Source organism: Streptomyces muensis, assembly GCF_021474425.1.
Taxonomy (GTDB): domain Bacteria; phylum Actinomycetota; class Actinomycetes; order Streptomycetales; family Streptomycetaceae; genus Streptomyces; species Streptomyces muensis.
Map to the genome: position 1 here is coordinate 53912 of NZ_JAKEIP010000005.1, position 52534 is coordinate 106445.

78 protein-coding genes and 1 pseudogene (2 of these 79 cut by a window edge) are annotated in these 52534 nt (G+C 71.8%); 67 read left to right on the top strand and 12 right to left on the bottom strand.

The window, feature by feature from the left end; translation table 11 throughout:
* The 28 genes from L0P92_RS02455 to L0P92_RS44990 all read left to right on the top strand — a co-directional run.
* Nucleotides 1–241, top strand: partial view of a hypothetical protein gene (locus L0P92_RS02455; protein ID WP_176188020.1) — the 3' portion only. It extends 26 nt beyond the left edge of the window; 241 of the gene's 267 nt are visible here — the last part of the coding sequence; its start codon lies off the left edge, out of view; the stop codon is at nt 239–241.
* A gap of 20 nt (nt 242–261) precedes the next feature.
* The gene (locus tag L0P92_RS02460; protein WP_234760740.1) at nt 262–507 is read left to right on the top strand and encodes a hypothetical protein; all 246 of its coding nucleotides are present in this window, start codon (nt 262–264) and stop codon (nt 505–507) included.
* Between the two features lie 22 nt (nt 508–529).
* Nucleotides 530–850, top strand: a complete 321-nt coding sequence (locus L0P92_RS02465; protein ID WP_176188016.1) for a hypothetical protein — start codon at nt 530–532, stop codon at nt 848–850.
* Nucleotides 847–1410 carry a hypothetical protein gene (locus L0P92_RS02470; RefSeq protein ID WP_234760741.1) on the top strand — a complete coding sequence of 188 codons (564 nt, stop codon included), beginning with the start codon at nt 847–849 and terminating at the stop codon, nt 1408–1410. The genes L0P92_RS02465 and L0P92_RS02470 overlap by 4 nt, the downstream gene beginning before the upstream one ends.
* Nucleotides 1407–2210: a hypothetical protein gene (locus L0P92_RS02475; protein WP_234760743.1), complete on the top strand. Its 804-nt coding sequence runs from the start codon at nt 1407–1409 to the stop codon at nt 2208–2210. Before L0P92_RS02470 ends, L0P92_RS02475 begins: the two co-directional genes overlap by 4 nt.
* The gene (locus L0P92_RS02480) at nt 2207–2467 is read left to right on the top strand and encodes a hypothetical protein (RefSeq protein ID WP_176188010.1); all 261 of its coding nucleotides are present in this window, start codon (nt 2207–2209) and stop codon (nt 2465–2467) included. Before L0P92_RS02475 ends, L0P92_RS02480 begins: the two co-directional genes overlap by 4 nt.
* Nucleotides 2464–3009, top strand: a complete 546-nt coding sequence (locus L0P92_RS02485; protein ID WP_234760744.1) for a hypothetical protein — start codon at nt 2464–2466, stop codon at nt 3007–3009. Before L0P92_RS02480 ends, L0P92_RS02485 begins: the two co-directional genes overlap by 4 nt.
* Complete coding sequence (locus L0P92_RS02490; protein WP_234760745.1) at nt 3002–3484, top strand: ASCH domain-containing protein; 483 nt, start codon at nt 3002–3004, stop codon at nt 3482–3484. The genes L0P92_RS02485 and L0P92_RS02490 overlap by 8 nt, the downstream gene beginning before the upstream one ends.
* Nucleotides 3462–4670, top strand: coding sequence for a DUF5131 family protein (locus L0P92_RS02495; RefSeq protein ID WP_234760746.1), 1209 nt, complete (start codon nt 3462–3464; stop codon nt 4668–4670). Before L0P92_RS02490 ends, L0P92_RS02495 begins: the two co-directional genes overlap by 23 nt.
* Nucleotides 4667–5113 carry a RusA family crossover junction endodeoxyribonuclease gene (locus tag L0P92_RS02500; RefSeq protein ID WP_176188002.1) on the top strand — a complete coding sequence of 149 codons (447 nt, stop codon included), beginning with the start codon at nt 4667–4669 and terminating at the stop codon, nt 5111–5113. The genes L0P92_RS02495 and L0P92_RS02500 overlap by 4 nt, the downstream gene beginning before the upstream one ends.
* Entirely contained in the window at nt 5110–5748 is a 639-nt protein-coding gene (locus tag L0P92_RS02505) for a WhiB family transcriptional regulator (protein WP_234760747.1), read from the top strand. Before L0P92_RS02500 ends, L0P92_RS02505 begins: the two co-directional genes overlap by 4 nt.
* The gene (locus L0P92_RS02510) at nt 5745–6680 is read left to right on the top strand and encodes a hypothetical protein (RefSeq protein ID WP_234760748.1); all 936 of its coding nucleotides are present in this window, start codon (nt 5745–5747) and stop codon (nt 6678–6680) included. The genes L0P92_RS02505 and L0P92_RS02510 overlap by 4 nt, the downstream gene beginning before the upstream one ends.
* 208 nt (nt 6681–6888) lie before the next feature.
* The gene (locus L0P92_RS02515) at nt 6889–7149 is read left to right on the top strand and encodes a hypothetical protein (protein WP_234760749.1); all 261 of its coding nucleotides are present in this window, start codon (nt 6889–6891) and stop codon (nt 7147–7149) included.
* A gap of 92 nt (nt 7150–7241) precedes the next feature.
* Entirely contained in the window at nt 7242–7610 is a 369-nt protein-coding gene (locus L0P92_RS02520) for a hypothetical protein (protein ID WP_234760750.1), read from the top strand.
* A 76-nt stretch (nt 7611–7686) separates the two neighbouring features.
* Complete coding sequence (locus tag L0P92_RS02525; RefSeq protein WP_234760751.1) at nt 7687–8478, top strand: hypothetical protein; 792 nt, start codon at nt 7687–7689, stop codon at nt 8476–8478.
* Between the two features lie 87 nt (nt 8479–8565).
* Nucleotides 8566–9021, top strand: a complete 456-nt coding sequence (locus L0P92_RS02530; RefSeq protein ID WP_234760752.1) for a hypothetical protein — start codon at nt 8566–8568, stop codon at nt 9019–9021.
* Nucleotides 9018–9497, top strand: coding sequence for a hypothetical protein (locus L0P92_RS02535; protein WP_234760753.1), 480 nt, complete (start codon nt 9018–9020; stop codon nt 9495–9497). Before L0P92_RS02530 ends, L0P92_RS02535 begins: the two co-directional genes overlap by 4 nt.
* Nucleotides 9498–9546: 49 nt before the next feature.
* Nucleotides 9547–10443 (top strand): hypothetical protein, encoded by an 897-nt coding sequence (locus tag L0P92_RS02540; protein ID WP_234760754.1) that lies wholly within the window; start codon nt 9547–9549, stop codon nt 10441–10443.
* A gap of 213 nt (nt 10444–10656) precedes the next feature.
* Entirely contained in the window at nt 10657–10995 is a 339-nt protein-coding gene (locus L0P92_RS02545) for a hypothetical protein (RefSeq protein ID WP_234760755.1), read from the top strand.
* A 14-nt stretch (nt 10996–11009) separates the two neighbouring features.
* Complete coding sequence (locus L0P92_RS02550) at nt 11010–11897, top strand: hypothetical protein (protein WP_234760756.1); 888 nt, start codon at nt 11010–11012, stop codon at nt 11895–11897.
* Between the two features lie 2 nt (nt 11898–11899).
* Nucleotides 11900–12121 (top strand): hypothetical protein, encoded by a 222-nt coding sequence (locus L0P92_RS02555; protein ID WP_234760757.1) that lies wholly within the window; start codon nt 11900–11902, stop codon nt 12119–12121.
* Nucleotides 12122–12164: 43 nt separating this feature from the next.
* On the top strand, nt 12165–12929 hold the full coding sequence (locus L0P92_RS02560) for a hypothetical protein (RefSeq protein ID WP_234760758.1): 765 nt from the start codon (nt 12165–12167) through the stop codon (nt 12927–12929).
* Nucleotides 12926–13483: a DUF1643 domain-containing protein gene (locus tag L0P92_RS02565; RefSeq protein ID WP_234760759.1), complete on the top strand. Its 558-nt coding sequence runs from the start codon at nt 12926–12928 to the stop codon at nt 13481–13483. The genes L0P92_RS02560 and L0P92_RS02565 overlap by 4 nt, the downstream gene beginning before the upstream one ends.
* A gap of 25 nt (nt 13484–13508) precedes the next feature.
* Nucleotides 13509–14315: a hypothetical protein gene (locus L0P92_RS02570; RefSeq protein WP_234760760.1), complete on the top strand. Its 807-nt coding sequence runs from the start codon at nt 13509–13511 to the stop codon at nt 14313–14315.
* Nucleotides 14312–14983: a nuclease-related domain-containing protein gene (locus L0P92_RS02575; RefSeq protein ID WP_234760761.1), complete on the top strand. Its 672-nt coding sequence runs from the start codon at nt 14312–14314 to the stop codon at nt 14981–14983. The genes L0P92_RS02570 and L0P92_RS02575 overlap by 4 nt, the downstream gene beginning before the upstream one ends.
* Nucleotides 14980–15714 carry a hypothetical protein gene (locus L0P92_RS02580; RefSeq protein ID WP_234760763.1) on the top strand — a complete coding sequence of 245 codons (735 nt, stop codon included), beginning with the start codon at nt 14980–14982 and terminating at the stop codon, nt 15712–15714. The genes L0P92_RS02575 and L0P92_RS02580 overlap by 4 nt, the downstream gene beginning before the upstream one ends.
* 117 nt (nt 15715–15831) lie before the next feature.
* Nucleotides 15832–16680 carry a hypothetical protein gene (locus L0P92_RS02585; RefSeq protein ID WP_234760764.1) on the top strand — a complete coding sequence of 283 codons (849 nt, stop codon included), beginning with the start codon at nt 15832–15834 and terminating at the stop codon, nt 16678–16680.
* 43 nt (nt 16681–16723) lie between these two features.
* The gene (locus L0P92_RS44990; protein WP_234760766.1) at nt 16724–17752 is read left to right on the top strand and encodes a DinB/UmuC family translesion DNA polymerase; all 1029 of its coding nucleotides are present in this window, start codon (nt 16724–16726) and stop codon (nt 17750–17752) included.
* Nucleotides 17753–17816: 64 nt separating this feature from the next.
* Here the strand turns inward: L0P92_RS44990 and L0P92_RS02595 are convergent, their stop codons facing one another.
* Complete coding sequence (locus tag L0P92_RS02595) at nt 17817–18065, bottom strand: hypothetical protein (RefSeq protein ID WP_234760767.1); 249 nt, start codon at nt 18063–18065, stop codon at nt 17817–17819.
* A gap of 159 nt (nt 18066–18224) precedes the next feature.
* Here L0P92_RS02595 and L0P92_RS02600 point away from each other — a divergent pair, with 159 nt between their 5' ends.
* Nucleotides 18225–18770, top strand: coding sequence for an HAD domain-containing protein (locus L0P92_RS02600; RefSeq protein WP_234760768.1), 546 nt, complete (start codon nt 18225–18227; stop codon nt 18768–18770).
* A 235-nt stretch (nt 18771–19005) separates the two neighbouring features.
* On the top strand, nt 19006–20010 hold the full coding sequence (locus L0P92_RS02605) for a hypothetical protein (protein ID WP_234760769.1): 1005 nt from the start codon (nt 19006–19008) through the stop codon (nt 20008–20010).
* Between the two features lie 240 nt (nt 20011–20250).
* Here L0P92_RS02605 and L0P92_RS02610 read toward each other — a convergent pair whose 3' ends face one another.
* Entirely contained in the window at nt 20251–20448 is a 198-nt protein-coding gene (locus L0P92_RS02610; protein ID WP_176187960.1) for a hypothetical protein, read from the bottom strand.
* Between the two features lie 72 nt (nt 20449–20520).
* Complete coding sequence (locus L0P92_RS02615; protein WP_234760770.1) at nt 20521–21105, bottom strand: MarR family transcriptional regulator; 585 nt, start codon at nt 21103–21105, stop codon at nt 20521–20523.
* Between the two features lie 231 nt (nt 21106–21336).
* Between L0P92_RS02615 and L0P92_RS02620 the strand changes: the two genes are divergently transcribed.
* The 7 genes from L0P92_RS02620 to L0P92_RS02650 all read left to right on the top strand — a co-directional run bounded on the left by L0P92_RS02620 (nt 21337) and on the right by L0P92_RS02650 (nt 25875).
* Nucleotides 21337–21558 carry a hypothetical protein gene (locus L0P92_RS02620; RefSeq protein ID WP_176187956.1) on the top strand — a complete coding sequence of 74 codons (222 nt, stop codon included), beginning with the start codon at nt 21337–21339 and terminating at the stop codon, nt 21556–21558.
* Nucleotides 21555–21923 carry a hypothetical protein gene (locus tag L0P92_RS02625; protein WP_234760771.1) on the top strand — a complete coding sequence of 123 codons (369 nt, stop codon included), beginning with the start codon at nt 21555–21557 and terminating at the stop codon, nt 21921–21923. The genes L0P92_RS02620 and L0P92_RS02625 overlap by 4 nt, the downstream gene beginning before the upstream one ends.
* Nucleotides 21920–22141 (top strand): hypothetical protein, encoded by a 222-nt coding sequence (locus L0P92_RS02630; protein WP_234760772.1) that lies wholly within the window; start codon nt 21920–21922, stop codon nt 22139–22141. Before L0P92_RS02625 ends, L0P92_RS02630 begins: the two co-directional genes overlap by 4 nt.
* A complete protein-coding gene (locus L0P92_RS02635) occupies nt 22138–23220 on the top strand; it encodes an adenine nucleotide alpha hydrolase family protein (RefSeq protein ID WP_234760773.1) in 1083 nt (360 codons plus the stop codon). The genes L0P92_RS02630 and L0P92_RS02635 overlap by 4 nt, the downstream gene beginning before the upstream one ends.
* A 163-nt stretch (nt 23221–23383) precedes the next feature.
* Nucleotides 23384–24445, top strand: coding sequence for a hypothetical protein (locus tag L0P92_RS02640; RefSeq protein ID WP_234760774.1), 1062 nt, complete (start codon nt 23384–23386; stop codon nt 24443–24445).
* On the top strand, nt 24442–25248 hold the full coding sequence (locus L0P92_RS44995; RefSeq protein WP_234760775.1) for an N-6 DNA methylase: 807 nt from the start codon (nt 24442–24444) through the stop codon (nt 25246–25248). The genes L0P92_RS02640 and L0P92_RS44995 overlap by 4 nt, the downstream gene beginning before the upstream one ends.
* Nucleotides 25249–25269: 21 nt before the next feature.
* Entirely contained in the window at nt 25270–25875 is a 606-nt protein-coding gene (locus tag L0P92_RS02650; RefSeq protein WP_234760776.1) for a bifunctional DNA primase/polymerase, read from the top strand.
* 551 nt (nt 25876–26426) lie between these two features.
* Here L0P92_RS02650 and L0P92_RS45150 read toward each other — a convergent pair.
* Nucleotides 26427–27368 (bottom strand): ATP-dependent DNA ligase, encoded by a 942-nt coding sequence (locus tag L0P92_RS45150; RefSeq protein ID WP_308289605.1) that lies wholly within the window; start codon nt 27366–27368, stop codon nt 26427–26429.
* Between the two features lie 207 nt (nt 27369–27575).
* Between L0P92_RS45150 and L0P92_RS02660 the strand changes: the two genes are divergently transcribed.
* From L0P92_RS02660 to L0P92_RS02710, 11 genes are all read left to right on the top strand, one after another.
* Complete coding sequence (locus L0P92_RS02660; RefSeq protein WP_176188318.1) at nt 27576–27755, top strand: hypothetical protein; 180 nt, start codon at nt 27576–27578, stop codon at nt 27753–27755.
* A gap of 41 nt (nt 27756–27796) precedes the next feature.
* On the top strand, nt 27797–28162 hold the full coding sequence (locus L0P92_RS02665) for a hypothetical protein (protein ID WP_234760777.1): 366 nt from the start codon (nt 27797–27799) through the stop codon (nt 28160–28162).
* Nucleotides 28163–28268: 106 nt separating this feature from the next.
* On the top strand, nt 28269–28739 hold the full coding sequence (locus tag L0P92_RS02670) for a hypothetical protein (protein WP_176188314.1): 471 nt from the start codon (nt 28269–28271) through the stop codon (nt 28737–28739).
* A gap of 14 nt (nt 28740–28753) precedes the next feature.
* Complete coding sequence (locus L0P92_RS02675) at nt 28754–29050, top strand: hypothetical protein (RefSeq protein ID WP_234760779.1); 297 nt, start codon at nt 28754–28756, stop codon at nt 29048–29050.
* Nucleotides 29051–29108: 58 nt separating this feature from the next.
* Nucleotides 29109–29693, top strand: a complete 585-nt coding sequence (locus L0P92_RS02680; protein ID WP_234760780.1) for a hypothetical protein — start codon at nt 29109–29111, stop codon at nt 29691–29693.
* 2 nt (nt 29694–29695) lie between these two features.
* Nucleotides 29696–30058, top strand: a complete 363-nt coding sequence (locus L0P92_RS02685; RefSeq protein ID WP_234760781.1) for a hypothetical protein — start codon at nt 29696–29698, stop codon at nt 30056–30058.
* Between the two features lies 1 nt (nt 30059).
* On the top strand, nt 30060–30329 hold the full coding sequence (locus tag L0P92_RS02690; protein ID WP_234760782.1) for a hypothetical protein: 270 nt from the start codon (nt 30060–30062) through the stop codon (nt 30327–30329).
* Between the two features lie 3 nt (nt 30330–30332).
* Nucleotides 30333–30824 (top strand): hypothetical protein, encoded by a 492-nt coding sequence (locus L0P92_RS02695; protein ID WP_234760783.1) that lies wholly within the window; start codon nt 30333–30335, stop codon nt 30822–30824.
* Nucleotides 30821–31399: a hypothetical protein gene (locus L0P92_RS02700; protein WP_234760784.1), complete on the top strand. Its 579-nt coding sequence runs from the start codon at nt 30821–30823 to the stop codon at nt 31397–31399. Before L0P92_RS02695 ends, L0P92_RS02700 begins: the two co-directional genes overlap by 4 nt.
* Nucleotides 31400–31541: 142 nt before the next feature.
* On the top strand, nt 31542–32078 hold the full coding sequence (locus L0P92_RS02705) for a hypothetical protein (RefSeq protein ID WP_234760785.1): 537 nt from the start codon (nt 31542–31544) through the stop codon (nt 32076–32078).
* A 127-nt stretch (nt 32079–32205) separates the two neighbouring features.
* The gene (locus tag L0P92_RS02710; RefSeq protein ID WP_234760786.1) at nt 32206–32586 is read left to right on the top strand and encodes a hypothetical protein; all 381 of its coding nucleotides are present in this window, start codon (nt 32206–32208) and stop codon (nt 32584–32586) included.
* A 65-nt stretch (nt 32587–32651) separates the two neighbouring features.
* Here L0P92_RS02710 and L0P92_RS02715 read toward each other — a convergent pair whose 3' ends face one another.
* Nucleotides 32652–33311 carry an Rv1352/Rv1906c domain-containing protein gene (locus tag L0P92_RS02715; RefSeq protein ID WP_234760787.1) on the bottom strand — a complete coding sequence of 220 codons (660 nt, stop codon included), beginning with the start codon at nt 33309–33311 and terminating at the stop codon, nt 32652–32654.
* Between the two features lie 266 nt (nt 33312–33577).
* Here L0P92_RS02715 and L0P92_RS02720 point away from each other — a divergent pair, with 266 nt between their 5' ends.
* Nucleotides 33578–34114: a hypothetical protein gene (locus L0P92_RS02720; protein WP_234760789.1), complete on the top strand. Its 537-nt coding sequence runs from the start codon at nt 33578–33580 to the stop codon at nt 34112–34114.
* Between the two features lie 91 nt (nt 34115–34205).
* Nucleotides 34206–35015: an endonuclease domain-containing protein gene (locus tag L0P92_RS02725; protein WP_234760790.1), complete on the top strand. Its 810-nt coding sequence runs from the start codon at nt 34206–34208 to the stop codon at nt 35013–35015.
* A gap of 42 nt (nt 35016–35057) precedes the next feature.
* On the opposite strand, the gene L0P92_RS02730 is transcribed toward L0P92_RS02725, so the two are convergent.
* Together L0P92_RS02730 and L0P92_RS02735 are read right to left on the bottom strand one after the other, a co-directional pair.
* Nucleotides 35058–35309: a hypothetical protein gene (locus L0P92_RS02730; RefSeq protein ID WP_234760791.1), complete on the bottom strand. Its 252-nt coding sequence runs from the start codon at nt 35307–35309 to the stop codon at nt 35058–35060.
* Complete coding sequence (locus L0P92_RS02735; protein WP_234760792.1) at nt 35306–35611, bottom strand: hypothetical protein; 306 nt, start codon at nt 35609–35611, stop codon at nt 35306–35308. The genes L0P92_RS02730 and L0P92_RS02735 overlap by 4 nt, the downstream gene beginning before the upstream one ends.
* A gap of 236 nt (nt 35612–35847) precedes the next feature.
* Here L0P92_RS02735 and L0P92_RS02740 point away from each other — a divergent pair, with 236 nt between their 5' ends.
* From L0P92_RS02740 to L0P92_RS02760, 5 genes are all read left to right on the top strand, one after another.
* Entirely contained in the window at nt 35848–36246 is a 399-nt protein-coding gene (locus L0P92_RS02740) for a hypothetical protein (protein WP_234760793.1), read from the top strand.
* Nucleotides 36247–36387: 141 nt separating this feature from the next.
* Complete coding sequence (locus tag L0P92_RS02745; protein ID WP_234760794.1) at nt 36388–36924, top strand: hypothetical protein; 537 nt, start codon at nt 36388–36390, stop codon at nt 36922–36924.
* On the top strand, nt 36921–37130 hold the full coding sequence (locus tag L0P92_RS02750) for a hypothetical protein (protein WP_176188282.1): 210 nt from the start codon (nt 36921–36923) through the stop codon (nt 37128–37130). Before L0P92_RS02745 ends, L0P92_RS02750 begins: the two co-directional genes overlap by 4 nt.
* Nucleotides 37131–37165: 35 nt before the next feature.
* On the top strand, nt 37166–37873 hold the full coding sequence (locus L0P92_RS02755; protein WP_234760795.1) for a hypothetical protein: 708 nt from the start codon (nt 37166–37168) through the stop codon (nt 37871–37873).
* Nucleotides 37873–38142, top strand: a complete 270-nt coding sequence (locus L0P92_RS02760; RefSeq protein ID WP_234760796.1) for a hypothetical protein — start codon at nt 37873–37875, stop codon at nt 38140–38142. The genes L0P92_RS02755 and L0P92_RS02760 overlap by 1 nt, the downstream gene beginning before the upstream one ends.
* Before the next feature lie 102 nt (nt 38143–38244).
* Here L0P92_RS02760 and L0P92_RS02765 read toward each other — a convergent pair whose 3' ends face one another.
* The 5 genes and pseudogenes from L0P92_RS02765 to L0P92_RS45625 all read right to left on the bottom strand — a co-directional run.
* Nucleotides 38245–39417, bottom strand: a complete 1173-nt coding sequence (locus L0P92_RS02765; protein WP_234760797.1) for a hypothetical protein — start codon at nt 39415–39417, stop codon at nt 38245–38247.
* 42 nt (nt 39418–39459) lie between these two features.
* Nucleotides 39460–40932, bottom strand: coding sequence for an XRE family transcriptional regulator (locus L0P92_RS02770; protein ID WP_234760798.1), 1473 nt, complete (start codon nt 40930–40932; stop codon nt 39460–39462).
* Between the two features lie 286 nt (nt 40933–41218).
* Nucleotides 41219–42454, bottom strand: a complete 1236-nt coding sequence (locus L0P92_RS02775; RefSeq protein WP_234760799.1) for an NsdA family TPR-like regulatory protein — start codon at nt 42452–42454, stop codon at nt 41219–41221.
* Nucleotides 42455–42694: 240 nt separating this feature from the next.
* Entirely contained in the window at nt 42695–43144 is a 450-nt protein-coding gene (locus tag L0P92_RS02780; protein ID WP_234760801.1) for a hypothetical protein, read from the bottom strand.
* A gap of 465 nt (nt 43145–43609) precedes the next feature.
* A pseudogene (locus L0P92_RS45625) lies at nt 43610–43774 on the bottom strand (helix-turn-helix domain-containing protein); the annotation flags it as partial.
* Nucleotides 43775–44126: 352 nt separating this feature from the next.
* On the opposite strand from L0P92_RS45625, the gene L0P92_RS02785 reads away from it, so the two are divergent.
* The 12 genes from L0P92_RS02785 to L0P92_RS02840 form a co-directional block, all read left to right on the top strand.
* Complete coding sequence (locus tag L0P92_RS02785) at nt 44127–44372, top strand: MarR family transcriptional regulator (protein WP_176188268.1); 246 nt, start codon at nt 44127–44129, stop codon at nt 44370–44372.
* Between the two features lie 221 nt (nt 44373–44593).
* Nucleotides 44594–45061 carry a hypothetical protein gene (locus L0P92_RS02790; protein ID WP_176188266.1) on the top strand — a complete coding sequence of 156 codons (468 nt, stop codon included), beginning with the start codon at nt 44594–44596 and terminating at the stop codon, nt 45059–45061.
* Nucleotides 45058–45459: a hypothetical protein gene (locus tag L0P92_RS02795; RefSeq protein ID WP_234760803.1), complete on the top strand. Its 402-nt coding sequence runs from the start codon at nt 45058–45060 to the stop codon at nt 45457–45459. The genes L0P92_RS02790 and L0P92_RS02795 overlap by 4 nt, the downstream gene beginning before the upstream one ends.
* A complete protein-coding gene (locus L0P92_RS02800; protein ID WP_176188262.1) occupies nt 45456–45884 on the top strand; it encodes a hypothetical protein in 429 nt (142 codons plus the stop codon). The genes L0P92_RS02795 and L0P92_RS02800 overlap by 4 nt, the downstream gene beginning before the upstream one ends.
* Complete coding sequence (locus tag L0P92_RS02805; RefSeq protein ID WP_234760804.1) at nt 45884–46201, top strand: hypothetical protein; 318 nt, start codon at nt 45884–45886, stop codon at nt 46199–46201. Before L0P92_RS02800 ends, L0P92_RS02805 begins: the two co-directional genes overlap by 1 nt.
* A gap of 155 nt (nt 46202–46356) precedes the next feature.
* Nucleotides 46357–46767: a hypothetical protein gene (locus L0P92_RS02810; protein WP_176188258.1), complete on the top strand. Its 411-nt coding sequence runs from the start codon at nt 46357–46359 to the stop codon at nt 46765–46767.
* Between the two features lie 46 nt (nt 46768–46813).
* Entirely contained in the window at nt 46814–47524 is a 711-nt protein-coding gene (locus L0P92_RS02815; RefSeq protein WP_234760805.1) for a Pycsar system effector family protein, read from the top strand.
* Between the two features lie 56 nt (nt 47525–47580).
* Complete coding sequence (locus tag L0P92_RS02820; RefSeq protein ID WP_234760806.1) at nt 47581–50112, top strand: hypothetical protein; 2532 nt, start codon at nt 47581–47583, stop codon at nt 50110–50112.
* A gap of 134 nt (nt 50113–50246) precedes the next feature.
* Nucleotides 50247–50543, top strand: a complete 297-nt coding sequence (locus L0P92_RS02825) for a hypothetical protein (RefSeq protein ID WP_234760807.1) — start codon at nt 50247–50249, stop codon at nt 50541–50543.
* A gap of 37 nt (nt 50544–50580) precedes the next feature.
* Nucleotides 50581–50802: a hypothetical protein gene (locus tag L0P92_RS02830; protein ID WP_176188250.1), complete on the top strand. Its 222-nt coding sequence runs from the start codon at nt 50581–50583 to the stop codon at nt 50800–50802.
* A 28-nt stretch (nt 50803–50830) separates the two neighbouring features.
* The gene (locus L0P92_RS02835; RefSeq protein ID WP_234760808.1) at nt 50831–51298 is read left to right on the top strand and encodes a hypothetical protein; all 468 of its coding nucleotides are present in this window, start codon (nt 50831–50833) and stop codon (nt 51296–51298) included.
* A 211-nt stretch (nt 51299–51509) separates the two neighbouring features.
* On the top strand, nt 51510–52534 hold the 5' portion of the coding sequence (locus L0P92_RS02840; protein ID WP_234760809.1) for a hypothetical protein. Its footprint extends 1387 nt past the window's final position; only the first 1025 of its 2412 coding nucleotides appear in the window; it begins with the start codon at nt 51510–51512; its stop codon lies off the right edge, out of view.

Sequence of the window (52534 nt, forward strand, 5' to 3'; positions counted from 1 at the left end):
CGGCACCTGCCGGACCGTCATGTCCCTGTACCTGGCCGCCCTCGACCACACCAAGCCCGTCGACCAGGCCACCGCGCTCCAGGCCGCCCGCCACACGGAGCTGCAGCTCGCCTCCCTCGACCGCGAGGTCGCCGCCGTGTACATCGCCGACGCCGCCTCGACCCTGCGCACCGACCCGGACCTGCACCGCGCGCGCCTCGCCTGGGCGCGCGGACTGGCCAACCACACCGTCCGCCCCTGAAGCCGACACAGGAGCCCGCCATGAGCACCCCGACCGTGAACACCACCACCACCGCCCCGGCCGCCGTCGACGCGCTGCCGCCGTACGTCTCGGGCCTGGAGGCCGGCCGCGACGACGCCGCGAACACCGCGGCGGACGTCGTCGCCGTCCGCCTGGCCTGGATCACGGAGTTCGCCGACGCCGAGTACGCCGACGGCTACCGCGCCGGCCTGGACTTCGACCGCCGTGTGGAGACCGCCTTCCGTACCCGCCGCGGCCGGGCCTGACCGCCGAGGAGATCACCGCCCCATGTACACGCGCCTGCTCCGCCGCCTGCAGCACCAACTGCAGCGCCTCGCCGACCGGCTGCTGATGCCGAAGCCGAGCCAGCCCGCCCCGGTCTATGTCCGCCTGCACGACGACACGGCCATCGACGCCGAGACGGTCCCGGACTGGGACGGCAACTACCTCGGCCGGCTGACTTTCGGTGGCGTCGTCCTCGAGGGCGACGCCACCGAACTCGCCCGCCTGGCCCAGGAACTGCACATCGCCTCCGAGGTGGCCGCCGCGGCCAAGGTCATCGACGCCGGCCGCTCCGGCACCCTGAGCCCGAGCGGGGGAGAGGGATGAACGGCACCATCTCCGTGACCGCGCTCGACCCCGACCGGGACGAGCACTACGAGGTCGACACCCGGCCCGGCCAGCACGGCATGTACCAGGGCGTCGTCACCGGTCCGTTCGGCGCCATCGAGGGCGACCCATACGCGCTTCAGGAGCTCGGCCTGGCGCTGCTGACCGCCGCCGCGAGCGCGGATTTCGCCGCCCGCCTGCGCGTGGACCAGGCCGGCCCGCTCAACCCGCTCGAGGCCCCCACGCCCGACCTGTCCGAGCAGAGCCCCGGCCAGGCCGCCGCATACGAGGCGTGGACCAACACCACGCTCGTCTGGGGCACGGCCGGCAACGACAACGTGCCCGTCGAGCCGGGCGACTGGACCGGCGACGAGGACGGCAACGCCATCGCGCTCGTCGACGACTTCACCGACCTGCACTTCACCGACGGCTGCCTGCACGCCCGCAGCCGCTGCCGCCACGACCACATCCACACCAAGCCCCTCAAGCACCCCGACGACCTGGCGGCGGTGCGCCGCGAGGCCGAGGAGTGCACCGGAGACGAGGACCTCACCGCATGACCGAGAACTCCCGGACCTACCCCGCCCGGCACGCCGCCTACCTCACCGAGGTCGACGCCCGGCAGGCCGCCGCCACCGACGGCGACTGGGGTGTCTACGACCAGGGCACGATGGTCGAGGTGGTCGCCGGCCTGCAGGAGACCGACACCGGCTACCGGTGCCGCCGTCAGATCGCCCGCCTCGACGAGGAACCGATCGACAACATCGACGACCACGACGACTGGACCGAGGAGCAGGACTACGCGCAGCTCCTGTCCGACGGCACGTTCATGGCGCACTCCCGCACCGACGTCCCCCGCCTGCTCGACATCGTCGCCGAGCAGCACCAGCGCGCCGAGACCGCCGAGCAGACGCTGGACGCCGTCGGCGAGGTGATCGCCCCGGCCGGGCAGCCGCGCCGGGTCCCCACCGACCCGGACGCCCCCCTCGCCGAGTCGATCGCCTGGCTCGCCGACCGCGCCGAGGAGCTGGACGCCCGGCTGCAGCTGGTGCGCGAGTTCCGGATCCCGGTGAAGAACCGGCTCGGCGGGTACGCCGAGGTGACCGTCGAACGCGGCCCGGGCCCGTACGACGACCGCTGGGCCATCACCGACGGCGCCTTCACCGGCAAGCGGGCCTGGCACAAAGGCGACTGGCACTACATCAGCGACCTCGGCGCCGCCGCGGCGTACGCGCACACCATGGACGCCGCGCTCACCCTTGGCGAAGAGGTCGCCGGCCTCGAGGGGATCCGCCTCGACAAGGAGATCGAGGCGCTGCAGAACAGCCAGAGCCCTCAGCGGCCGGGCGGTGAGCAGTGACCAGCGCGACCAGCACCGCCACTGGGAGCGATCACTGGGTGCGCTTCGACCCCCAGGGCTGCGCCCAGAGTTCCTCCTACGTCGACGAGATCGGCCCGCTCGCCGAGGACGCCCACAAGCAGTTCGTCCCCAAGGTCGCCGACCGGCGCCGGGAAGCGGCCGAAGGATGGACCATGGAGCGCCTGACGAAGCAGGAGTGGCGCGAGCGTGCCCTGCCCTGCTTCCAGGGCACGTGCACCCACGGGAAGCGATCGTGACGGCCGCGACCGTCGCCGTCACCCTGCCGTGCACGGACCGACTCGACGTGTGGGACGCCCTGTTCGAGGACGAGGGGTCCGAAGCCCAGGCCGCCGCCCGCCGTACGGCAGTCACGCTGTGCGCGGGCTGCCCTCAACCGTGCCCCGAGCAGGTCACCGAGGCCAGCGCCCCGCGGAAGGTGACCGAACTGGCGGAGGACTGGCTGCCCCCCTCCCGCGAGGGCCGCAGCCTGTACACCGGCAAGGAGAAGTGGCACGGCACCGCCGCCGGGGTCCCGACGCACGGCTGCTACTGCCACCGCTGCGTCACGGCGTACGAGGCCCACCGCGATCGCCACGCGCAGCGCGCCAAGGGCCAAGCCCTGAGCGTCGGACGCTCGTACGTGCCGGTCGCCGACCGGGTGCGGGTCTGGGCGACCGAAGCGGTCGCGCTCGCCCACCTCGGCCTCACCCCGGCGCAGATCGGCACCCGGCTGTACGTCACCGAGGACACCGCCGAGCAGCTGCTCGCCTACGCAGCCAGGGAGTTCACCCATGCCTGAACTCGCCCCGGCCGTACGCGGCCTGACGGTAAAACAGCCCTGGCCCTGGGCGCTGCTGCAGCCAGGCGGCAAGAACATCGAGAACCGGACCTGGCCCATCCCGCCCGCCCTGCTCGGCGCCACGGTGCTGCTGCACGCCGGCCAGAAGGTCGACCGCGACGCCCTGAGCGATCCGCGGATCACCGCGCTTCCCGACGTACCCGACCTCGACGACTTCGTCACTGGCGCGATCGTCGCGCACGGACGGCTGGCCGAATGCCACGAGGAGAAGGGCGGCTGCTGCGCCCCCTGGGGTGACCCCACGGTCCTGGACCCGATCTTCCACTGGCAGATCGCCGACCTGCGCGCCATCGAGCCGATCCCCTACACCGGCTCGCTCAGCCTGTGGCACCCGCGGCCTGACCTCGACCTCTCGTTCCTGAGCCACACACTCCCCAAGGAGGAGGACAGCCGTGTCGACGAACACCGCCATTGAGTGGGCGAACAAGACGTGGGGGCCCATCATCGGCTGCACCCGAGTCTCGTCCGGCTGCGACGGCTGTTACGCGATCCGTACCGCGAACATCCGGACCTACAACCCCAACCCGAAGATCGCAGCGGCGTACGCCGGAACCGTCCACACGACCGATGGGCGCCTCGACTGGACCGGCCAGGTCAACCTGGTGGAGGACCGTCTCACCGATCCGCTGAGGTGGCGCAAGCCGCTGCGGGTGTTCGTCAACTCGCAGAGCGACCTGTTCCACGAGCAGGTTCCCGAGGAGTTCATCGCCCGCATCTTCGCGGTCATCGCCGTGACGCCCCGGCACACGTACCAGGTCCTCACCAAGCGGCACGGCCGGATGCGGTCCCTGCTCGGCAAGCGCGAGTTCTGGCAGGAAGTCGGGCGGCACGCACGCCAGGACGCCTACCGGCACCGCGGCGCCGAGGAGTGGATCGAGGAAGGCGTCAGCGTCTGCGACCCCGCCAGCTTCGACCAGCTCCGGCAGCTGCCCAACCTCTGGCTCGGCGTGTCCGTGGAAGATCAGAAGACGGCCGACATGCGGATCCCCGCCCTCCTCGAGACCCCGGCCGCCGTACGGTGGATCAGCGCCGAACCGCTGCTCGGCCCGATCGACCTCTGCGGCCCTGTGCACCCGGACGGCGGGCGCAGGAAGCTGACCTACTGGCTCGACGGACGCCCTGGCCTGGGCGAGGGGTACACCACGGGCACCGGCCTGGTGATGCACCCGCTCGTCACCGGCCCCCGGCTCGACTGGGTGGTCGCCGGCGGCGAGTCCGGCCCGGGCGCCCGCCCGGCGCACCCCGACTGGTTCCGCCTCCTGCGCGACCAGTGCGCCCACTCCGGGGTGCGCTACTGGTTCAAACAGTGGGGACAGTGGGGCCTCGAGGCGCCGCTGGACGGCGAGGGCCGGATCGTGCGCGGCGCCCGCGGCCAGGGCGTGACCCTCGCCAACGACGGCACGGTGTACGCCCCCGGCGACCTGGCCTACCCCGACGGCCCCCGCTACGGCGAAGCCATCCGGGCCGGGCACCAGCGGGCCAACCTCACCCAGCTCTACAGCATCGGCAAGAAGGCGGCGGGCCACGAACTCGACGGCCGCGTCCACCAGGAGTTCCCCGAGGCGCGTCCGGCGGCTGCCCGAGCGGAGGCGGGCCGATGACCGTGACGGAACTGACTCCCGGTCCTGCGCGCACCTGGCGCATCGAACTGCCCACCGGGCTCACCCTGATGACCAGCAACGAGCGGCTGCACCACCTACAGCGCTCGGATCGGACCCGCGCCCTGCGGCAGGCCGCCCGCATCGCGGCCCAGGTCGCCCGCGTGCCGCACCTCGAGCGCGCCTACGTCACCTGCTACCTGCGGGCGAAGGACCGGCGCCGCCGCGACCCGGGCAACTGGTACCCCTCGGCGAAGGCTGCGCTCGACGGAGTCGTCGACGCCGGCGTGCTCACCGACGACGACGCCACCCGCGTCATCGGCCCCGACATGCGCCTCGGCGAGGTCCTCAAGACCGGCCCCCAACTCGTCCTCGTGGTCACGGACCTTACCCAGATGGCCCCCGACCACCTCACCCTTCTCGACCCCCTGGGAGCAGCAGCATGACCCCCGCCGCCGTCCTCGCCGGCCGCCCCGCCGCGGCCAAGGGCAGCCACTGGGCGCAGCGCAGCGCCTGCCACACCACCAACGCCGACGACTTCTTCGAGCCCGGCCCGGCGGCGCAGGCCCGCGCCCGCGAGATCTGCCTGACCTGCCCGGTCCGCGTCGCGTGCCTCACCGACCGTGCCGCGGGCGGCATCGCCGAGACGGAGGGCATGGTCGGCGGCCTGGACCAGGCCCAGCGACGCGTGCTGAAGGTCGCCGAACTCATCGGTGAGCGCCCCGACTTGGAGCGCGCCGAGCAGCTCCTCTCGCCGAGCTGGCGCTACCGGCTGCACAAGCTGCGCAACGGCGGTCACGCGCCGCGGCGGATGGCGGAGATCCTCACCGGCGAGGGCCTGACGGTGGACGCGATCACGGTGCGGGTCGCGCTGTGGTGGGTCGGGGGCAGCGGCAAGGCCCTGGCCCGGCGCGCCTCCCGGGACCGGCGCCCGCTGTGGCAGCGGCTGCGCGACGACCACGCCGACGAGATCCTGCGGCTACGCGGAAGCGGCGCCCGGCACATCGACGTCGCGGAGTACCTCGGCGTCCACGTCGGCACGTCCACGCGCGCTGTGCAGTCGCTGGAGGTGGCTGCGTGAGCACGGCGACTCCCACCCGCGGGCCGGCCGAGCGGGCGGCACACGCCCGCTGGGCCGCCCGGCGGCGGCGCCTGATCGCCTACGGGCAGTGGGACCCGTTCATGCCCGCCGAGCCGGTCCGCGCACACCTGCGGGCGCTGGCCGAACTGGGCATGACGATCAAGGGCGTTGAACAGGCCCTGGGTCTTCAGCCCCAGGCGCTGCGCCACGTGACGGCCGGTACCTACGGCTACGGGCCGGGGGAGAAGGTCACCCGGGAGATCGGTGAGGCGGTCCTGGGGTTCTGGCCGAAGCTGGAGGACTTCCCCGACAGCGCCACCGTTGACCCGACCGGGACGCGGCGTCGTGTCGAGGCGCTCGCGGTCGGCGGATGGTCGCGGGCGATGCTGGCCGAGCGGGCCGGACGACCGTACTGCTCCTTCAGGAATTCGCTGAACTTCGCACGGACCTCGGTGCCGCTGGCGAAGACGGTGGTGCAGCTGTACGACGAGCTGTGGAACGAGCGTCCCGAGGACCACGGCATCCGGGCCTGGGTTGCCGAGCGGGTCCGCCGAACGGCACAGGCCGCTGGCTTTCACGGGCCGCTCGCCTGGGACGACGACCTCATCGACAACCCTTCCGCGCTGCCGCAGACCGATGCGCGGGTGTCGCTGCTCGGGCAGGGGGAGAACCTCGCGGACCGGTTCCTGCTGGGGGAGTCGGTCATCCTGGACGCCGCGTCCCGCCGGGAGGTCCTCGTCCACCTCATGGAGTGGACGGACCTGACGGTCGCGCAGGTGGCAGAGCGCCTCGAGACGACGGAGGCCGCGGTCTCCCGAGCCTGGGAGCGGGCCAAAGCCAAGGAACGGGAGGCGGGCCGCACCCCGCCGTGGCGGCGGGTGTACATCTCGCCCAGCGAACTCCTGCGGGACCAGGCGGCGAACGCCGCGTGAGGCGGCGACGGCCGTCTGTCGGGACAGGGCGCCGGGGCCCACCCCGGTGGCCGGCCTCCCGCGACAGCAAGCTTCTGACCAGGGCGGTCTCCCCGCGGAGGCCGCCCTTTTGCATGCCCCGAAACCCTTGGATCTATTGCTTACGTATTGGGTTTCGCGTAGTGTCTGGGGTGCCGACAAAGACACGCGAAACACCCAAGGAGCTGGCATGCAGCACGAGATGCGCCTGATCGACACCAACGGCTACACGGTCCCCGGCGCGGTCCGCTACGGCGTACCGACCGACCAGGTCGCCTCCGTAGAGGCCGAGCTGAAGGCCCTGGCCGAGCCCGACGCCCACCAGGGCCGGGAGCTGCACCTCGCGCACGCGGCCAGCCTCACCGGGGTCAGCGCATCCAACCAGCGCGCGGCGGCCAGCCAGGTCCGCGCCAACCGCTACGAGGTGCGGATCACCCCGCCGGTCGCCTGACCGGCCCGGCCGGGGCCCACGGGCCCCGGCCACCGTACCGCCAGCCACGTCGGCACCCGCTTCACCTTCAACCCCGAGAGACGGAGACCCACATGACGGCACTGCGCACCGCCCGCGACGTCTACCCCAAGGGCACCTCGCGCCAGGTCTGCATCGCCCACAACCGCCTGATCAAGGCCATCGAGATGGCCATGGCCCTCTACGTCGAGTTCGGCGACCAGGCCACCCCCGCCATGATCGAGCGGCTCACCGCCGAGGACTTCACGCGCGCCGCCCGCACCGCCGGGGTGAACCCGCCCAACAGCGACGACACCCGCGACCAGGTCCGCCTCCTGCTGAAGGTCTTCGTCGCCCTCGGCACCACGGACGGCCCCGCCGACGCCGAGGTCGTCAGGGCCCTCCTCAACGGCCCCGGTCGCACCGAGGGCGGCCGGATCGCCCTCCTGGTCCCCATCAGCTGACGGGACGTCCGCCTTCCCCTGGGGCCGGGCCGCATCCGGCCCGGCCCCAGGCCGACCCGAAGGACCCTCTCTCCCGATGTCGATCGACCGGCTCCTGCTCACCACCGACGCCCTCGAGCCCGGGATGCGCGTCGTCTACACCGACCACGCCGGGATTCCGCTGCAGCTCACCGTCGCCGAAGTCCTCCTCGACAAGGACGTCTTCACCACCCGCGCCACCCGCTCCGTACCCGCGCTCGAGATCCCGCTCGACGACGTACGGGCCGGACGCCTCACCCGACGCCCCACCCGCACCCACACCCCGCGCATCGCCTCGGCCGACCCGGACGATCCAGCCCAGCCCGGCACCTGGTTCGTCGCCTGGTGCGCGAAGTGCGGGTGGCAGACCGTCGCCCTGGCCGTCGAGGCCGCCGCGCGCTACCAGTTCCGCCGCTTCCACCCACCACACGTCCGAAAGGCTCCGCCCATGCCTCTGCCGACCGCTGCCACGCTGCTCACCGGCCTCGCCGCCAACGCGCTGTTGGAGTTCGAAGCCGAAGTCGACCCCGCGACGCTCGAGGCGGTCACCACGCACGAGGGAGCCCGCATCACCTTCGCCTCGAGCGGCGACCCGGCCACCGACCGGGGCCTGGTCGAGCAGATCAACGGCGAGCTGTGCCTCAGCCGGGATCCCAGACTCGACAACCTGGCGGTGGTCGTCCGCCCCAGCGACGACGACGCCACCCTGGCCGCCGCCGCCAACTCCCTGCGCCACCTCGCCACCCTCCTGGACCGAGCCGCCGCGCCCACCGACCAGGACCCGCCCGCGCAGATGGACCGGGCCACCGCGCTGCGCTTCGCCGAGAACGTCCTCAGCAGCGTCGGCTGAACCACCCCGCCCGACCGCTCCGGCCCGGCTCACCCGGGCCGGAGCGGCCCTCGTCCTCAACTCCCCGCGCACGAAAGGGCCATCGCCGTGACCACCACCAGCACCGTGACCGAACTGCGCTGGAACAAGGACGTCTACCCGCCGGTCGGGACGAACGACACCAGCTGGATCCCCTGCACGACCAGCGACGGCCAGCCCGCCGCGCTCGCCCTGGACGACCAGGAGCGCGAGGCCCTCGGCAGGCAGCTCCTCCACCTCGACGACGAAGACGACGTCGTCGACGAGCAGTTCTTTGAGCCCGAGCGCCTGTACGTCCGCAACGGCATCACCTTCCGCTGTGAGGGCATCGCCCTCTACCCGGGCACCACCGAGCCGCGCGCCTTCGGCTTCAAGCGCCACGGGCACCCGAACGCCGGATGGGCGCCGGCCACCTTCAGCGAGCGGGCCTGGCGCAGGGGCTGGGAGGACATCACCTGCCCGGAGCACGGCTACGAGTGCGCCCCGCACGCCCTGTTCGCCGACTGCCCCGCGCATCGCCGATGACGACCGCCCTCCTTGAGCGCGCCCCCGGCCCGGCACCACCCGCCCCGCCTGCCGAGACGTACGGCCACGAACAGGCCCTGGACGCGATGCTGTACGCCGCCCGCCGGATGGGCATCGCCGCCACCGACCGGCAGGTCGCCACCCTGCTCACCGTCGCCGAACGGCACTTGCTGCCCCCGGCGCCGGCCGACGACTTCCCGCACGGCACGATGCGCGGCTACCGCCGCCACCGCCGACGCCGGGAAGCGGCCTGCGAGTCGTGCCGGGAGGCGTGCCGCCTCGAGTCCGCCGCGCGCCGACAGCGCCGCCGTACGACGAAGCCGTGCGGCACCGAGGCCGCCTACCGCCGGCACCTCTACCACTGCGAAGAGCCGTGCCAGCCCTGCAAGGACGCCCACGCCGCCGACGTCCGCGAGTACCGCGAGCGGGCGGCAGGGCCTGACCCGCACCCGCCACAGAAGGAGAGGACACGATGACACCCCAGCGACCGCCCGCCTTACCGGCCCGAGCCCCGGAGCGCACCCGGTGAGCGCCGCGGGCGGGCAGACCGCGCTGTCGGTCCCGGCGCAGCCCGGCCGGGGAGGCCGGCACGGCATCGCGGACGTCACCACCGACGTGCTGACCCGGATGCTGCGCGACCACTTCATCAAGCCGGGGGAGGAGATACCGGGGGCCGTGTTCCTCACCGAGGTCACCGCCCCCGAGCGCACCGGCCGCCGGGCGGACGCGGTCCACATCGCCACGTGGGCGTCGCGGGGCGGCGGCGAGATTGACGTGTGCGAGGTCAAGACCCAACGCGCCGACTGGCTCCGGGAGTTGCGCGACCCGGGCAAGGCGGAGGCTTGGTGGCCGTACAGCTCACGGTTCTGGCTCGTGGTGCCCAACACAGGCGTCGCCCGGCCGGACGAGCTGCCCGAAGGGTGGGGGCTGATGGTGCCCAAGGCCCGCGGCCGGCGCTTCCAGGTCCTCGTCGAACCGGCCAAGCGCACCCCGGAACTGACGACGGGCCTGCTGGTCACCCTGCTCACCAACACCGAGACCGTGCGGATGAACGCCCTGCGCCGCCAGCGTGACGAACTCGGCGACCGGCACCGCGCGGAGCTGCAGCGGGTGCGCGACGAGGGCGGCACGGCCCGCAACCCCCACGTCGATGAGAAGCTCGCGCTCCTCAAGCGTCTGGAGCAGGCGCTGGGCGGGCGGCTCAGCGGCAGCGGCGGGTGGGGGCGGTACGTCTCCACCGACGAGGCGGCCGAGGCCCTGGCCGCGTTCGCGCAACCCCACATCGAGCAGCAGCGCGGTCGCGAGCGCACGGTTCGGCTCGCGTCGACTCTGGCCCACCATCGCGACGAACTGACCCGCATCGTGGGCGAGCTGGAGCAGGCGACGGCCCTGCCGAAGGCGGACGAGGAGCCTTCCGCGTAACGGCCGGCATCTCGAGCGGAACAGGCCGGGCCCCGGCATGGGGTCCGACCGGGTTGCTCCCCTCAGCATTGAAACCCGTTGCTTACGTATTGGGTTTCAGATAGTGTCTGTCCTGCGCGGCCCCACCAACTCCCCGGGGCCACGCACCGGCCGCGCTTCGCTACTCCCCCCAGGCGGGGCGCGGCCACCCCCTTCTCGGCCACGGAGGCTCCGATGACGTCGCAGGTCCGCCGCTTCACCGACTACTTCGTACCGCTGCTGATGGCGGTCGGCGGCCTGATCGTCGGACGTGTGGCCTTCGGCTACGCCGCGCAGCAGGGCGCGAACCTGTACTGGCAGGCCGGCCTGGCGGTCGTCGCCTACACCCTCACCGTGGCCCTGCTCGGCCGCGTCGGGAACGACGACCCGTACGAGGCGGTCGCCGACGCGACCCGCGCACTCGCCTACGTCATCCAGGCCGCGCTCGCCGGCGCCCTCGAACTGCTCTGCCTCGCCGTCCAGCTCCTGGCGTTCATCGGCGGCCACCTGGCCCCGGCTCCAGCAACGACATGAAAGGCCACGCACCCGTGACCACCCTGCCCCGCTACGCCCTGCGCCTGCCCGACGGCCGGTTCGCGTACTACCTGCCCGAGCCCGAACGGCGCCCCGGACTGCGCAGCGGCATCTTCGCCGACGGCGAGCCGATGAACCGCCTGGTGCCGCTCGTCGACGCCAAGGGCGACTGGTACGTCACCGACCGGCACGCCCAGCGGATCACCGCCGTCTACCAGCCCAACCCCCGGACGCTCCGCTACAAGCTGAGCGACCCCACGGCGCTGTCCGAGCGGTACCCGGCCGAGCTCAGCGTCGAGGACTTCAACGAGCGCGTCGGCGACCATGACGAGTACTGGGGCCTGTACGAGCGCGTCACCGAGGACCTCGAGCCCGTCGAGCACGTCTACGAGGGGCCGTTCATGCTGCTCGAGGGCCGCCAGCCCCCGGCGGCGGACGAGCCGCAGTGGCGCGCTGCCCTTCCCGTCGAGCTGACCCAGCGTGCGGAGTACCGGCACCTCTTCCCTGGCCACATACCGGGCCTGAAGCAGCACTTGGAGAAGCTCATCACGGCGATGCCGCGGGTGAAGTACTGCTTCGTCGACTACAAGGACAGGCCCGGGCTGCACATCACGGTCCGCGTTCCCTACGACCAGCCCAGGACCACCTTCGTCCGGAACACGGGGCGCAGGGGGCAGCCGCTGAAGTCCGGGCGCACCGTCCAGGTCACCGTCGACCGCAGCGTCGACCTTCCGGTACCCGCCGCCGTGTACGGGGAGAACTACGACGCCGCGCTCGCCGAGTGGGAGCAGCAGGTCGAGTACTGGCTTGGGCAGGTGGCTGAGGCCAGCGTCGCCGCCTGCTCCGCCTGCGACGGCAAGGGCTACGTCCCGCACGGCGCCCTCGAGCACACGCGTACGTAGCCGTGACCGCCGACGTGTACCTGGTCGTCCGGTGCGACGCGACGATCCCCGACGAGGAGGATCCCGCCGCACCGGACGCCCAGTGCGACAGCGAGGGCCACTGGCCCGTGTGGGTCGCCAACCACACCGAGCTGCGTCGCCTGCTGCGTACGGAACGCGGGTGGCACCGCCCGAAGCCCGGCCGGGACATCTGCCCCGACTGCTGGACGGCCGGCCGCCGCTGAACAGCACCACTCCCGCCCCAATCGACAAGGAGCCACCACCCTGATGACGAGCCGCTTCGTTTACCTCGACACGGAGTTCGACCCGCGCAACCCGGCGCTGTCCGGGCTGCTGGCGCTCGCCCTCACGGACAACGCCAGCCCGGCCGCCGACTACTACGCCGTCAACCTCGACGCCGACCTCGACGCCATTGCAGACCACCCGTTCATCCCCGACCACGTCCTGCCGCACCTGCCGGTCAAGGTCACTCGCTGGACCGACGGAACGATCACCAGCGTCACCTGGGACAAGGACCACCCGGACTTCCAGTACGCGAGGTCGGCCGCGCAGATCGCCGAAGAGGTCGAGGCGTACTTCCCCGGCGAGACCGAGGCGCAGCTGCTTGCCAACTACGGCAAGGACGATCTCGGTTACCTACACCGCCTCTTCGGCAACGACTGGAACACGATGGCGCCCGGCATCCCGCGCGTGCCGTACGACGATCTCGAGTCCCTGCGTCGGCGCCTGGGAGCACCGCAGCTGCTCTTCCAGACCACCGGCCAGCACCACGCTCTGGCCGACGCCCGCTACAACCGCAGGTACCACGACAAACTTCTGCGTTTCCAGCAGTCGCAGATGTCGCCGCCGCCGTCCGACGGCCACGCCGCTCTCTACGTCGACCAGGACGGCGACCCATGGGTGGAGTACCTGACCTCGCCCCGCAGCGACGCCGTCATCCAGCTGGTCATGGCCCGGGAGGAGGCCGTCGAGCGCCAGGAGCTGGAGGACCGGATCGGGCCGCTGCGGCACATCGGCTGGTGCCCGCAGTGACGGCCGCCGTAGCCGATCCGCTCGCCGACCTGGTCGTCGACGAGGACCACGGCTTCGAGGACCGGCCGCTGGGCACGGCGGTTTTCACCGCCGACCGCTCCTACCGTTACCTGCTGACCCGGCTGTGGGACCCGGCTTTGCCGCTCGCCGTGTTCGTGATGCTCAACCCCTCGACGGCGGGCGCCCGGGACAACGACCCCACCATCACCCGCTGCATCTCCTTCGCGCGGCGTGAGAAGGCCGGCGGGCTGGCGGTGGTCAACCTGTTCGCCCGCTGCGCGACCGACCCGGCCGCGCTGAAGACGGACCCCGACCCGGTCGGCGCGCTGGCCGACTCCTTCATCGACCGCACCGTCGCCAGGTCGTCCCTCGTGATCGCCGCGTGGGGCGCGCACGGCGGCCTGCACGGCCGCGCCGACCAGGTCGCCGCCCGGCTGGGGCGGCGGGGCATCGCGCTGCGCTGCTTCGGCACCACTAAGGCCGGCCAGCCCCTGCACCCCTTGTACCTGCACGACAAGACACCGCTGGTGCCGTACGCACCGTCCGGCGCCTGACGACGAACGAGAGGACACCGCGACCGTGACCGACGCAACCGATCTGACGACCCACGAGACGGATGAGGAGGATGTCCCTTCCGTCGCGGAGACGCTCGAGGGCCTGGCCCGGATGTACCTGCGCGCCGGGGCGTCGCCGCTGCCCGTGAACCCGGCAACCTTCGGCTGGCAGTCCACTGCTGGCGTGCTCGCCGCGCTGTCGGCCCGGATGTTGCACTTCCTGCACGGCGTCGACCCGAAGTACGGGGCGGCGTTTGCCGGGTTCTACCACGGGCCGACCGGCGACGGGCCGCACCCGCTGGGGGTGGGCCTGTGGGTTGAGCGGAACATCGCCCAGCCCGCCGGCGCCGACATCAACGCGTGGGTTGCCGACGCCAAGCAGGAAGCCGAGACGGCGTTCGCGTACACGAGCCGACCGACCAGCATCGCCGACCTCGGCATCCTGCTCGGCGACGACGCACTCGCCCTCCTGATCAACGGGCTCGGTGCCAGCTGGGAGGAGTGGGAGGAACACGGCAGCACCCGGCGCGTGTGCTTCCTGCCCGGCTGCACCCGTGAGGTCGACCTGGTGAAGGCGTGGTCGGGGGAGGACCGCGAGCAGTCGGAAGGCTGGAAGTCCGCTCCGGCTGTCGGCTTCGGCTGCCCCGACCATGTCTCCCGCCTGTGGGCCGGGGAGCACCAGCACCAGCCCGCCTGGACGAAGGAGAACATCGACTCCACGGCGCAGCTGACGTGCACCTGCGGATGGGCCTCCGGCAAGGTCGCCTTCCGCGGCCACGGGATCACCCTGTACCAGGTGCACGCCCTCGAGGTGCTGGGGGCACAGGGATGAGCGCCGGGAACTCCGCGCAGGCCCGCGCCGACGCGACGTTACAGGCGGCCCAGCCCACCGGTCTTTGGGCCCGCACTCGGGCCTTCTTCGGCTTCGGCGCCGAGCCCTCCGCGGAGGCCGTGGAGGAAGCCGCGAACTGGGAGGCCGGCGCCGAGGGGGAGCGCCGGACCGCCGAACTGGTACGCGCCCTGGCACCGGAGGGCTGGTTCGGCCTGTTCGACCGGCACATCCCCGGCCTGGACGTCGCCAACGTGGACATCGCCCTGATCTCGCCGAGCGGCAAGGTGATCCCGGTCGACGCGAAGCTGTGGCACCGCCACGCCGTGGTGCACGCGGTCAAGGATCAGCTGGCCCACGGAGACAAGAAGTACCCGCGCGTCATCAGCAGCGTCCTCTTCGAGACGTCGCAGATCGAGGAGTCCCTCCACAACGCGCTGGCCCGCCGCGGCACCGACCGCACCGTAGAGGTCACCCCGCTGATCGCCATGCACAACGCGCCCGTCTCCGGCGACGGCTTCACCGTCAAGGGGGTCCAAGTCGTCCCCGCCGACCGGCTGTTGAGCGTCCTGCGGGAGATGGCCGGCACCCCCGCCCCGGAGTGGGCCGCGTACGTGGCCGGCGTCCTCGAGCAGCTCCTGCCCCGATACGTGGAAGGAGACAGTCGGTGAGCACCACCATGCGGGCGCGCGCCGAGCGCGTCGTCAACACCGCCGTGTACGGCGTGGCCACCGGCGCGGCCGGGGCACTGGTCGGTGCCTTCACCGGCGGCCTGGGCTGGGCGCTGCTGATCGGGGGCGCGGCCGGCGTCGCCGGGGGGAAGGTCGGCAGCGGCCGGCCGGACAGCGCCACCCGGGCCAACGCCCGGCTCACCAGGCTCACGTCGCGGGAACTCGCCCCGCTCACCCGGGAGGGCTGGTACCTGCTGCACGGCCGGGCCATCGGGCAGGACGAGGACCGCGTCTACCACCTGTGCGTTCCGCCGACCGCCCACCTGGTGGTGGTCGTCATGAACTGGGCCTGGCCCCAGGGCGCGACCGTCTTCCTGGACGGGGCGGGCGAGCTGCACGCCGGAGGCGCGGACGCCAGCGTCGCGGTCGACTGGGTCCTGCACGCCGCCGACACCGTGGACAACGCACTGAAGGACCGGCGCAAGGAGCTGGGCAGCACCGGCATCGCACAGGTGCTGCCCGTGCACGACGCCACGGTCGACAACGACGGACACGTCCAGTTCCACCAGGACCACAACGACGAGGACCGCGAGATCAACATCGTGCAGGGCGAGGCGCTGCTCGACAAGATGCGCACCGTCACCAAGAACCACAACGAGAGCCGTCGCACCCGGCGTGCCGCGCACAACATCTTCGTGTTCCTGGACAACGCCTTCCCTCTCGCATCCTGACCGGCTTGTGACCTGTGGGCCGCCCCGCTGTGGGGCGGCCCACAGCCATGCCGGGCCCGGCCGCAGGCCCTCGCTCCCGCTCGGCGCTCGCCGCGCTGACCTGTACTGGAGGCATTGATGAGTGGTTCCTCAACCAGCCCTGCACACCGGCTCGTTCGCCCTGCCCCGCGTCCCGTCGGCCGGCCTGCGCTGCGGTCGGTCCCGGCGCTGCCCGCCGGTGCGAGCGACGACCTGCAGGCGGAGGTGGCCGTGCTGACCGAGCTGCTCGAGGTGGCGGACCAGTCCCTGCGCCGGGCCGAGGAGGAGACCGTGTCGCTGACCGAGCAGTTGCAGGTCGTACAGGCTGAGCGGGACGCCGAACTGGAGGACCATCTGGGGACCTTGGGGGAACTCGAGCGGGCCCGCGCCGAGGGCGACGCGTTGCGGGAGGCGCTGCTGCGCCAGGGCCGCTACGAGGAGGTGGCCGCCGCGGCCGAGGCGCCGGCCGGACTGCCGACGTCGTTCGCCGACCTGTGGGAGCGGCTCGGCACCCTCGTGCACGTGCGGGTGACGGCGGACCGGCGGATCACGCTGGCGCTCGACGAGCAGGCCGAGGCCCGTACCTGGGCGGCCAAGGCGTGGAGCGGGCTGGCCGCGCTGGAGTCGTACGCCGCGCACCGCAAGGACGGCTTCGCGGGAGGCTTCCACCAGTTCTGCAGGAACCCTCCGACCGGCGCCCGGGTCTACCCGGTGAGCCAGGTCGCCATGACCGAGACGTCCGCGACCATGGCGGCCTACGGCCAGGAGCGGATCTTCCCGGCGCTCGAGGGGACCGAGGCCGAGATGCAGGCCCACCTCAAGCTCGCCCCCCGCGGGAACGTCTGTCCCCGGGTGCACTTCCTGGACGACGTGGCTGGCAAGGGGGCGTCCGGCGTGGTGGTCGTCGGCTACGTGGGCCCGCACCTGCGCAACAAGCGGACCAGCTGACCGCCACCGCGCGAATAGAACAGAGTTTCGATACGGTGGAGAGGTGAGCACGCCCGCGCCCGACAGCTACGAGGCCGCCGCCCGGCGGGCCACCGTGCTGCACCTGCGCGTCCCGCCCGGCACTCCCGAGCCCGCGTACCGGGCCGTGCTCGACGTCCTCGAGCCGCTCACCCCGATCGTCCAGGTCATCCCGCCCGGCGCCGCCCTCGCCGAGGTCGCCGGCGTGCTGCGCCTGCACCAGCGCACCCCGTACGAACTCGCCGAGATCATCCGCCTGCGCACCCTCGCCCTCACCGGCGTCGACGTCCACGTCGGCGTGGCCGCGAACTGGGCCCTGGCCGCGACCGCCTCCGCCCACCCCGCGCGCAACGGCATCCGGCTCGTCGCCGACGACCCGGACGCGGTCGCCGCGTTCCTGTACCCGCTGCCCATCGACGCCCTTTACGGCATCGGCCGGCGCCAGGCGGAGACGCTGCGCAGCTTCGGCGTCCACTACATCGGCACGCTCGCCGCCCTGCCCGTCGCCACCGCCCAGCGCGTCCTCGGCGGCCGGGAGGGTCGCCTCCTGCACCAGCGTGCGCGGGGCCTGGACCACCGGCGCGTCACCCCGACCGCGCTGCCCCGCTCCACCGGCGAGAGCAGGCACTTCGACCGGGACGTCCTGGACGGCGACGTCATCCGCACCGCGATCCTCGACGCGGTCGTCGTCATCGGGGCGAGGCTGCGCGAACGCGGCCAGGCCGCGACCGCCCTGCAGCTCCAGCTGCGCTTCGCCGACCGCTCGCTGCTCACCCGCTCCCGGAAGTTGCCGGCCGCCACCGCGCACGACGCCGACCTGCGCGAGTGCGCATACCGGATCTTCAACGGCCTCAACCTCGAGCGGGCCCGGGTGCGCGCCGTGACGGTACGCGCCGAGCAGCTCCTGGACGCCGACCAGGTCGCCGAGCAGATCTCCCTGGACCCCACCGAGGAGAACGCCCGCCGCGTCGAGAGGGCCGTCGACAAGGCCAACCGCCGCTTCGGCCGCGGCACCGTCCGCCCTGCCGCGCTCGCCGGGCGCCGCACCGCGTGACGGCCCCGGCGCCGGGAACGCCGCGGCCCCCGGGCCCTGGGCGGGCTCCGGGGGCGCTGTGCCGTCAGGCAGCAGCGGCGACCAGGTCGTCGAGCAGCCCGGTGAGGTGGGTGTAGTCGTCGCCGTACAGGGCTCTGTAGTGCAGGTGGAACTCCGACCGGGCGGAGTCCAGGGCGCCCTGGCTGCCGCTCTGGGCGGCGGTGACCACCGCGTCCATCAGGGCGGTGGCCTGGTCGTAGTCCTCGCCGTAGAAGGCGTCGTAGTGGCAAAGGATCTCGCCCTTGGCCCGGTCGAGAGCGGTCTCGGTCTGCATCGTCTTCTCCTCGGTGGGTGAGGTCTTCCCTACGCCCACAACAATACAACGATACGTTGTAAAGTCAAGATCGATTAGGGCGTCAAAGGAGAGGACGGGCAGCCCATCGGGACGCTATGGTCCTGCGACCTGACCAGCCCAGACGGGGAGGAGAGCGCCGTGAAGCCGGTGGGATTCTTAGACGTGGACGGGCCGCTCAACCCATGGCGGGCGAAGCCGGAGAAGCGGCCCGCCGGGTACACCACCCACCGCATGAAGCCGCCCAGCCTGTACGCCCGGTACCCCGGCAAGCCGAGGGCGTACGTCAAGCCGCTGCGGGTCTGGCTCAACCCCGACCACGGGCCCGCCCTGCTCGACCTGGACGTGGACCTGGTCTGGGGCACGACCTGGATGGCGGAGGCCCGCGACTTCATCGCGCCCGTGCTCGGTCTGCCCGACCTGCCCTACGTCGACTTCGGCCCGGACCTGCTCAACGACCGAGCCGACGGCCTGCACTGGAAGGTCCCCGCGTTGCTGGCGTACGCGGGCGAGCGGCCTTTCGTCTGGGTCGACGACGAGGTCTCGGACCGCGACCGCGCGTACGTCGCCGCGCACCACCCGGCCCCGGCGCTGCTGCACTGGGTCGACCCCCGGCTCGGGCTGCGCGACGACGACTTCGCCGCGATCGCCGCCTTCGCCGCGCACTGCGGGGCATCGGCGGCCTGACCTCCATGGGCCGGCCGGGGCGAACGGGGCCCGGCCGGCATCGGCTTCACACGACGGGCGCGGCCGGGCCGCACGAGTCTCGCACGCCAGGGCGCCGGCGGCGGCCCGGCCGGACGGCTGCGCCCAGTTCTCCCACGGCAGATCGCCACATCACACATATCGCTGGATGACCTCGGGCAATCCACGCGAATGTCACGGCACCCCGATGTTGCCGATCTTGAAAAGGGGGACGGCCGTGGCCGTCACGACTCCCACCGCCCGAGAGATACCCGAGGTCCGCGCCGACCTCGCCGCCTGGGCCGCCGACCGCAGCCGCGACGGCATGGCCAACTGGCTGTACTGCCTGGGCGCGCCCGACGCCCGCACGGCGTACGACGACCTCCTGCCGCCCGGCGTCAGCACCACCCAGGCCCTGGCCGCCCGCACGGCCGCCGGACTGCGCACCGCCGAGCTCTACTACGTCACCAGCGACATGACGGCGCTCGCCCACCACGCCGCCCAGAGCCTCACCGACTTCGAGATGCGCCCGGAGGACCTGCCCTCCCCGGTCGGGATGCTCGCCTTCGAGGACCCGCCGATGCGCTACGCCGCGGCGGGCAACCAGCCTGTACGCCTGGTCACTTGGGGGCCCTGGCTCGGCCACCTGGCCATCGACTACTGGAGCGGCACCCGCGAGTACCTCGACCAGGTCGACGCCCACCTGGAGACGAACCCGCCGGACACGGACCTCGCCGAGACCCAGGCGTGGCTGCGGACGAGGTTCGCGCACGTGGCGCCCGGGCAGATGGCCGCGCTCCACCCGACCACCGGCTTCGTCTACCAGCGCACCACGCTGATCGAGCCGGGCCTTCCCGACCTCAGCGACACCCCGGAAGGCGACGTCGCCCTCCTGCGGCTGATCCAGGCCACCTGGCTGCTCATGGGCCAGAGCCTCGCGACAAGCGAACGTGTGGCCGCCGACCGGGCCTCCCGCCGCCGGATCCAGCGCATCGACCGCGACTACGGCACCGAGGTCCGCCTCATCCGGCTGCGCCGGGCCCGCACCGACCGGGGCGCCGACCCGGCCGAGCGGCCCGGCACCCGCGAGTACCAGCACCGCTGGGTCGTCAAGGGCCACTGGCGCGACCAGTGGTACCCCTCGCGCGGCACGCACAAGCCGATCTGGATCAGCCCGTACATCGCCGGACCCGAGGACGCCCCGCTGATCGGCGGGGAGAAGGTGTTCGTCCTGGCCCGGTGACACCCGCCGGGGCCCGCCGCAACGGCGCGCGGGCCCCGGCTCGTTGCTCCCTACACCAGGCCGGCCGCACGGCGTCGTACGCGGCCGGCGCATCTCCACCCGGCACTCCAGGACCTCGAACGGGAGTCGGGGACGGCCCTGTGTCGGCCCCGGAGCCGGTGAGGGCGCCCGTGCGCGCAACGGACGCGACGACGGCCGGTCACCGCCCCGCTCCGGGGGTGACCGGCCGTGCCGGGATGGCTAGTTGGCCAGGGCCGCGCGCCAGGCCCGGTTCTCGGCGGCGCGCGCACGGCGCCGCTCCCAGCCCCGGAACTTGGCGCGCTGGCGGGGGTTGGTCAGGGCGCCGGGCTCGTAGTAGTAGCAGGTGCAGCCGCGTCCGGCGTAGCGGCACGCGTGCCCCGCGTGGCGGGGCGTGGACTTGGCGAGCATGCGGGCCATGAGGACCTCCGTCGTCGGTAGGGGGCCCGGGGCGCCCGCCGTTGGTACGGCGGGCGCCCCGGGCGGCGGGCGCTACTTCAGCCGGTAGCGGCGCGGGCTGTCGCTGACCAGTTCGGCCTGTCCGTGGTCGGCGAGCTTGGCCAGGGCGTTGGCGACCGCTCCGGCGCTGCGGCCGAGGGCCTTGGCCAGGCCCGAGGGGCCGATCTCGTCGGCAGGGTGGGCCTCGAGGTACTCGTAGACCTTCTGCCGCAGGTCGCCGCGTCCCAGGCGGCTGCCGTTGCGGGCCTTGGCCTTGGGGGCGGCCTCGGTCTTGGTCTCGGCGACCGGGGCCTCGGCGGGCTCGGGCGCGGTGTCGGCCGCGTCCTCGGCCGGGGTCTCCGGCTCGTCGGCGGCAGGTGCCTCGGGCTCGGCGTCGGGCGTGACCGGGTACCAGCGGTCCGCCGTACGCCGCCCGCCGCGTCCGCCGACGTTCTCGCCGTGCTCGCGGGTGGCCAGGTTCAGGCTCTCGAGGTGGGTGAGGGCCTTGCCCGCCGTCGAGCCGCCGATCCCGGCGTGCTCCGCGATCTCCCGGGCGGTGGCGCCGGGGTGCTCGGTCAGGGCGGCGAGCGCCTTGGCCTGCGCGGTGGTCAGCTCGGCCGGGGCCTGGGTGGTCGTCATGTCGTCCTCGTTTCTTCGGAGTTGGGCATTCGGGAGCTCCCCGGCCGGGGGCAGCTGGTGCTGCGGTGCCCGTGGCGCGTGCGCTTCGCGGTGTTCCCCGGGCACCTCCATGAACGCTCTGATCGCCCCCGAGAGTCAAGATCAAAAGCGCCTTGAAAACTATTGCTTACGTATTGGGTTTCAAATACGGTGTGGACGACGCAGACACACCCGCCCGGAAGGGGCCCGGAGATGACGACTACCACCGACGGCGCGCTGGAGACCGGCGCCGAACGGATGGCCCGCGAGCGCCTGGAGGACCGGATCCGCTACGCGGTCGGCCAGCTCAAGCAGGGCAAGTACCTCTCCATCACCAACGGCCCGGACGGCGAGGTCGCCGGCACCTGCGGCCACGACCCCCGCGTTGGCCGCGACTGGCTGCTGCACATGGTCGAGCGGCGGGCCGCCCGGTGACCGCCGCCCTGACCCCCACCGACCGGCTGCGGGCCCTGCTCGCCGCCGAGTTCCCCGCCGACGCCGCACCTCTGGACACCGCCCTGCTGCTCCTCAGCGTGGCCACCGGGCAGGAGGAGGTACGCCTCTACACCCAGGTCGCCAGCGGCCAGCCCGGCCACGAGACGGCCGTCTACCGCTCCGAGGTCCCGCACAGCCCCTTCGCCCTCGACCTGATCGCGGCCCTGCACGCGCACCGCCTCCACAACTGGCGGCCCCTGCGCGACGCCTACATGCCCGGCGTGATCCACCTGGGCACCCGGCGCGCCACCGGCCAGATCGGCTGGGCCCTCGACCTTCGCCGCCTCCGGGAGGACAGCGAGTGAACGCCCCGACCCCCGCCCCGCCGCCCGGGGTGAACGAGAAGAAGAGGCTCGTGGCCCGCGCCCTGCTCGCCCAGGCCGGCAACCTCGTCGAGTTCTGGGGCGAGATGGGCGACAGCGAGGTGGACGCCGAGTTCGCCCGCGAGTGCCTGGCCCGCTGGATGAGGCCCCTGCCCGGCGGCGACTGGGACGTCCGCCTCGGCGACCCGGACGCGGCATGACGGCCCAGCTGGACCTGTTCGCCGCCAGCTCCACCAGAATCGACCCGGTGGAGCTGGCGGCACAGCAGGACTTCCTCATCGTGAACCTCTCCGGCGGCAAGGACGGCCTGCGGGCCGCCGCGGTCACCAGGGACGCCGCGCGGCAGGCCGGTGTCGAGGACCGGATCTGGACCGTCCACGCCTCGCTCGGCCCGATGGAGTGGCCGGCCTGCACGGTCGACGCCGTGCGCTACCCGAGCGTCGGCGAACTGGCCGCCGAGCACTCCCGGTTGCTCGGCGTCCCGCCCGAGCGCCACCTCGAGCTGCGCCGCCACCGTGACGCTGTCCCGTACGACCTGCTCACGTTCATCGCCGAACGAGGGGACTGGCCCTGGCTCGGCCGCGCCCGGTTCTGCACCGGGGACTGGAAGACCAAGCTCATCTTCGGCGCGTTCAGCCAGGCCGCCCGCGACTTCAAGAAGGCGCACGGCAGGCCGGCCAGGATGCTCAACGTTCTCGGGCTGCGCGCGGACGAGAGCCCGGACCGCCGCAAGCGGCCCGTGCTGCAGCGCACCACCGACAACTCCCACCGGATCGTCGACGAATGGCTGCCCGCGCACGCCGACACCACCGCCTTCGTCAAGGAGTGGACCGACGCCGAGGGCTGGCCCCACCACTGGGCCTACGACTCGGCCCCCGGCGCCGGCGACTGGGCAGGCAGCACCCGCTGCTCCTGCTCGGCCTGCGTCTTCAGCAACCGCCGCGACCTGCTCCTCGCCGTCGCCCGCCGGCCCCGGCTGGCCGCCCTGTACGCCGAGGTCGAGCACTCCCGGGGCATCCCCTTCAACCCGTCGACCACCATCGTCTCCGTCATCGAGGAGGCCCGGCGACCCGGCGCACCCGGCCCGGGCGTGGTCCTGGACGACGACACCGCCGACTTCGACGCCCTGGAGACGGCCGTGCGCGACGCGCTCACCCGGCCGCCCAAGCGCAAACCGCGCCCCCACCAGGGGCCGGGCACCCTGCCCGCGCTCGGCGCCGGGTGTGACGGCTGCTCCCTGGCCGACGGAATGCTGCCCGCCGACGGCGACGACGCCTGAACTCGCCTCCTTGTCCCGGGAGTTGCAGAAGCCTCTCCTGCCAACCCAATCCATGAAACCTATTGCTTACGTATTGGGTTTTAGTAGTGTGGTGGATGACCCACCCCAACCCTGCTCCCGTCCCAGCTCGCCGGGGACGGGGCCCTGCCGCGAGGGAAGTCGTATGCCCAACCGCAAGGCCGTCATCAAGGTGCTCACCCAGGATGTTCTGGGGGCGCAGCGCTGGAACGGGCTCCTGGCCGAGTGCGTCAGCATGCCCACCGAGAAGTACGAAGAGGTCGAGGCCGCCGCGGAGGCGATCCTCGAGCGCGTCGCGCGCGCTGTCAGCTGGCCCCGCCTGCTGAGGGAGGCGTCGTGGCGTCACCTGCACCTGCACCCCGATCAGGAGAACGACAAGGAGGGCTACGCGACCGGCGTGTGCAGCGAGTGCCTCGTCGAGGCCCTGCTCGCCGATGACACCGGTGCTCCTGACTGGGACAAGCACCCGACCTCGCCCCGGCGGCGGGAGCACTTCGACTGGCCGACGCCCGTAGCCGCGAACCTCAAGTACCGCCAGCGCGCCCACTGGCACCCCTACATGGAGTCGGAGACGAAGCCCGACGCGGCCCCGGCGGCCCGTCCGGCAGAGACCACCCCGGCCCCCGCCGTACCGGCGGAAGCCGCCGAAATCACTCTGCCCCCCGCCTCCGAGCGCCTCCTTCGCGAGATCGCCAAGTACGACACCGGGCAGGGCGTCCTCTTCCGGCACGCCGCCCGCGGCCGGTACCTGCACCCGAACACCTACAGCACCTTCAACGCCCGCACCTTCTACCCGCTCACCGGAAACAACCTCGTGACCGATGAGGGGAACGACTCAGCACCCGTCCGCATGACAGAGGCCGGGCGGAAGCTGCTGGCCGAGCTGGACGCCAACGCCCAGCAGAAGAAGCCGCGCGCCGCGACCGACCCCGAGTCGCCGGCCGCGCAGCGCGCCCTGCGGGCCCTGGCCCAGCTGGAACAGCCGGTCACCCCACACCGTGGCGAGCGCAAGGGCATCTGGTCCCTGGGGGGACGGGATGGCTACTCCGCTCGGGAGACCACCTTCTACGCCCTGGAGAAGGCCGGCTACCTCCGGATCATCCAAGGCGCCCACCTCAGCCTGCGCATGGAAATCACCGAGTCCGGTCGCCAGCGTGAGCAGCAGGGCCAGGGCCCGAGTTCCGTAACTGCGGAGCAGAGCAGGTGACTGTCACCCCCGAGGCGGCCCTCGCCGCCTGCGCCCGCGCGGCCGAGGCCCACGCCCAGAGCGTCGAATGGCGCCCGGCCCTGCAGTACACGATCCGCTCCCTCATCGACCGGCTGGCCGAGGCCAAGCAGCTGCCCCCGCCCAAGCTCGAGCGCCCCCACGTCCAGGCGGCCGAGGACGCCCTGGACACGCTCGGCCCGCTCGAGGGCTGGCACGTGCTGGACATCGGCGAGGTCAACCAGCAGCTGCTGGAACTCACCGTCGCCCGGCACCCCGACGGCACCGTCACGGTGAACAAGAAGGGCCTCGGCGCCCGCGCCACCCTCGGCTCCTGGTACACCCCGCCCGAGGTGGCCGAGGCGATGTGCCGCCTGTCCATCGGACCGCAGCTGGACCGCCTCGCGCAGCACCCGGACCCCGGGAACCTCCTGCAGGTCCTCTCCATCGACCCGGCGTGCGGTGCCGGGGTGTTCCTCATCGAGGCGGCCCGCCTCATCGCTGGCCGCCTCGCCGAACGGATCTCCGGTATTTCCCCGGCCCCGGCGGTGCACATGAAGTACGCCCTGCCGGTGGTGATGCGCGAGTGCATCTTCGGCGTCGACATCGACCCGGTCGCCGTCGACCTCGCCCGCATGGCGCTGTGGCTGGAGATCGACGGCCGCGAGCCCTTCGACTTCATGGACCGCAACGTCATCGTCGGCAACGCCCTCGACGACGAGATGCCGCCCGCCTTCACCGAACGCCGCGGCGACCTGCCCACCGCAGCCGAACGCCGCGGCGCCTGGGACGAAGCCCACCACTGACCAGCGACGGACACCGGGACCATGGACGAACTCGCCTCCCGGCGGCACGACCGCCGCCAGCAGAAGGAACTGAAGGCGGTCGCGCTCGCCGCGGCTGCCCGGGGCTGGCACGTCTTCCCGCTGCGCCCGGGCACCACCGAGCCGGCCGTGAAGGACTGGGCCGAGCGGGCCACCACCAACACCTGGCGGATCGTGCGCTGCTGGGACTCCGGCCCGTTCAACGTCGGCATCGTGCCGTGCGCCTCCGGGCTGCTCGTGCTCGACCTGGTCCCGTCCGGAGCGGGGGAACAGCCCCCGGAGCCGTACCGGCTGCCCGGCGTCCACGGCGGCACCGACGTCCTGGCGGTGCTCCTCGAGGAGCGGAGAGCGCGGCTGCCGTGCGAGACGTACAGCGTGGACGGCCCCGGCGGACGGATGCAGTACTACTTCGCCCACCCGGACGACGCCTGCCCGCCGGCCGCGCCCGGGCCGCTCGCCTGGCACGTGGAGGTCCGTTGCACCGGATCGTACGTCCCGGCCGCCGGGTGCCTCACCCCGGACGGCGCGTACACAGTGGGGCACGACGCGGCCTTGGCCGAGGCGCCGGGCTGGCTGACCGTGCCCGCCGGGTTCGACCCGGACCGGTAAACCCCCTGGACTCCATACAATGAACCGTTGTATTGTCTTGGTGTCGCCCCGGGTACCGCGGGGCGGGGGAGCGGACTCATCGAGAGCCGGACCCCCTGGCCGCTCCGGACGGAGGGCTTCGGGGCTGGGGACCGGGTAAGAGTCCCGGACCGCTCCATGAAGGGCCCGCCGCTCGCGAGGCGGGCCCTTCCGCATGTCCGCCGCCCGGGCGGACTTCGGATCCGCCTCCGAAAGTGCTGGCATCCATACAATGAGTCGTTGTATGGTTGTGGTCGTAGGGAACCGCACCAGCGGCCCCCTGCACGGGAGTTCGGAAACACCGTGCCGCTCACGCGGCAACGAGGGAGGTTCGATTCCTTCCGCTCCCACGCGGCCAGAACGCGCGCTGGCTAGCTGGAACCGCCGCCGACGGGCGACGGGTGGCCTCATAAAGAGCCGCTCCGCGAAGGTCCCGGGTGGGAGCGAGCGGAGCGGGGGCCGGGTAGACAAGAGTCCCGGAGCCGCACCATCGAGGGGTCCACTGCTCGAGCGGTGGGCCCCTCCTCGTTGCCCTACGGGGCCTCGTCGAGCAGACCGGGCGTCAGGTCCCCCCTGACGCGCCGAACGCGCGGGCGGTGCCGGTAGCGGCCGAGCTCCAGCCGTTCCTGGTCGACCTCGATCTCCACCACCACCTCCGGCGCCACCGGCCGGTAGCGCACCGGGTCCGCGCCGGGCAACCCGCCCACCGTGCCCGGCAGTTCACGCATCCCGCCAGCCGGGTGCAGCAGCGGCGCCACGGCCAGCCGCAGCGGCTGGGGCAGGGGAAGGCTCACCCCGACGGCCCGCATCCGCCCGCCGCTCGGCCGGCCCAGCACCAGGGCCTGCGCGGCCGGCGCCGTGGCGGTCACCCCGATCACGACGGCCTCCGTGGTGTGCCTGCGGCGCCACTTCAGCCAGCCCGAGCGCAGCCCCTCGGCGTACCGTCCGCTCGGCTTCGCCACCAAGCCCTCCACGCCGGACAGCGCGCCGACCCAGGCCAGCGCTTCGCGGACGTCCCCGGTGGACGGCACCGGCCGCAGGGTGTCCGGACCGCCCTCGAGGAGCCGCAGCAGTTCGGCGCGCCGCCGCGCGTACGGCAGCGGCCGGGTGTCGACGTCGCCGACCGCCAGGACGTCGAAGAGGGCGACGTGCACGGTGAAGTCCGCGCCGCGCCGGGGACCGCGGCCGGCGGCCCGGCTCTGCAGCCGGTCGAAGGCGACCCCGCTGCCGTCGTCGAGCACCGCGACCAGCTCGCCGTCCAGGACCGCATCCGGCAGCGCACGGGCGGCGGACACGACGTCGGAGAACGCACGCGAAAGGTCCGTGCCGTGCCGGCTCCACACCTGCCCGCCGCCGGTCCACACCTGGCATCTCCAGCCGTCCCACTTCGGTTCCAGAGCCCACTGCGGCCCTTCCGGGACGGCGTCGACCGCGCGGGCCAGGGCCAGCGGGACGGGCAGATCGAAGGGCGGCACGCGGACCTCCAGCAGCACCTTCAGCGTAGATCGGCGACCTGGCCCGGGCGCGCCGGCCGACCGGGCGCGGTGATTGCCCGGCAATCACACGGACGCCCCGGAACGCCTCTGCCGCACCCCACCACCCCAACCGCCAAGCCCGTTGCTTACGTATTGGGTTTAGGGCTAGTGTCGGACCCGTACCCACCCGAACAGGAAGAGGCCCGAATGTCCCGTCGCAAGCCCCGCAGCCTCGGCGTCAGCCTCGGCAACGGCGCCGCCGGACCCCACCGCTACCGCGACGAGACCCGCGTCGACGGCGGCAAGCGCTACCTGCACCGCCGCGTCCGGGCCCTCGGCAAGGCCGCGCTGCGCCGCCTCATCCGCGACGAGACCGCCACCGACTGACGCCCCCTTTCATCCCGCCCCGACAGAAGGCACCCCGCCCCATGAGCACCGTCGTCTCCGTCTCCTTCACCCGGCCCGTCCACGCCCGCGAGCTGCGCCCCGGCGACATCTTCGCCTTCCCCGAGGCCCCGACCACCGCGCTGACCGTGGTCGAGACCGGGGAGACACCACTCTCGGCCGAACTGACCCTGGCCACCCTCACGCTGATGGGCTGCCAGGAGCCGCTGAACCTGCCCAGCGCCACCCAGGTCCGGGTCATGCGCATGGTGCGCACGGTGACCCTGGACTGCCTGCTGTGCGGTAAGGCCGAGGAGATCGAGCTGAACCTCCCCAAGGACGGCGAGCCCCTGTCCCTGGTCTGCGCCGACCACAGCCCCGAAGGCGACGCGGCCCCGGCCGTCGCCTGACCCCAGCCTCGACAACCCCGGTGTCCTGGCGTGCGCCCCGCGCCGGGCGGACGCCAGGACACCGCACACCCGCCGACCCGAACCCACGGAGAACACCTTGACCCTCATGAGCAATGACCGCCTCGCCCAGCAGCTCGCCGCCACCGCGCACCCCAACACGAGGGAGGAGGCCGCCGTCTGGCTGCTCGCCGAGAGCGGCCACTGGCTGGAGGAACTCGACCGGATGGGCCTCATCAGCCGCGACACGGACTCCGGCCAGGCCCGCGTCGACTGGCCCGGCACGTCCTCCCAGCGGTACCAGCTCATCGGCACCGACGCCGAGTTCCAGATCCTGACGATCGCCCGGGCCCTGGCCGCGCCGGAGCTCGGGGCCGATTTCCCCCACCTGTCCAAGCTCGACGCGGACAACCGGCTGCTGGTGCTCCACGCCATCGCGTGGGCTTCCGCCGGACGGGAGTGGGCCAAGTCGCTGCGGCTGCTGCCCGGGATGCGCTGCGGGGTCTGCGACCGGCGTCTCAAGGGCCTCGAGGGAGCGGACTTCGTCGATCACATGCGCCTGCACGGCCGCGACGTCTGAGCCGGGGAACCGACATGGACCCTGTGCTCGGCAGCGGTTTCGCCTTCGCCATGTGCGGCCTGGCCGGGTTCTTCTCCGGCCGCCTCGCTACCCACCGCGCGGCGGGTCTCGAGGCTCTCGGCACCCTCTGCGCCGCCGTCGGAGCGCTCCGCCTCGGCAACCTCCCCCTGACCGGCATGTCCACCGTCCTGACCCTGCTGCTGGCCTGGACGTGGTGGAAGGGCGGCGGAGGCGACGACACCCGCCGCGGCGGGCGCCGCCTGCGCCGGATGTTCACCCCGAGCCGACGCACCGCGCCCGCCCCGTCCTGAGCCCGCCACGGGCGCCGACCAGTGCCGCGGTCGGCGCCCCTCGCAAGGAGCGACCGAAGTGACCGAAGTTCCCAACTCCCCGGCCAAGACCGTCCCGGTGCTGGTGCTCCCGCCGCAGGCCGGCAACACCCAGCACTACCGCATGCGGCTGGCCGACCACGCCTTCGACGGCGCGCCCGGGCACCCGCTGTACGGCACCGGCAGCGACCCGAGGAACATCGTTCTTCTCCCGTACCACACCGGCCGCTGCGACCAGTCGGAGCGGCGCGTCCGCGAGCACGCCGAGCTGGCTGCCGACTGGACCCGCCGCCTGAAGGCGGTCGGCTTCACGGTGCGCCCCGCCCGCCGCTGCGGACTCATCGCCACCTGCGACCTGCCGCCCACCGAGGCCGTCGTCGAACGCCACGGACCGGTCGAGGAGTTCACCCGCAAGGTGACCTTCCCCGCACATGGCCTCGGGGGCCTGCTGCGCCTGGTCCCGACCCACGCCAGCGCCAACTACGACGTGCTCACCCTCGACGGCGAGGTCCTGCGGTCCGTGACGGAACTGGCGCACGGCGTCGAGGCGCTCGCCGTCCACTTCGGCCTGCCCGACGACGTTATGAACACCACCTTCCTCCCCACCCACCCCGCCTGGAGCTGACCGTGTCCGCCTTCACCGCCGAGCAGATCTTTGCCGCGCTCTACCAGGCGATCCGCCCCGACGCCGTCAACGGCCGCTGGGAGCGCGGCTACGAGTGGGCGATGGAGTGCGTCCGCAAGATCCTCGTCCAGTACCGCCTCGACGGCAGTCCCGAGCGCAACCTGAAGGTCGTCGAGCCCGCCATCCGCGAGTGGCTGGATGCCGGACCCGACTACGACAGCCAGGCGTACAACGACGGCTGCGCGGTCGGCCAGCAGACGATCCGCAGCATCCTCGACGGCGACCGGGACGAGATCCTCTCCCAGCTCCAGGACGCGGCCACCACGGCCACCAGGCTCTACGCCCAAGCCCAGCAGGTGACCTGACATGGCCGACGACGACCTCCCGGACAACGTGATCCCCTTCCGGCGCCGCCGTACTGGCCCGCCGCCCGCGCCGCGGCGGCAGTGCGTCTGCGGCGCCTTCTGGAGGCCCGGCTTCTCCAGCGACCCGGCCTGGCTGCTGACCGCCGACCCTCTCTGGGACTCCTTCGTCGGCGTCACCCACTGCCAGGGCTGCGGCCGTCACAAGCTCTCCGTCATCACCGGCCGCGACATGCGGCGCGACAGCAACCGCCCCTCGGGAAGGAGCACCTGACAAGTGGCACGCGACATCGGCATGGCACCGGACGCCAAGGTCTACCGCGCAGTCATCATCAAGTCGTACGCGGACGGAAGCGTGTTCACCGCGTACGAAGGCCCCTACGACAAGATCGGCTCGGCCCGCGCCCGGGTTACCTTCTGGGAGAACCACTTCGCCAAGAGGGACAACGGCGACAAGGCCACCGGGCACGTCGAGCAGTGCCAGCCCGCCTGGGAGAAGGCACCCGACCGCGCTCGCCGCCGTACCGCGAGGACCTCCGCTGCGTCCGGCGACGAGGCGCCCAAGGACCCCGTCGCGCTGATCCGCGCGGCGATAGCGCAGCGCCGCGGCATGCACGGCAGCCACGCCGCCGACCTCCTCGCCGAGCACGGCTTCACCGAGGAAGCCGACCGGATCCGGGCCGAAGTCCGCGCCCAGATGGGCCACTTGTCGGCCAAGCAGGCCCTCCAGCTGCTCACCGCCGCCCCGGCGGACGGGACCGACCGATGACCGACTCCGTGCCCGCCGGGGGACAGGCCCCGGCGGGCGAAGGAGGGCAGGCGCTGCTCCTGCCGGCCGAGGAGGGCGTCCGGCCGAAGATGTACCTGCAGCGCCTCGCCCGCCTCGTCCTCGAGGACGCCCCCGGCCGCCCGCTGTACGCGCCGAACGAGACGCCGCACACCATCGGCGCCATCCACCACCACGCCGGCCGGTGCGACCAGTCCCGCAAGCGGATCGATGAACACGCCGCCAACAAGGCCGAGTGGACCCGCCGCCTCGAGGCCGTCGGCTTCACGGTGCGGCCTGGGCGCTGCGGCGTCGTCGCCACCCTCGAACTGCCGCCCACCGAGGCCCTCGTCGAACCGTACGGCGAGGTGCAGGACTTCACCGACCGGGTGACCTTCCCCGCGCACGGCGTCGGCGGCCTGGTCCAGCGCTGCTGGGCGCACACCGGCTACATCGGCTGCAAGATCACCTCGTCCACGGGGCGGCCGGTGAAGCCGACCAGGACCGTCGACCAGGCGGTGGTCGCCCTGGCCCTGCACTGGGGTCTGCCGCACCACGTGCACATCACCCGGCGATGACCTCGGAGCGGCCCGCGCCGGCCGTTACGGCGGGCGGGCCACCCAGGAAGATGGGCGAACCCCTTCACACCATACAATGATGCGTTGTATAGTTGAGGGGTGGTCATCCCTCCGGGGTCGTCGACGAGAGCGGGAGACGGAGATGGCGCAGCGCTGGTGGACCCTCGCCAAGCAGGACATGAACACCCAGGTCGCCGACCGCGGCCACACCCTCACCTGGAAGCAGGTCCCCCGCCCGACCCTCGACCACGCGCTGGCCTTCGAGGGCACCTGCCGCGACTGCGGTGCCACCGTCACCATCGGCTCCGGCTGGTCCTCCTGCGGTACGGTCCGCGACGCCCGCAGCAGCGACTGCTCCGGGCCCGGCACCGCCGTCCTGACCCAGCTCGAACAGGACCGTTCCGCCGAACTGACCGGCGAGGCGGTCGGGGAGTACCTGCAGGCCCTCGCGGACGCCGGCATCACCCCGGCGCGCCCCCAGGAGCCCTTCCGTAACCCGCTCGCCCCCGAGGGCCAGTGCGGGCTCATGAGTACCGACGGCTACACCTGCATACGCCGCCTCAACAAGCGCGGCACCCACCGCGGCAACGAGTGGGGTGGCCCTCACGGGCATGTCGGCACCCACCCCGACGACGACTTCACCCGCCCGTTCGACAACGACAAGCTCCTCATGGCCTGAGCCGCCAACTCCGGTGTCACGGAGGGGTGTTGGCGCGAGGAAGATCGGCGAACCGACTTCACACCTTACAACTCTACGTTGTAAGGTGTGGGGGTAGCGGGAACCACCGACCACAAGGGGAACGACCATGCTGACCAGCGTCACCTTCGCCGACGGCACCACCGCCCGGATCAGCTACTTCAAGGACCTGGGCCACGCCCTGTACACCTTCGACGACGACACCATCCACGTGATGCCCGGCTACTTCGGCCAGCCCGACCGGCTGGCGGTCACCATCAGCCTCGGCAGGCCGGGCGACATCAGCGGCTACCGGCTCACCGGCCTGCACGTCGGCGACTACCTCCTGACCGGCACGGTGATGTGCACCGGTGACGGCCTGACCCCGCACCCGCACCCGCACAGCCCGGACAAGTTCCCGCTGAAGGACATCACCGACGCGGACTCCCGGCAGGACGCCGCCGACTACCTCTCGGACATTGCCAGCCACTTCTACAACACCTTCGCGTGAGCCGCGAAGGCCCGGGCCCCGCAGCGCCTCCCGCGGCGCGGCGGGGCCCCGGTGTGCGCGGACCGCTACTTCACCGGCTGCCACGACCCGCAGCTGCGCGTCGTGAACTGCCCGTCCCCGGACCGCACCGTCACCCGCACCTCCTGCGCCGACGTCGCGAACGCGTTGTCGAGCACCTTCCCCGACCGCGACGTGCGCTCCCAGTAGCACTCGCGCAGCGCCCCCGTCGTGCGGTACGTGCCCGCCGGCATCTGCCCGGCCCCCGAGCCCACCTCGTACGTGCCGTCGACGAACCACCGCTCGTACGTGCCCTCCACGGCCGCCTTCAGCGTCTTGGCCTGCGCCGGGCAGAACTCGGTGACCCCCTCCTCGAGGACCGTCTCCCCGTCCTGCTTGGTCAGCTCCTTCTCCGCCAGCCACTGCGCCGGCGAGACACCGTCGAGCTCCTTCTCGCCGAGGAGGTCGCAGTACCGCTTCATCGCGTCCGCGGACGACCCGGTGCCCTGCCCTTCGAAGTAGTAGCTGGTGCCCTGCACCAGTTCGTTGAACTTCTCCTCCGGCGTCGCCGCGGCCGGCGGGCTGCTGGACGCCGCGGCCGTGCCCGCCGCGGACGCCGTCCCCGCCTTCCCGGCCTCGCTCGTGCCGCCGTCGGAACAGCCGGACATCACCACCATCGCCGCCACCACGCCGGCTGCGACGATCCCCACCCCAGGTAAACGTCTCATCCGCGCAGAATCGCACTCGAAGATCGCCGGGGGAGGGGAAACCGGGAGATTCGCCTCTGCCGCACGAGGCGCGGGCCCAGGGGCCCGCCGTCCGGCGGGAACCCTGGGCCCACTTCCAGCCGCTCCGCGGAGCGGCGGCTACGGACACGACGCTACGGCGGCAAAACCCCTGATGGCAAAGGAAATTGCCCCCCAACCCGCTCGGACTTTACGGCGCTACGTTGTATAGTTGAGCGGTAGGGAACACCGTGAAAGAGGGGGATCGAATGGGCGCCGAGTACTTCACCGCCTACCACGACGGAACCGACGTCAAGCAAGCCTTCCACGACGCCGTAGAGCACGCCGAGTACGAAAGCGGCCACGGCGGATACACCGGCACCATCGCCGAGAAGGACGAATACAAGGTCGTCACCGAGACGCCGATGACGCTGAACGAGGCCGAGAAGCTGGCAGCCAAGCTCAGCGAGTCGGACGACGAACTCGCCGACAAGTGGGGCCCCGCAGGCGCCATCCCCGTCCACACCGACCGCCGCACCGTCCGCGTCACCATCCCCGAACGAGCCAACCACGGCCGCGGATTCAAGACCACGAAGGAGGCCGCGACCGCGGCCCTGGAGCAGGCCGGGGTCCTCCGTGAGGGGGAGAGCCAGGTGCCCAGCACCCAAGGCGTCTACATCCAGGGCGTCTACAAGAGGCACCCCCGCACCGACTACGTGATCGGTGGGGAGCTCGAGATACCCGTCGAGGGCGGCGGACCGCTCGAGCACCGCGGCTGGCTGTTCTTCGGATTCGCCTCGTACTGAGCAGCCCCAGCGAGGCCGGGCCGGGCGGCGCCCCCGCCCGGCCCCGGGCGGTCTCGGACCGGGTGTCAGTGCCGTACGGCACGATCCCCCCATGCCCAACCTGGACGACCTGTCCCCCTACCGGCGCGCGAAGCTGCTGTGGCGCTGGTCCTTCCGCGGGCTGCCGTTCGTCGAGCAGCTCGTCATCGACTCCGCGGACCGCCCCTGCCGCCTGCCGGCGCCTCCGCCCGGGCCGCCCGGCCGGGCGCTCGCCGTCCCCGGCGACGACGGCCGTCACCACCTCGTCCGCGCCGGCCGCGTGCTCTGCTGCGACGCCGACGCCGATGCCGTCGACGGCTGGAGCCACCGGCAGCGCTGCACGTGGGTCGAGACGGGGGACGGCCCGCGGAAGTGGACCGGGGGACGCGACGACGGCGAGATCATCTGGGGCTCCGCCGACACCGCCTGGACCGTACGCCCGACCGGCCCGGGCACCGACCCCGGCACCATCGTCCGCCGCGACCGCTGCGTCGCCGGCCACTACATGACGCTGCACCTGTGGCCGCCGCCGCCCGCGCGTACGGCCTCCATCCGCAGGCTGCGCGCCGCGCTCGTCGACACGATCGGCTCCGACTGCCATCTGTGCGGCCACTACCCGGGCGCCGCGGTCGACCACGACCACGAAACGGGCCTGGTCAGGGGCCTTCTATGCGCCATGTGCAACCGGGCGCTCGAGGAATGCCCGCACGCGGGCGGCTGCCCCAAGGCCGACTACCAGCTCGCGCCCCCGGCGGCCGGCCTGGGCCTGATCTACCCCGCCAGCGAAGAGTGGCGGCCCAAGGAGTCCACCCGCCAGCGCAAGATTGAAGAGCTGGGGTTCGACCCGTTCGAGGGACTGGCCACCCGGCGGGCGCCGGGCTGAGACAGGAACTGCTCCCGAGGCGCCCGTCGGCTGCTCAGCTGCTCAGCCAGTCCAGACGACGGCGAGCAGCGTGATCCGCTTGGTGATCGGATTGCACAGGATCACCATCGTCCCCCAGTCGCCGAAGGAGGCGGCCCGGGTCAGGCCGTCATCCTCGCCGTAGGGCGCGGTGATGGCGTACGGGTCGGTCTCCAGCGCGTCGATCAGCTCGAGAGCGGGAAGCCGGGCTTCAACGGGAAGGCCGGCGATCTGGTCGATGGTGTGGGGCGTACGGAGGAAACGCCACTCGCTCACGCGGCGCCGCGCTCCGGCGTCGTGGCCAGCGTGCGCTCACGCAGCTCGTCGAACGCGGCCACCGACTCCTCGGTCTCCTCGAACTCCGCCGGCAGCTGGCCCGTCTCCTGGAACTGTCCACGAAGTGCTTCGATGCGGGGCCGGGCGGCCTCGAGCGCCGTCACGTGACGTACCCAGCGGTCAAGGACTGCGGGCAGCTCGGTGAGGGGGGTCATGTTTATGTCGCGCAGGAACTTCATGCGCTGTTCGGGCACGCTGAGGGCGTGGGCGATCCCGTCGATGGTCCACTCGCCGCCGCTCATCGCATCCTCCTCGTACGGCCTTCTGCTTCGAGGGTAGCGGAGGGCGCAGGCTCCCCACAGGCTGTCGCCGGGAGCGAGGTCGTACCGAAGTCGCCCGTCGAACGCCTCGGCGATTTACGGCACCGTGCGGTGGTCTTTCCGGCGCGAACAGGTCGATGAAGATCCGAAAACCCTCCCAACTTTACAATGTATCGTTGTAATGTGTGGTGGACGGAAATCGCCACACCGAGGAGGACATGACCATGCCCCGCCGCACCGACGCGCTGAAGCTGCGCGGCCCGCTGCCCACCATCCCGACCGTCGCCGCCCTCGGCATCCGCGTCACCTACCCGACCAACGCACCCGACGGCTGGGCTGTGGCCCTACTGCGCCTTCCCAACGACTACTACGTCGTCGTCGGCAACTCGCCCCACGAGCGGTGGGCCGTGGTGTACCGGCACTACGTCGTCCCCGGAACCGGCGTCCACGACCCCCGGGAAGTGCGCGTCGACCCGATCACGGGCACCCCCATGCCGCAGGGCATCAAGTGGAACTGGACCGACGGCAGGGGGATCTCCTCCGTGCTGCGCGCCCTGGCACCGCTTCACCGCGCCCCGGACGAGTGGATCCAGTGCCCCCGCCCCCTGGCGGATTGACGCCGGTCCGACCGGGCGGCGGCAACGGGCGCTGTACGGTTGCCGCCGCCTGCCCTAATCTATTGCTTACGTATAGGGTTTAAATGGGGTTGGTTATCGGCCCCACCGCCATGGTCCGAAGACCACGCCGCAAGGAGCGCCGTGACCACCACCTACCTGAAGACCCGACTGAACGAGCACGACGAACCCGTCCCCGCCGACGGCGAGACCCTCCCGCAGCACACCGAGGACTGCTTCAGCTGCGGCGGCGACGGCTACCTCGTCGCCGGCGCCCGCGAAAACGGGGAGTACCTCCTGCTCCCGTGCGACGTCCACGCCTTCCAGCCGGACCGGGACGCGATGGACGCCGAACAGCACGGCGTCCTGGTCGCCTGGAGCCAGGACGTCCACGGCAGCGACCACCTCATCGCGCTGACCGGCGACACCGACGCCGCCCGGGCCGCGCTCGAGGAGTACTGCCGCGCCATCCTCCCCGGCCACGCCCTGGCCTACCCGCTCACCACCGAGTGGGTCGTCTTCACCCGCCACGGCGCGGCGACCGCCGACCTCCAGGCATACAAGTGGCAGTACGCCCCCGCCACCGCCGGCACGACCGACGCAGTTGAAATCACCCGCGCCCTCACCACCCTGAGTGATCCGGCCTCCGACCGCCTCCGTACCGGCCAGGGGGCGACGTGAGGGAACCGTGCGAGGTGTGCGAGTGGCACGCCGAACTCCACAGCGGCAACTGGCTGGGCTTCGGCGCCGCCAACGAAGAGTGCGAGACGTGCGAGGAACACGCCGAAATGCACGCCGCCGAAGACGGCTGCGTCGGCTGGCTGTTCGTCATCGGGACCTGCACCACCGTCCTGGTCGGCGCCAGCCGACTCTTCCGCCGGCGCTGACCACCACCCGTCAGCCAGCCTGAGAGGATCCACACATGCCCGAACTCCGCCTTCCTGCCGACGACTTCAAGGTCGGCGACCACGTCCACCTTGAGGGCGGTGGCACCGTCGAGGTCCGCAAGATCGAGCGTGGCGAGAAGGGCGCCCTGACCGTCAACCCCGGCGACGCCGACCAACTCGACGGCCACGTCTGGGAACACGCCACCGTGACCCGCCCAGACAACGAACCCATGGTGTACGTCGCCTTGCTCGGTGGCACCACCATCTCCACGGCCCGGGCCGTGCCCTTCGAGCACCGAGAGCTCGCCGAGCATGTCGTAGCCCAGTGGGCGCAGGACCGCGGCCGGCCCGCCACCGTGGAGGACTGGCCGCGGCAGCGCTGGCAGCAGCACGGCCCCGGCGGACTCTCGACCGTACGGCGCACAGAGGCGCAACGGCGGCAGGTGTTCTCCATGGGCCCGAGGTCCTGGACGCCGGACGGCCGAGAACTGCGCACATTCCTCAGCGACTTCGAAGGCTGGCTGTGGGCCTGGGACTTCGAGCCCGACACCTACACCGACCAGCCCGCGCACCACCGCGTCGAGCACCGGCCCGGCACCAGCGCGCTCACCGAAGCCACCGCCCGCGGCACCGACGAAGCCGCCGTCCGCTCCGCATTCGAGCAGGCATGCGCCGAGGCACAACGCACCTGCGGCGAGAGCCCCTACCGGGACCTGTGGGAGACGAACAGGAGTAATGCCTGATGGCTACACGCCCGGTCGCCTGCTTCATCGCCGTCTGTGATCTGTGCGGCACCAGCGAGACCAGCGAGGGCTACACCCCTCACGGACCCACCGAGCAGGCCGTCATCGACATCGTCACCGAAAAGTGGGGCGACCCCTCATGCGGCTGGACCCACACCGCCGACGGCCGCCTCGTCTGCGACACCGTCGACGACACGGCACACAAGACAGCCCACGAAGAAGCCGGCAAGACCATCACCAGCTGCGCCATGACCGTCACGTTCACCTGACCCGCCGCATGACGGAGGCCCGCCCCCTGCTCAGCCGCAGGGCCGCGGGCCTCCGTCATATCTGGTGCATGCGGCGCAATCACTCCACGCGGCAGACGGACCTCACTCTGGAGAGGCGAGCAGCGCGGACCGGTGCTCCCAGGCCAGGCGAAGAAGCGCGGCTCCGGCCGGCTGCATCTGCTCCTGGGTGGTCAGCCTCTCCACGTGGTCGGCGCGGAAGGGGATGCCGACGGAACGGCCGGTGCTGTCCTCGACGGTGACCAGGTGACCTTCGTCGTTGGTCGCAGTGAGTCGGGGGAAGGCGGTGTCGAAGAGGTCCGCGTCGAACACCGCGACGGTGAGCATGTCGCAGACGTAGGTGAGGGGGTCGATGCCGAGCCCCATCCAGCAAACGTGCAGCTCACCGGCGTCGCGGGCCTCCTGCAGAGCAGCGTTGAACGGCCAGGCCGCGTAGTCGATCGGCGCCTTGTCGCTGCCGTACTCCTCGCTACTGCCGAGGAGTTCCTCGCTCAGCTCCCTCACGATCGACTGCCACAGCCCGAAGTCGTTCGTCTCGTTCCATGGCGCATCGTGGGACGGCTGGAACATCCCCACCGGCATCACCTGGTGAAGGTTCCCCCCGGTCGCCACCTTCGCCGGGTCGCGCCAGTGCAGGATGAACTCGGCCTCGCCGGTCTTGCGGTCGTGTCGAATGGCGAGCGTGCTGATCGCGGCCATCACGGGGCGCCGGGCGAGGTCCGTGGGATCGCCGACAGCCGCACGGAACGGCATCTGAGACGCCGGAGGCGCACTGTCACCCGGGGCGGCGAGCGCAGCCGCAGCGTACTCGTGGGCCGACGCCTCACAGATGTTGATCACATCGAAGTACTGGCCGCGGCCGAATCCCAAGACGGGGGCCTCGCCTGCGGCATCGGCTGCAAGCAGCCGGTAGCACGACCTGTTCTCGAACAACTTGGGCCGGGCGAGCGCCTCGACGGCCGCGGCATAGGACGCCACCGGATCCCCGTGATCCTGCCGGGGCAGGATGTGGCCGAGCTCCGGCTCGCCACCGGTGATCGGTGCCAGCGCGCCGTCGCCCCGCCAGTCCAGCCGCACATCCGCCAGCGGGACCGGAGCCGCCGGAAGCCAGGCCGGCCGCGCCAGCAGGGGAGTACCGGCCACCCGCAAGTCGTCGGGGAAGGCCCGCACGGCACGCTGCGTCAAGGCGAACCGGTTCTCGTTGAGGTACTCGCGGACGCTGCGCCACTGCTGCTGGCTCTCGGAAGGTGACACCACGCTGGTCAGGGTCGGCTCCTCGGACGACGGGACGGATCGGTCCTACCGGGACAGCAAAAGGTCCCGGTGCTCCCACGCTAGGGCCAAACACGCCGCTCCGGGAGGGGCCATCGGTTCGTTGTTGATGAATTGTGTGACATTTTGATGAGTGAAGGGGATGCCGCCCCGCACGTCCTGGCCATTCCAGTGAGTCACCGTGACGCCCTCGGCGTTCTCCGCAGCGATGTCCCCGAAGAGCTGGTCGAACAGCTCATCGTCGATGACCAGGGCGCTCGGGATGGCGACCGCCAGTGTCAGCGGATCCACCCCCACCCCGAAGGCGAAGGCCCGAACACGCCCCTCAACGCGAGCCCGCTCGAGCGTCCGCCACAACGGCCACCGCTCGTACTGCAGGGGGCCGCCGGATCCATCGAACTCGGGCGCCCCCAACAACTCCTCGTTCAGCTCCCGCACGATGTTCCGCCACAGGTCGAAATCCTGAGGAGACTGCGCGGACATCACACTGCCCGGCTGGAACTCTCCCGCCGGCACCGCGTCGTACAACCCACCCGCGGTCACTACCTTCGCCGGATCCCGCCAGTGCAACAAGAACGTCGCCGACCCATCACGCCGCCGCCGGATCAACAGAGTCGTGATCGCCGGCGTCACAGCACGCAACCCTGGGTCGAACGGGTCATCCACCAGACGGCGCAACGGCAGCCCACCCCACGCAAGGCGCTCACCACCGCCCTGCTCCTGGTGCTCCATATAGGCCGCAGCGAACTCGTGCCCGACCGCCTCGCACAAGTCGACCTTGTCGAAGTACGAGGCCAACCCGAACGTCAACTTCCCCGCCCCCGGCGTCCAGTTCACCGCCGTGAGCCGGTAGCTGGGCCGGTTCTCGAACAGCGTCGGTGCGGAGATGTACCGGATCGCCAACGTGTACCGATCGAACCGCACCCCCGGAGCCCGCAACGGATGCGTCCCCACGGCCTCCGGCTCGCTGCCGGTCACCAGGACCTCCGGCACGTCGTCCGTCCACACCAGCTCCACCTGATCCAGCGGAACCGGCTCGGCTGCCTTCCAGGCCGGCGCCATCAGCATCGGCGTCCCACTGATACGTAGAGCAGGGTCGTACAACTCGGCCGCCGCCCGTGACAGCGTCTCGCGATGCCCATTCAGGTACTGCCGCACCTCACGCCAGCGGTGCTGACTCTCCACAACCTCCGAGGCAGGCTCCAGCCGAGCCATCCCCGCCGGCAGGGCACCCGCGGCGGAACCAGGCGCGGCCCCCGGCGCCGCCTCGAGCGCGGCGAAGAACGCCTCCCGCTCGTGCGGCTCACACTGAGCCAGAGCTGTGTCCAGGATCTGCTGCGTCTCCGGTACCGGGACCAGGCTCGTACCGCGGTTCTTCCACTCCATCACCATGCTGGGGCTGACTCCAAGGCGGTCGGCGTAACGGCGAATGGACAACCGCAGCACGTCGCGCAGCACAGTCGCCTCGTGGCCGGTCCACCGACGCACGGTCGTCCCCATCGCGAACTCAACTCCCAAATCAGCCCGGTAATTGCAGCTTACGCGGCCCACCGGTACGCCGCCGGTACACCACCGGTACAGCACCCGCTCTCCCCGAACTCCCCGATTACAGAAGCTGAATTAAGCACTCCATAAACCCTGCTCCACCTGCACGGGGACCAGCATGAATTCAGCTTCGAATGGGCCACGCGATTGTGATGTGGCGTCAGTAGGACCGACGTGCCGTACGCCGACACATGAAACGGGCCGCCCTGCGGGCGGCCCGTACACGGAGGCGGTTGAGGACTCAGGCGCTGCGGAGCACCTGCAGGTGGTCGAGGAACTCGCGGGCCTCGGGCTGCTCCTGGTGGTCGCGGGCGAGGACTCCACCGAGGTCGTCCGCGACCATGGCCAGGGAAGGCAAGGACTTCCGCTCGCCACCGAGGGCCTTCATCCCGTACGAGACGGCCTCGTCGACGGCGCCCTGGCGGGCGGCGACGACGCCGAGGGTGACCCGGGCCTCGGCATTGCGCATAGGGGAGCGGTCGGTGCCGTCGTAGTCGATCCCGACGCGCAGGACCTCGCGGGCCAGGTTCTCGGCGAGGGCGTCCTCGCCGAGCTTGCGGTAGCAGTCCATCGCGTAGAAGTCCCACTTGGCCGGGTCGACCGTGAAGTGGTTCTCCGGGTTGGTCGGGTACGCCATGCCCTCGAGCAGGCGCCGGCCGGAGTCGAGGGCAACCTCGACCTGACGGCGGTCACCGAGACGAGCCCACGCCTTGGCCTTCTGGGCCCAGAGCTGGACGGCGACGCTATCACTCGGCGCTGCGGCGATGCCCTCGTCCGAAGCGGCGATGACACCCTTCATGTCGCCCCGCGTCAGGGCGAACCACGCCTGCATCTCGTGGCCCCAGCCAACGATCGGCGCGTGCCCGGCCTCGCGGCCCAGGGCGAGCGCGGCCTGCCGCGTCCCCTCGGCAGCCAGGCGCCCCTGGCGCCCGCCGGAGTCGTACTCCACACAACCGACGAGCAGGGTCAGCATGCCGGCCAGGACCAGGACCTCCCGGTGCTGGGTGAGCGTCAGGCGCTGCGAACGCATGCCGACGACCCGCGTCAGCCACGCCCGACCTTCGGCAAGCAGCTGGTCACCGGGCATGTAGGCGTACTCCGAGCACAACCGGTCCACGGTGATGGCCAGCGCGTCCATGGTGGCCTGGTCCAGGTCGCTGGACCGCAGCCTCGAGACGATGTCCACGGTGTCCATCCCGGACACGGCCAGGACCTCGGCACGGCCGTCCCGCTTCGACGGCACCGGGAAGAACGCGTGCGTCGTCGTCCCGAACACCTTCGCGATCAGTTCCTTGCGGTCACGGGGCTCGACTTCGCCCGCCTCCCACCGGCGCCACTGGCGAGCCACGGTCTTGTCGTCGGGCATCGGATCGGCCGAATGCGCGATCATCGCGCGGGCCGCGTCCAGCGGCGACCAGCCGCGGGCCTTCCGCTCGGCCTCCATCCGCTGTGCCCAGGCCGGCCGATCCTCGTACATCCCGTGCCCTCCTTCGCCGCGGCCGACGCCGCGTCCCCTTCCTGCCGAGTCTGGCACGCCGGTCCCGGCCGCGCCGGGGGGACATGGGGTGGTCACTTCCGCTGCCCGCCCCTGTCCACCTTCCCGCGTGTCACGACGCAGGCACACGGTGTTGATCACCACTCTCGGAAGGGAGGCTCCCGCTTCATGTTCCAGTCATCAGGCCCGAGTTGGCGGCGAAGCGCCCTGATCCACCAGCTGTCACACACTCGCGTATTCGCGGCATTCGCGGCACAGGCCGTCTTCGCTGGGCCACATCTTCACGCCGCAGCCGGAGCCACGGCAGTGCACGTACGGGCTGGGCTCGGCGTCTCTCGGCGCCTGGAAGGGGACGCTGTATCCGCCGCCAACTGCGGGGATCTCCTGGGCAGCCCGCTCGGCGGCCTTGTCCTCCCGGACCTCGGCGCACCGTGGGCACTCGGTGCCGGTGTCGATGTCGATGCCGTCCTCGCACCGCGCGTTGTTGCCCCAGCAGGCCGAGGCGCCGAGCAGCGCCAACAGGACGCCAAGGGGCCGGTCGAGCCCGCGGCCGGACTCGGCGACGGCGTCGTTCTCGTACGACCAGAGCAGCCAGCGCCGCTCTACTCGCTCGACGACCTGGTCGACGGTCCGTTGCTCGTCGACGACCGCCTTGGCTACGGCCTCATTCACCGAGGACGGCAGACCTCGAGGGAACTCGCTCTGCAGCTGAGCGGTCAGTGGAGCGGGGATTCCCTCTACCACCTGGCGGAGGTCGGCCACTGCAAGCTTCCTCGTCGGCGCCTCGCTTCTCGACGCGGCCTCGCCGCGCCCGGCAGGCCCTCTACTACCGGTGGGTGGCCTACGGCCGTCACCGACGACGCTTTCCCCAGGTTCAGTACTTCCAGGTTCGTCGGCAACTGTTTCCACCCGTGGCTGCGCCGATTTTCCACCCGTGCCCCGCTCGCGGGTGGAACCTCTTGCCACCCGTCCCTTCTGGTCAGCCTCCGCAGGTCTCCCGCCCGGGTGGAATTCATTGCCAGTCGCCGGGGGCTCTTTGGGCAGGTCAGCAGGGAAATCCCACACCGGGGGACGGCGATCCGGGCGAATGTGCTCGACGGCTTCGGGATCACCTGGCACGATCACGCCACGCTTGGCGAGATTCCGCATGTGCGTGCCCACGGAGCGCGCCGACATGAACGTCTCCTCAGCGAGCGTCGCCTGGCTCGCATGCGAGTTCTTCAGGTCCTTGTTCATGTGATCGGCGATGGCCATCAGCACGGCCAACTCGCCAGTGGACTCGCACCACTTCTTGTGACGCATCGCCCACACCAAAGCCGCGCCGCTCACTGGGCTCCCTCGGGAACCGCAGGGCGTGCCGGCGTCGTGGACACGTCCTCGAGCGCCGGGGAGTGCGCGGATCGGGGGGCCAGCATCGGCCTCCTCACTTTCGTCGGTGCAGTCGCTGACAGCGCCGAGACGGTCAGTCCTTGTCAGACACCAACCACCTCGGAGGGGCTAGACAGCCACATGAAACGCCCTAATATTGTCCCCGTCAAGGGTACATTTTCTCTGGTCGCACTGAGGGGAGGTGCTGGTTGTGGCGATGCCTGCTGCGGTGCTCGAGTCGACGCGTTCGATACCTTTGACCCCACCAAGGGGACAAGGAGTGGACGTGTCGGATGGGAATCCGTTGCTCGACACCGAAGCGGTGGCCGCCAAGATCGGCGTGACGAGCGAGACGGTACGGATGTATCTGAAGCGCACCCGCAAGCGGATTGCGGATGGGCTCACCGTGCGACCGCAGGATCTCCCGCTTCCCGACGAGCAGTTCAACCGTTCGCCGGCATGGTTGCAGTCGACGATCGACGCCTGGATCGCGAATCGGCCCGGGCGTGGCCGTCGCCCCTCCTCTTCGTAACGCCAGCTTCCGGAACCGTATTGACCGGGCCCCGAGTGGAGCGTAAGTTTGTACCCGTGACGGGGTCAAACTTCCCGGCCACACTCCAGGCGTCCTACCGCCTGACATGCAAGAACCCCGGTTGGGTGTCCTACCACCCGACCGGGGCCCGCCTCGGAAGGTGTCCTACCACCGGCCGAGAAAGGAACCGCCCACCTGCACTCTCAGGGAGGCCGATCCCCATGAAGGATCGCACAAGCACGACCGCGGACACCAAGGCGGTGCGCGGAATCGAGTCCACCTCCGAGCAGCCCGTTCCGACCCATCCCGCCCTTCCGGTTCGCCGCCGGCCCGGCCGCCTGGTCGTCGAGTACCTCGGTGACCTCGGCCCGGACACGCGGCACCTGGACATGGTCCCGACGGGCACCCTGGTGTCCGCGTCTGGCACCGTCACGGCGGTGCAGGTCCTGGGCGACGGCGAGGACCGGCGCGCGATCGTGACCGTGACCGGCACGACCGGCGAGTCGGCCCAGTGCGTCGTCGACACCGAGCACTACCTCGACCTGTGGTCCGTCTGCACCGAGGGCGTGCAGGTCGAGCTGAGCGGCAAGGTCCGGCGCCCCGACGCCAACGGCATGGCGCTGATCGACATCCTGGTCTTCACCTCGCCCGACGTCCGGATCGAGCAGGCCGAGGTGGTGTCGGCATGATGGTCGCGACCATGGTGCAGTCCGCCGACGCGGACGCGCGGGTGCAGAAGGAGATCGGCCCCCGGACCGAGGGCGTCACGTACTACAACCCGACCGGCACGTTCGAGGTGCTGAAGGTCCTGCGGGGCGCCGAGGCGACCGAGGCCCTGGGCCGCAACGCCGCGTGGGCGGTGCAGGTTCGCCGCCGGAGCACCGGCGAGGTGACCGTGCACGCCATGACGTGGACCAACTCCGACCACGTCATCGAGCCGAAGCCGGTGCAGGTCCGCAGCGTCGACGAGATCCGCGCGACCCTCAACGGGGGCCCCGGGGAGCTGTCCGACGTGGACTGCGACGTCCTGACGAACCTCGCCGAGGTCGCCGCGTACGGCAAGACCGGGGCGGTGACCACGCGATGACCTCCTCCTCCCTTTCCTCCCGCACCGCTGCCGAGCGTGCCGCGCTGGCCTACCAGGCGGACGTGCACCCTGCGGTCCGGCCCCTGCTCGACGCGATCGCCCAGCTCCACGCCTACCAGCCCCGGGACCTGGCGGACCTCGCGCAGGTCCTGAAGTCCCTGGGCGGCGACGGCACCGGCAGCACGAACGCGGTCGCGGAGATCGGCGACCTGGTCAAGGACTTCTCCCACCACTCGGTGACGGCCGAGCTGCCCGGCTCGGAGCGGGTCGCGCTGGCCCGGAACGCCGTCGAGTACAGCGAGGTCGTACTGCAGGGCGACGGCGAGGACACGATGAACCAGGTCCTCCACGTCCTCGAGGGCAACTCGGCCCCGACGTCCGGGGTGTTGGGCTTTGCGGCCCGCGCGCTGGGAGGTGGCCGCTGATGACCACCACCGGCTTCGACACCTCGGCCGCGCCGACCATGCCGGCCGTTCCGATGGAGAAGCGTCACGACGACGTGGATGAGGCGCCGCCGCTGAGCAAGGGTGCGGGGATCTTCGTGATCCTCGTGGCGCTGACCGGCGCGGTCCTCACCACGATCGACGTGTTCGTCAACGGCTTCTGGCTTGCCCTGGCCCACCTGGGCTGGTTCACCGGGGTCTTCCTCGTGATCAGCCTCGTCATGGGCACCGTCCTCGGCTTCGTTCTCGGCGGTCGACAGGCCAGCCGCGGTGAAGCCCCGGCGGTCGCCAGTCCCTAGCCGACCTCCCCGGCGGGGCCCGGCTGGAGCCGACAACGGTCGGGCCCCGCACCCACCACCCCCTCGTGTACAGCGCTACCGCCCGGGCCGAGTGCGCCCGGACGCGAACACCGCCCGTCACCTCAGCCTCACCGAACGGAAGGACACCACCGACCATGACCGACGCGAGCCGGGTCCGGATCCGCCTCCGCGGCCGTCGCCGCGACGCCGAGACGCCGTCCGGCACCGAGACCGCGCAGCACCTGGCCGGCCACCCGGCCCCGGCCGCCGTGGCCGTGCCGGGCCGTCGGCCCGCCGAGCCCGAGCGGCCCGCCGACCTGGTCCTGCGGTTCCGCACCCGGGGCGGCTCGTACGTCGACATCACCGGCCAGCGGCACGGCAAGACGAACTGGCGCTGCCACGGCTGCCTCTTCGACCTGGACCTCACCCGGGAGCTCACCCACACCCGGGAGGAGGCCAACGACCACGCCGCGAACTGCTGGGCCATCGACCTCAGCACCCCGCGCACCGTCGTGGTCGCCACCAGGCCGAAGTCCCGGGTCCGGTTCTCCGGCCGCCGCTCCTGACTCCACGACCCCAGACCGCTCCGATCCTCGAGAGGGAAACCGCTCCATGACCACGATGAAGGAACAGCCCCGGGTGACGCCGGCCGACCAGGCCGACCGCTACCGGGAGCGCGCCCACCAGGCGCTGGACGGGAAGAGCCCGGAGCACGGCTGGCCGATCCAGAACGGCGACGAGGTCGCGCTGCCCTACAGCGTGCTCGCTGTGTCGCAGGAGCTGGCCGGTGTGAACGAGACGCTCACGCTGGTCGACGGCAACGTCGAGCGGATCGCCGGCGTGCTGGAGGAGCAGGAGCGGACCGCGCACCAGCCGGAGCCGGACTTCACCGAGTCCGAACTCCTCGTGGTGCGCGGCGAGATCAGCCGGACCGACACGAAGAGCTCGATCCTGCTGGCCAGCGTCGCGATCGTCGCGGGCCCGCTCGCGGAGAAGGCCGACAGCCTGCTGCGCCAGCCGTGGTGGGTCGCCGCCCTGGGCCTGGTCGCTTCGGTCCTCGCCGGGGTGTCGACCTGGCTGCTCCTGGACGTCGTGCTGCCCCGGCTGACCGGCACCACCAACGCCAACTTCATCTACTACTCCCGCTGCACCGCAACCGAGCTGGACGAGGCGCTCGGAGCGGGAGCGGACCGGCGCGCCGAACTCGCCGTGCTCTCCGCGATCGCGAAGGCCAAGTTCCAGTGCCTGGCCCGGGCCGGAGTCCTGCTGAAGCTCTCCGGGCTGCTGTTCGCCGTCACGGCCGGCCTCGTCATCGCCTTCTGACCATCCCGCCCTACCCAGACACCTCCGCCAGCTGATCCGAAAGGACCCCGCCAGACATGGCCGCCAACCGCAACAGCCAAACCCCGAGGCGTGGCAGGAAGACCGCCGCGACGAAGGCGGCTGCGACCACGTCGCCGGAATCGGCGCTGCTGGCCGAGGCTCGCGCCAAGGCCGACGGCATCGTTGCCGAGGCCGAGAAGCTGGCCACCGCCAAGGTCGCCGCAGCCGCCACGGACGCGGAGACCACCGTCCAGGGCCTGCTCGATGAGGCCCAGCAAAAGGCGGACATCCTCCGCTCCGACGCGGAGAAGGCCGCCAACTCCCTGCACAACAAGGCCCAGCAGGACGCCGAGCAGCTTCGGACCCGCGCACAGGAGGCCGCGCAGAAGCTGCTCGACGACGCCCGAGCCGAGGCCGAGACGCTGCGCGCCGACGCGGCCGGCACGGCCGAGGAGAGCAGGGCGACCGCCGACGCCGAGGCGTCCGAGCGAATCGCCCACGCCACCGAGGAAGCCGACCGTCTGCGGTCCGAGGCCGCCGAGGCCACCGACCGCCTGCTGGCCGAGGCGAAAAGCCAGGCCGAGGACCTGACCGCCCGGGCTCGTGCCGAGGCGGACACCGTCTTGGGCAAGGCCCGTGCCGAAGCGGCGCGGCTGCGTACGGAGGCGGAGCAGGCCCTGGCTCGCGGCCGGGAGGACGCCCAGCGGATCCGCAGCGACGCTGCCGCTGAAGCCGAGCGCCTGCGTTCGGCGGGCGCCGCCGAGCGGGAGCGCGCCCAGGACGAGGCCGGGGCCATCCGGGCCGAGGCCGAGCGGGTGCGCCAGCACGCGCAGGAGACCGCCGAGGCCCTGCGCACCCAGGCCGAGCAGACCGCCAACCGGGTCCGGGACGCGGCCACCGCCGAGGCGGCGCAGCTGCGCACCGACGCCACGGACGACGCCGACCGGACCCGCCGGACCGCCGAGGACGAGGCCAACCGGCTGCGCGCCGGGGCCCGTTCGGCGGTCGCCGAGGCGGAGAAGCTCTCCGAGCAGCTCGTCGGCCAGGCCCGGGAGGAAGCCGCGGGCATCCTCGACCGGGCTGAGGGCCAGGCACGTGAACTGACCGCACAGGCCGACACCGCCCTGCAGGAGGCCAGGACCAAGCGCGCCGAGGCGACCGCCGAGGCCGACAACCTGCGAAAGGAGGCTCAGGAGGACCGGGAGAAGGCCGCCGCAGAACTCGAGCGCGCCCTGAGCCCGACGGTTCACAAGATCGAGAAGCGGAACCTGAAGGACGAGGCGGCCGACCGGCGCCGGGAGAAGAGGCGGAAGGAGAAGGAGCAGCTCGACGAGCAGTCCCGGCAGCGCCGTCAGTCCCGCAAGGAGGGCAAGCCGACCCCGCTCGACAAGGTGCGCAAGATCCTGCTGGCCGCCGCCGTCCGAGCCCTGATCATCGTGCCCATCATCGCGCCGATGGTGGTCGCCTGGACCGGACAGTCCGGCTTCGCCATCAAGGTCCTGGGCTGGAACTTCGTCGCGTCCCTGGTCTACGCCGCCGCGTACGAGATGACGACCGCGTACTGCGCCTGGCTGTACGACCAGGCCCGCCGCGACGGCGACAAGGGCTGGGAGTACCGCATCGCCACCTGGCTGTTCGGGATCGGCGCCGCGGTACAGCAGTGGTGGCACTACTCCCACGACTGGTCGGCCACCCCCCGCGCGGTCACCTTCAGCGCCATGTCGATGGTCGGCGTCGTCCTGTGGGAGCTGTTCGCCCGCCTGGTCCACCGCCGCAAGCTGCGCGAGGACAAGAACCTCCCGCCGGCACTGCCGAGCCTCGGCATGGGCCGCTGGACCCGCTACCCGGTCCGCTCCTGGACCGCCCGCTCCCTGATGATCGACAACCCGCTTCGGTGGGCGAACGCCGAAGCCGCCTGGACCGCCGCCGGCCACATCCTCGCGGACCGCAAGGCCCGCCGCGCCGGAGCGGCCTACGCGGACCGCTACGTCGTCACCGTCCACCGCACCGGTCCCGACGCCGGTCCCACGACGATCCCGGTGATCGAGTTCCTCGAGCGGGTCTCGCCCGAGACCTCGGTCTCGGACACCGAGGCGATCGAGACCGAGACCCGCCGTGCGCTGCCCCCCGGTGAGACCGGGGTCTCGAACGGGTCTCACGAGACCACCGAGACCGGGTCTCACACCGGCACGGACACCGAGACCGAGACCGCTGAGACCCGCGAGACCGGGTCTCGTGAGACCGGCCAGGGCGGGTCTCGCAGGTCTCGTGCGACCACCCAGGCCCGGTCTCGCGAGACCACGGCCCCCAGGTCTCGCCCCCGCGAGACCGGTACCGCGAAGGTCTCGCGGCTGCGGGACAAGGCCGCCGAAGTCCAGGCCCTGCTGGACGTCATGTGGGAGCGCGGCGGCGCGAACACGGTGCAGCTCGGCCCGAAGAACGCCAAGGGGGAGGCCGAGGAGATCACCGGCTGCCCCCGCTCCACCGCAGCTAAGCGGCTTGCCGACGCCCGGGCCCTGTACGAGGCCGGACACCGCACCTACCGAGACCTCGAGACCGAGACCGACGCCACTGGCACCGACGGCTGAGACCCCGCGACCGGGTCTCGCGAGACCCGGTCTCACACACCCCTGCGAGACCCGCACCGGCCGGGGCAGACACCGAGACCGCCCCGGCACCGAGACCCACCCCGCGAGACCAAGACCGAAGGAGAGCAAGGGACATGACCCTCGTCGCCCCCCCGAAGTACGAGTGGGAGGCCGCCACCGCCCAGGAGGCCCAGACCTCCCTCGAGGCCGTCACGAACCTCATCGACGCCCACCTCAAGACCCTCGTCCCCAGCGACCCCTTCATCAAGAACGACACCCGCCGGAACACCCCGATCAAGCTCCGCATCTCCCTCGACCTCGGCCCGGTCATCCAGGCCATCACCGAGTCCCGGCAGCTCGACGAACAGTTCCAGGCCGGCGGCGACGAGAACCCGGGCGCGGACTACGACCGCACTTGGCAAGCCCCCTGACCTGCAAAAACACGAGAACGAGAGAGAGCCGTCACCGATGACCAACGACACCACCGGGACCGTCCTGCGGGCCACGACCGTCCGCGAGGCCCGGGACATCCTCACCGGCGCCGCCCGCCGCCTGGAGTCCGAGATCACCACCCGGCTGCCCGGCGACAAGGACGGCCAGAACTGGGCCCGCGACCAGGAGCTCGACCTGGAGATCCGCGTCGACTGGAGTCAGCTCGAAGCCCTCGACGCCTACAACGGCACCGCCTGACCTGCACAAATACCCGAGAGGAGGAAGCATGGACCCCCAGCTCGAGCGCGTACCGCCGCCCAAGCTCAACGGCCGTCAGATGGCCTGCGTCGACGCCCAGTTCGCGCTGACCGAGACTCCCGCGATCGCGCACTTCGCCGCCGTCCACCACCACCTGGACCAGATCCTGCGCACCGTCGCGGTGAACGACAGGGACGACTGGATCCAGCGGAACATCGACCGCGCCCGCCGGGACCTCAACACGCTCGAGATGGCCCTGCAGGCGGGCGAGCTTCCCGACCTCACGGAGCGTGACAGTCCGACGCGTTGGAAGACGTCCTTCGAGGGCATCCCGGCCGGCCTGCGCCAGCCGCTGGACGCCTCACGCGGGACACGGGACTTCTCCGCCGCCTACCGCCCGGTCACCCGCCAGCGCATCTCGTCGAGGTTCGCCAACCACCTGCTGGCGGTCATCGGCGCGGTCCTCATCCTCTCCTACTTCGCTAACCGAACGTGACGTGAAGCTGGGTGCGTCAACGTCAACGTCTATCTCCCGGACGCGACGTGAGGGCTCCAAACCCCGCCCCAGGCCCCGGAAACGGCCCCTTGATCAGCACGAATTGACGTTGACGAGGCTCCTTGACGTTGACGTTGACGCTCCGGCTTGACGCCATGCCCGACACGCACAGTTACCGCACCTCGCCGCCCCTGATGTGGAGGAAGACCCCGTGAGCACCCCCGACTTCGACATGGCGCCGCCGGCGGCCACGGCGACCGCGCCGCCGCCTGCTGCTGCCGTACCGCCCCAGGCGTCGGGCGCGGCAGCGACCACGGACCCGGGCGGTCAGCGCACGCAGCGCCGTCGCTCTACGTCACAGAAGGACAGCAACCTTGCCGGGGTCCTGATCCCCGGCGGCGTGATCACCGGACTGATCTCGGTGTGCTGGCTGGCCCACGTCTTCGGCCTGCCGATCGTCATCTTCGCGATCCTGGCCGCCGCGGCCACCGCGACCACGGCTGCGGTCATCAGGGCCGGCCGTCGGGCCGCTCAGGTCGCCAGCCGCCGTAACCGGGCCGGGAACGGCACCGGAGGAGGCGGCCCGGGCCGCGGCACGGGCGCCGGACGCCGGGGAGGCGCGGGCACTGGTGCTGGCCGCTCGGGTGGCGGTCTGTCGGGGAACCGTTCCGGCGGGAGCGGCCCGCGGCGCTCCGGCGCCGGGTCCCGGGGTACGACCGGCCCCGGTGGTGGCCCGTCCCGCAAGCCTGTCGGCCTGGGACCGAACCGCGCGTCCTCCAACCGCTCCGGCGGCCTGAACACCTCGCCGCGCTCCAACAAGGGCGGCCTGGGCGGCAACCGGTCGACCGCCGGTCCCAAGCCCATGAAGGGCAGCCTGTTCGGCGGCGGGGGGCCTGGCTCCAAGGGACTCGGCTCCAAGGGCCCGGGCGGCAAGGGGCCCGGCACGCCCGGGAGCGGCAACCTGAACCGCAAGGGCGCCGGAGGCGGCAAGGGTTCTGCCGTGCCGGGGAAGAGCGGCAAGGGGATGCTCGAGGGTCTCAGCGACGGTTCGCGCGCGCTGGGCAAGGACGCGAAGGCCCTGGCCGGGAAGATCAAGGACCTGGGCGGCAAGAAGGCGCCCAAGGGCACCACGGGCGCGGGCAAGGGCGCGCCCACCGGCAAGGGCACGGGCGCTGGCGGCAAGAAGGCCCCGGGCAAGGGCCCCGGCAAGGGCGCTCCGGGCAAGCCCGGCAAGGT

Bases quoted from the DNA above. Each gene is read 5' to 3' on its own strand.
- L0P92_RS02460 (WP_234760740.1), top strand. From the start codon at position 262: ATGAGCACCCCGACCGTGAACACCACCACCACCGCCCCGGCCGCCGTC.
- L0P92_RS02465 (WP_176188016.1), top strand. From the start codon at position 530: ATGTACACGCGCCTGCTCCGCCGCCTGCAGCACCAACTGCAGCGCCTC.
- L0P92_RS02470 (WP_234760741.1), top strand. From the start codon at position 847: ATGAACGGCACCATCTCCGTGACCGCGCTCGACCCCGACCGGGACGAG.
- L0P92_RS02475 (WP_234760743.1), top strand. From the start codon at position 1,407: ATGACCGAGAACTCCCGGACCTACCCCGCCCGGCACGCCGCCTACCTC.
- L0P92_RS02490 (WP_234760745.1), top strand. From the start codon at position 3,002: ATGCCTGAACTCGCCCCGGCCGTACGCGGCCTGACGGTAAAACAGCCC.
- L0P92_RS02500 (WP_176188002.1), top strand. From the start codon at position 4,667: ATGACCGTGACGGAACTGACTCCCGGTCCTGCGCGCACCTGGCGCATC.
- L0P92_RS02505 (WP_234760747.1), top strand. From the start codon at position 5,110: ATGACCCCCGCCGCCGTCCTCGCCGGCCGCCCCGCCGCGGCCAAGGGC.
- L0P92_RS02515 (WP_234760749.1), top strand. From the start codon at position 6,889: ATGCAGCACGAGATGCGCCTGATCGACACCAACGGCTACACGGTCCCC.
- L0P92_RS02520 (WP_234760750.1), top strand. From the start codon at position 7,242: ATGACGGCACTGCGCACCGCCCGCGACGTCTACCCCAAGGGCACCTCG.
- L0P92_RS02525 (WP_234760751.1), top strand. From the start codon at position 7,687: ATGTCGATCGACCGGCTCCTGCTCACCACCGACGCCCTCGAGCCCGGG.
- L0P92_RS02535 (WP_234760753.1), top strand. From the start codon at position 9,018: ATGACGACCGCCCTCCTTGAGCGCGCCCCCGGCCCGGCACCACCCGCC.
- L0P92_RS02545 (WP_234760755.1), top strand. From the start codon at position 10,657: ATGACGTCGCAGGTCCGCCGCTTCACCGACTACTTCGTACCGCTGCTG.
- L0P92_RS02560 (WP_234760758.1), top strand. From the start codon at position 12,165: ATGACGAGCCGCTTCGTTTACCTCGACACGGAGTTCGACCCGCGCAAC.
- L0P92_RS02575 (WP_234760761.1), top strand. From the start codon at position 14,312: ATGAGCGCCGGGAACTCCGCGCAGGCCCGCGCCGACGCGACGTTACAG.
- L0P92_RS02585 (WP_234760764.1), top strand. From the start codon at position 15,832: ATGAGTGGTTCCTCAACCAGCCCTGCACACCGGCTCGTTCGCCCTGCC.
- L0P92_RS02595 (WP_234760767.1), bottom strand. From the start codon at position 18,065: ATGCAGACCGAGACCGCTCTCGACCGGGCCAAGGGCGAGATCCTTTGC.
- L0P92_RS02610 (WP_176187960.1), bottom strand. From the start codon at position 20,448: ATGGCCCGCATGCTCGCCAAGTCCACGCCCCGCCACGCGGGGCACGCG.
- L0P92_RS02615 (WP_234760770.1), bottom strand. From the start codon at position 21,105: ATGACGACCACCCAGGCCCCGGCCGAGCTGACCACCGCGCAGGCCAAG.
- L0P92_RS02620 (WP_176187956.1), top strand. From the start codon at position 21,337: ATGACGACTACCACCGACGGCGCGCTGGAGACCGGCGCCGAACGGATG.
- L0P92_RS02635 (WP_234760773.1), top strand. From the start codon at position 22,138: ATGACGGCCCAGCTGGACCTGTTCGCCGCCAGCTCCACCAGAATCGAC.
- L0P92_RS02640 (WP_234760774.1), top strand. From the start codon at position 23,384: ATGCCCAACCGCAAGGCCGTCATCAAGGTGCTCACCCAGGATGTTCTG.
- L0P92_RS02650 (WP_234760776.1), top strand. From the start codon at position 25,270: ATGGACGAACTCGCCTCCCGGCGGCACGACCGCCGCCAGCAGAAGGAA.
- L0P92_RS02660 (WP_176188318.1), top strand. From the start codon at position 27,576: ATGTCCCGTCGCAAGCCCCGCAGCCTCGGCGTCAGCCTCGGCAACGGC.
- L0P92_RS02665 (WP_234760777.1), top strand. From the start codon at position 27,797: ATGAGCACCGTCGTCTCCGTCTCCTTCACCCGGCCCGTCCACGCCCGC.
- L0P92_RS02670 (WP_176188314.1), top strand. From the start codon at position 28,269: ATGAGCAATGACCGCCTCGCCCAGCAGCTCGCCGCCACCGCGCACCCC.
- L0P92_RS02675 (WP_234760779.1), top strand. From the start codon at position 28,754: ATGGACCCTGTGCTCGGCAGCGGTTTCGCCTTCGCCATGTGCGGCCTG.
- L0P92_RS02690 (WP_234760782.1), top strand. From the start codon at position 30,060: ATGGCCGACGACGACCTCCCGGACAACGTGATCCCCTTCCGGCGCCGC.
- L0P92_RS02700 (WP_234760784.1), top strand. From the start codon at position 30,821: ATGACCGACTCCGTGCCCGCCGGGGGACAGGCCCCGGCGGGCGAAGGA.
- L0P92_RS02705 (WP_234760785.1), top strand. From the start codon at position 31,542: ATGGCGCAGCGCTGGTGGACCCTCGCCAAGCAGGACATGAACACCCAG.
- L0P92_RS02710 (WP_234760786.1), top strand. From the start codon at position 32,206: ATGCTGACCAGCGTCACCTTCGCCGACGGCACCACCGCCCGGATCAGC.
- L0P92_RS02715 (WP_234760787.1), bottom strand. From the start codon at position 33,311: ATGAGACGTTTACCTGGGGTGGGGATCGTCGCAGCCGGCGTGGTGGCG.
- L0P92_RS02720 (WP_234760789.1), top strand. From the start codon at position 33,578: ATGGGCGCCGAGTACTTCACCGCCTACCACGACGGAACCGACGTCAAG.
- L0P92_RS02725 (WP_234760790.1), top strand. From the start codon at position 34,206: ATGCCCAACCTGGACGACCTGTCCCCCTACCGGCGCGCGAAGCTGCTG.
- L0P92_RS02735 (WP_234760792.1), bottom strand. From the start codon at position 35,611: ATGAGCGGCGGCGAGTGGACCATCGACGGGATCGCCCACGCCCTCAGC.
- L0P92_RS02740 (WP_234760793.1), top strand. From the start codon at position 35,848: ATGACCATGCCCCGCCGCACCGACGCGCTGAAGCTGCGCGGCCCGCTG.
- L0P92_RS02755 (WP_234760795.1), top strand. From the start codon at position 37,166: ATGCCCGAACTCCGCCTTCCTGCCGACGACTTCAAGGTCGGCGACCAC.
- L0P92_RS02760 (WP_234760796.1), top strand. From the start codon at position 37,873: ATGGCTACACGCCCGGTCGCCTGCTTCATCGCCGTCTGTGATCTGTGC.
- L0P92_RS02770 (WP_234760798.1), bottom strand. From the start codon at position 40,932: ATGGGGACGACCGTGCGTCGGTGGACCGGCCACGAGGCGACTGTGCTG.
- L0P92_RS02775 (WP_234760799.1), bottom strand. From the start codon at position 42,454: ATGTACGAGGATCGGCCGGCCTGGGCACAGCGGATGGAGGCCGAGCGG.
- L0P92_RS02790 (WP_176188266.1), top strand. From the start codon at position 44,594: ATGAAGGATCGCACAAGCACGACCGCGGACACCAAGGCGGTGCGCGGA.
- L0P92_RS02795 (WP_234760803.1), top strand. From the start codon at position 45,058: ATGATGGTCGCGACCATGGTGCAGTCCGCCGACGCGGACGCGCGGGTG.
- L0P92_RS02800 (WP_176188262.1), top strand. From the start codon at position 45,456: ATGACCTCCTCCTCCCTTTCCTCCCGCACCGCTGCCGAGCGTGCCGCG.
- L0P92_RS02805 (WP_234760804.1), top strand. From the start codon at position 45,884: ATGACCACCACCGGCTTCGACACCTCGGCCGCGCCGACCATGCCGGCC.
- L0P92_RS02810 (WP_176188258.1), top strand. From the start codon at position 46,357: ATGACCGACGCGAGCCGGGTCCGGATCCGCCTCCGCGGCCGTCGCCGC.
- L0P92_RS02815 (WP_234760805.1), top strand. From the start codon at position 46,814: ATGACCACGATGAAGGAACAGCCCCGGGTGACGCCGGCCGACCAGGCC.
- L0P92_RS02820 (WP_234760806.1), top strand. From the start codon at position 47,581: ATGGCCGCCAACCGCAACAGCCAAACCCCGAGGCGTGGCAGGAAGACC.
- L0P92_RS02825 (WP_234760807.1), top strand. From the start codon at position 50,247: ATGACCCTCGTCGCCCCCCCGAAGTACGAGTGGGAGGCCGCCACCGCC.
- L0P92_RS02830 (WP_176188250.1), top strand. From the start codon at position 50,581: ATGACCAACGACACCACCGGGACCGTCCTGCGGGCCACGACCGTCCGC.
- L0P92_RS02835 (WP_234760808.1), top strand. From the start codon at position 50,831: ATGGACCCCCAGCTCGAGCGCGTACCGCCGCCCAAGCTCAACGGCCGT.